Genomic DNA, 57,671 nt, shown 5'->3' on the forward strand with positions numbered 1-57,671 from the left:
AGAACTACCCGAATCCGTTCAATCCGACGACAAAGATAGACTTCGACCTGCCTCTTGACAGCAGGGTAAACATAAAACTGTATGACATATCAGGAAGGGAAGTGAAGACGATTATGAACGAACAAAGAGCAGCGGGATATTACACTGTTCAGTTCAATTCAGCAGAACTTTCAAGCGGTGTTTATTTCTACAGGATTATGGCAAAGTCTTCGGGTGCTGATTTTATTATGACGAAGAAGATGATGCTAATTAAATAAAATTAATAATATTTCTTTACTTTTTACAAAGACTCTCACAAAGGCGAGAGTCTTTGTAATATATAAGAGTATGTATAAACAAAGAAAGAAATTATTTTATTAAAAAGAGCTTAAAGATTATTAACTTCAAAATACGCAGAAAGCAGATTTTCAGCAGAATATTTACTTCAAAGTTGGTAGAGTTCGTAAAGTTCGCAGAGATGCGCTATAATAGAAATTTAAAACGATAACCTTAATCAAGTTAACAAGAAGCCATGATACCAATTCTAAAGCCAGTTGTGAAATAAATGGAAAAATTGGGAAATAAAAGAATTCGATTAGACTTTTAGGCAGATGAGAACCAGTTACATCAATGTTTCTTGTAGGCATTATTCTTATTAGAATTATGGTACTTTCGAAACTGATTTTCGAGCGTCAGTTATGCTGATTTTATACTTTAGATTTGTTATTTTGATTGCAATATTAACTTCAATTTAATCTAATTATTACATGAAAAAATATTCTTTGAAAATTTCCATACTGTTTATGATTTTGACAATCTTAAACGGCAGCGTATATGCATGTACGAATTTTCTTGTTACAAAGGCGGCTTCAACAGATGGCTCGACTTTTATTACTTATACGGCTGATTCACACACTCTTTACGGTGAGCTTTATTTCTGGCCTGCGGCAGACCATCAGCCGGGTGCAATGCTTGATGTTTATGAATGGGACTCACACAGATACCTCGGACAGATTCCGCAGGTTCCGCATACTTACAATGTTGTGGGGAATATGAATGAGCATCAGCTTGCTATCGGGGAGACAACTTTCGGCGGAAGGCTTGAGCTTGCAGATTCAACGGCGAAGATGGATTACGGCTCCTTGATGTATCTTGCTCTTCAGCGCGCAAAAAATTCACGCGAGGCGATTAAGGTGATGACACAACTTGTTGAAGAATACGGGTACCGCAGTGAGGGTGAATCATTATCGATTTCTGACCCGAATGAAGTCTGGATTATGGAAATGATAGGCAAAGGTGTAGGCAATAAGGGGGCTGTTTGGGTTGCTCAGAGGATACCCGATGGTTATGTTTCGGGACACGCAAATCAGTCAAGGATTACGAATTTTCCCCTAAACGACACAATGAATTGCTACTATTCAAAGGATGTGATTTCATTCGCGAGGAGCAAGGGTTATTTTAAAGGAAATGATTCCGAATTTTCATTCTGCGATGCTTATGCACCGATTGATTTTGGTGCTGCGAGGTTTTGCGAGGCGAGGGTTTGGTCTTTGTTTAATAAGGTTTCTTCCGGAATGGGCAAGTATGTAGATTTTGCCAAAGGCGAAGACCTTAAGAATAAGATGCCACTCTGGGTTAAGCCCGATAAGAAGCTATCTGTTTATGATGTGATGAATGCAATGCGTGACCACTATCAGGGAACACCTCTTGATATGACGAAGGATTGGGGTGCAGGACCTTATTCATGTCCCGTACGCTGGAGACCGATGACATTCAAAGTTGAAGGAAAAGATTATTTTAATGAAAGAGCAATATCAACACAGCAAACAGGATTCTCGTTTGTAACACAATCACGTTCGAGCCTTCCGGACGCAATAGGCGGAATAATATGGTTCGGTGTAGATGATAACTATACAACAGTATATTCGCCATTCTACACAAGCATAAAAGAAGTACCGCCAAACTTTGCAGTCGGCAACGGCGATATGATGGTGTTTTCAGATTCATCGGCATTCTGGATTTTCAATCAGGTTTCAAATTTTGCTTACACAAGGTATAAAGATATGATACAGGACATCCAGCCTGTGCAGAGAGAGCTCGAGATGGGCTACATAAACAATACAGAAGCAGTTGACAGAGAAGCACTCGAGCTTTACAATCAGGACCCGCAGAAGGCAATTGACTATCTTACGGAGTATTCGCTTACAGCAGGAAAGACGACATTCAACCGCTGGAAGCAGTTGTATGGTTTTCTTTTCACAAAGTATATGGACGGCAATATTAAGTTTCCTGTTGAAGGGAGCAGAGTGCCGAAGGTTACACAACCCGGGTACAGCGAGGAATGGTATAAGAATCTGGTAAAAGAGACAGGTGAAAGGTACAAGGCAAAGGGCGACAGCGGGCATTAATAAACTGAACGAAAAAATTTTATGTCAAACAAAGAGCCGGTGAAAGCCGGCTTTTTGGTTATTAGAAATAGTTTTCAATTTCAAATTAGGTATTTCTTAACTATATTCACCAAATTATTTTGTATGTATAAATTATTAATATTATTATTCTTTGCTGTAGTTGTCACATCCTGCGGGAGCGAAAATACCGTGGCTCCGCCCGTTGTGACGAGTACGTATTCCAAGGTTCTAACAGTTGATTCAGCTAATACGAGAATCGAACTTTATAATGAAAATTCAAGCATTCTTCTTGTCGGTTATAATGAAATAGGGTTTAAGGTTTTTGTTGATAATATTGAAAAGAAAACAGGTTTCTTTAAGTATATGCCTGTAATGTTTCATACTTCGGGTCCTGGTCATTCAACTCCCGTGCAAAGCGATTTTTACTATGATAATACAAAGGGAATGTTCACGGGTTATGTCTGCTATTCTATGCTTTCAGATTCAACTTCTTTCTGGTTTGCGGATTATAATTACAACAATGAATTTAGTGTAAAGAGAAGGCAGTTTGACGTAGTACTTGGAACGGGAAATCAGATGAGAATCTGGTTTGATGCAGGAGCAAATATGCTTTATTATCTGACACTGATTTCACCTAAAGATCCTGTTGTAGGTCTTAATGATTTTAAAGTTATTCTTCATAAATCAGCAGACCAGGTAAACTATGATGAGGTCAGCAATGCACAAATGTACATAAAACCCTGGATGCCTGCTCATGGTCATGGTTCAAGCAGTAATGTTAACCCAGCTTTTTCATCATACGGCAGGTATGAGGGCAAGGTGAATTTCACTATGCCGGGTCAGTGGTTTGTGTATGATTCAATAGTTGTTAATAATCAGACGATTTCTTCTCCTTCTTTGTATTTAGTTTTTGATGCACGGTGAAAAGACTTTTCTTTATACTAATAATAATTATTTCATCTGAGTATTCTGTCTCTCAGGTCTGCTGCGGAGGGGGAGTGTATGATATTGCAGTTCTTTCATTGAACAAACGTGCGCTTTTTAACTTAGGTTACAAGTTTGATAATTATATGGGAGTTTGGGATGCCAACAACCAATGGAGGAAAGTATCGCAGACATACTATCAAATGACACCATCGCTTTCAGCGGCGTACAGGTTTAACAAGCATCTTCAGGCGGGGGTTCTTGTTCCTTATATTTTTAATGTAAATGAACTACCGGGTCTACCGACTAACGGAAGCGGAATAGGCGATGTAGTGCTTAGCGGCAGGTATGAAATATTTCACGAGTATGCATTGTATAAAGAGAAGGGAAAAATTAAAACGGATAAAATAACTCCATACTTTGCTGTTACATTTGGTATGACGTTTCCTTCGGGAAAATCTGATGAGAATGCAAACAGCGAGGTTGATATTACGGGAAAAGGTTTTTATACTTCTTCGCTCGGACTTTCGTTTATTAAAACAATCATGAAGGATAAGATACAGCTGGGTACGGACTTAAGCTGGCAGCATAGTTTTCCGAAGACTTATACGAAATACTACAATCAGGAAATTCAGCCGTATGAAAGGAGGCAGGGTGACAGGTTTAATTTCGTGCTTTCAGGAAATTACTTTATTAATTTTTACAATTCAATTTCGCTTGCCGTTTCGGGTTTCTTGCAGAATGGATATTCAATAAACGATGTTAAAGTTGAGAATACAAACGAAAGCGTTGTTAATTTTACGGCTTCTTATACTTATTATCCTAAAACTTACTTAAGAATTACACCTCTTTTCAAATGGAATATCCCGTCTAACGGATTTGGCTCTAATACAGCAGGATCGCTGCTTTTCGGTATCAACCTTGTGTATTATATTGAAAACCTTGATGATTTTTAAATTATCATTCGATAATATAAATGCATTTTTATTAATATCCCATCAATTTTTTAACACAAGTACCAGCACTGAACAATTGCTCTATTGCAAATTTGAATGAATCAAATCCTTTCGACAATTCGTACACAGGCATCATACCAACAGCAGAAACATCTGTTTTCTCGTCATAAAACATGAATGATATATATCCATGTGTAGCCCCGGTATGCCCGTAACCAAAATCGGGAAAGAATGTACATCCGAGTCCGTATTTAAAATTAGAGGCAGAAACATTTGTTCTCATAAGGTTTACAGATTCAGGAGTGAGTATATTCTTTCCTTTCATCAATGTACGGATATAAGTGTTCAGCATTCTCAACGTACCACAGCCGTTTCCTTCGGCGACTCCCGCACTCATATTCGCAATAGTTTCCGATATAGTGGTATCTGGATTGTATGTAATACTCGTTGCATAGGGAACAGGAGGGTATTGGTCAGATGCAAGATAGGGAAACTTAAATCCCAATGGAACCGGTGCAGAAGCACCAAACAGGTAATCATACATGTAATCGGAGAAAATTTTTGCAGAACCTGAACGAAAAGAATAAACACGTGCAATAATTTCACTTAGTATTGTATAACCTGTGTTGGAGTAATGATATCCTTCGCCTGGAGCGAAATAGTATAAATTATGAAGGGTTAATTGATTCACAAGTTCTGATGATGTAAACTGGTGGTTTGGGTCGAGAGACAGAATGTAATCAACGTAACCTGTACCATTGCAACTCGGGACGGAGTCATTTAAAATATCATATACTCCTGCGGCGTGCTGAAGCAGTTTTTCAATTGTAATACTATTTTTAAAAGGGATATTCCATGCGGGTATTTCGGGAACGTATGTAATATCACTGTTAGGAATGTATTTCGTAATAGTATCATAAATATTCAGCCATCCGTCTTCGTACATGTTCAATACCGCTGCAGCCACCATATTCTTGGTATTGCTTGCAAAGCGGAAATATGTATCAGGAGTAATTGCGAAACCGCCGGTAGGAACAGAGCTTACGAATATCTCATCTTCCGGAGTTGTAACCATTATGTTAATTGAAGGGATGTATTTCCCGGATATCTCCTGAAGCACATTTCTGACGCTATCCACAAGCCTCAGTGCCTCTTCTTTGTTGGCTTTTTTATCCTGCGCAGAGATATTAGAGAATAAATTAAATATATAGAATAGTAAAAAGAAAAGCGAAATGTTTACTGCATACTTTTTCATGTGATAATATTTAAAATATTATATTATGTTAAATTTATATAGACTTAATTATTATTACAAGTCATACATTTATGAATTGATGATACGCAGCTCTATACTATAGGGTATAATAAAGGAAAGTATTAATAATACTCTGCAAGATATGCTTTCAGTTTTTCGAAAGCTTTTGCCCTGTGAGATATACGGTTCTTTTCTTCTATATCAAGTTCGGCAAATGTCTTATGGTATCCATTAGGCAGGAATACTGCATCGTACCCGAAACCTTTTTCACCCTTTTCCTCAAGGGTTATTTTACCTTCGCATACTCCGTCTAATAACTCGTATTTATCCTTGGCGTAATAGTAGCAAACAACCGTTCGGAAATATGCGTTACGGCTCACCATAGGAACACCTTCAAGTTCTTTTAATAACTTTATTCTATTGTCAGCATAAGTAACATTTTCACCTGCATAACGTGATGAATAAACACCGGGTGCACCGTTCAAAGCATCAACGAATAATCCTGTGTCATCAGCTGAGCAGGGGATATTTACACGATTCCATATTTCTTCGGCTTTCTTGAGAGCATTGCCTTCGAGAGTATCTTCGTCTTCTTCAACATCTATATTAAGATTCAGGTCATTGAGAGTTTTAATCTCAATGTCTAAGTCTTTGAGGAGTTCTCTTATTTCCTTAACTTTATCTTTATTGTTTGTCGCAGCTAAAAGTTGTCTTTTGTTTATGCTCATAAATTCTGAAATTCCTCTTTGTATTGTAACTGATAAAGTTTGTAATAAAGACCTTTTTTGTTGAGAAGTTCCTGATGATTGCCCATTTCCTTTACTTCTCCTTTGTGCATAACGATTATTTTATCGCACGATTGTATGGTTGAAAGCCTGTGGGCTATTATAATCGATGTTCTGCCCTCGATAAGTTTTTTAATTGCATTTTGAATAAGTATTTCCGTTTCCGTATCAACGCTTGATGTCGCTTCATCAAGTACGAGTATCCTCGGATTGTAAGCAAGAGCACGAGCGAAAGATATTAACTGTCTTTGACCGACTGAAAAAGTAGTGCCGCGTTCATTAACTTTGTGGTTAAGCCCGTCGGGTAGTTCGTTAATAAATTTCCTGAGTCCTACGTTATCTATTGCATTGTTAATCTGCTCTTCTGTAATGTCCTTGTTCCCAAGGTCAATATTATACCTGATATCTCCTGAAAATAAGAATACATCCTGAAGGACTACTCCTGTATTCTTTCTTAATTCTTTTTGATTGATATCTTTAATATTAACTCCGTCAATTTTAATTTCACCTTTATTGACGTCATAAAACCTATTGATTAGATTTATTATGGTAGTTTTTCCTGCGCCTGTATGGCCTACAAATGCTACTTTTTCGCCCTCTTTGAAATCAAAGTTTATATTTTTAAGAACATAGTCTTCATCGTTGTAAGCAAACCATACATTCTTAAACTGTATGTTTCCTCTTATTTTATCAAGCGGCTTTGGCTCTACAGGATCAAGAACCGGATTAGATGTATCAAGCAGGTTGAATATTCTCTCGCTTGATGCCATTGCTGTCTGGAGTATATTGTACTTTTCCGCAAGGTCTCTTATAGGTCTAAAGAACATTTCTGTGTATTGAACAAAGGCGATTATTACTCCGACTGATACTGCATTCTGCAAAACCTGACCGCCTCCGTACCAGATTATTAAGCCCACAGCAGCGGCACCGAGAAATTCGACGACAGGAAAGAATAAAGCATAGTACATTATGCTTTTCTTGTTCTCCTCAGTATGTTCTCTGTTAATTTTTTCGAATTCATCCACGGTTCTCTTCTCTTTACCGAAAATCTGGACGACGCTAATGCCCGTGATATGTTCCTGAATGTATGTGTTTATATTCGCGATAAGTACTCTGATTTTCCTGTATGAATTTCTGACAGCCTTTCTAAATATCGACGTGGCGTAAACAAGAAAAGGAAGAACGGCTAATGTATAGAGTGTTAATTCAAAATCCAGTGAAAACATGAAATAAAGTATCCAAACAATTGTGAGTATGTCTCCGAATGCCGTTACAAGTCCCGAAGAAAAAACTTCGTACAATACTTCAACGTCATTCGTTACTCTTGTTACAAGCCGTCCGATAGGATTTTTGTCGTAGAACTTCAGGTTGAGGTTAATCGTGTGTTTGTATATTTTCTTCCTTAGGTCATAAATAATTTTTTGTCCTATCCAGCTTGTCAGATAAGCCATTGCATATTGTATAATTCCCTGCAATACAAGTGTACCGAAAAGAATAATTACTATTAATTGAAGACCGGGAAGATTCTTGTTTACTATCATGTCATCAACCGCTATAGGAGTAAGTCTTGGCCTTACTGCAGCAAGTGCTGAAATGAGTATTGTCAATGATACTGCAAGAACGATATACCATTTATAAGGTTTGAAGTAGGATAACAATCTCTTGAAAATGACAGAGTCAATCGGCTTTCCGAGTGCTTCTTCTTCTTTTTTTGCAGATATTTTCCTTACGCCCATTTCCTTTTACATTTCCTCAATTTCTTCTTCAAGCAGTTGCTTGACATGAATGTTGTAATAAATGCCCTTTTGCTCGAGTAGTTCGTCATGTGTTCCCTGCTCGGCAACTACTGATTTGTCCAGAACTAAAATTTTATCGAGATTTTTCAACGTAGAGATTCTGTGTGAAATAATTATTGTAGTACGGTTTTCCATGACTTCCTTAAGACCGTTAAGTATTTCTTCTTCTGTATGAGTATCAACTGCTGATAGTGAATCGTCGAGTATTAGTATTTTAGGGGTTTTGTAAATAGCCCTTGCTATTGATGTTCTTTGTTTCTGTCCGCCGGAAAGAGTAACTCCTCTCTCACCGACAACAGTTTTGAACTTGTTCGGGAATAAATTAACGTCTTTATACAACCCTGCAAACTGTGATGATTTTATTAAGTTTTCTTCGTCAATAGTATCAGATGAATAACCAATGTTGTTTTCTATAGTATCTGAAAATAAGAATGATTCCTGAGGAACTACGCCAATCGAATTTCTTAATAATTCAAGAGGAATTTCTTTAATGCTAAAACCGTTGATTTTAATCTCTCCTTCCGAGGTATCATAAACTCTCGGTATAAGATTAATAAGCGTAGTTTTTCCGCATCCGGTATGACCTATAATTCCGAGACTGCTGCCGTTCTTTATTTTTAAATTAATATTCTTTAAAATGTAGTTCTCAGTTCCATCATATTTAAAGCTTACATTTTTAAATTCTATATTGCCGTTAATATCTTCTTCTTCAATCTCATCGTTTGTGTTAGAATTATTCTTAATGTCTGGCTCGGTATTTCTAATCTTCATAAGTCTATCCATAGAGGGTGATGCTCGTTGAACAAGGTTAATAACCCACCCGAATGCTATCATTGGCCATGTCAATTGTCCGAGGTAAACCATAAACTCCGTTACATTTCCGAGCGTAAGTTTTCCGTTTATTACATCAATACCTCCGAAGTAAATAACAAGTATTATTGAGAGTCCTGTCAGGAGGAACATCATCGGGAATGAATATGACTGTATTCTTGCAAGAGAAAGACTCTTTGCCTGATAATCGGCGGATACTTTGTTGAAGTGCTCTATTTCCGAGTCCTCTCTTACGTATGACTTCATAACACGAATTCCGGAAAAGTTTTCCTGTACTTTAGTAGTTAAACCCGAAAAAGCTTCCTGTACTCTCTGCGAACGTCCGTAAACGGATTTCATTACTTTATACACTAAAATGGAAATCAGAGGCAGTGGAATTAATGCAATCAAGGACAGCTTTACTGCAATGCTGAACATAATTATTAATGTTACAACTGTACGAAGGAATGTTTGAATAGAATACATTATACCCGGTCCAAGAAAGTTTCTTATGTTGCTTATATCGTTCGTTGCATGCGCCATTAAGTCGCCGGTTGTGTTTTTGTCATAAAACGATTTAGGAAGATTCTGGAGGTGAGAAAAGAAATCCTTCCTTAGGTCATTCTCAATTTCCCTCGATGCTACAATAATTGTTCTTCTTGTAAGGAATAAAAATACACCGCCAAGCAGAATTAAACCAACGCTTAATAAAGCATAATGCAGATATGATACTTCTGTAGTTCCTCTTGAGATCTCATCGATTGCATTCCCTATTACTAACGGGTACATGCTTTGAAGAAATATACTTATCGAAACAAAGATTGTTCCGAGAAATAGTTTTACCTTTTGTGATTTTAAGTATGGTATTAAGGGATAAAGCGATTTCATCAAGGAATAACGTAATTTATCATCAAATATTAATACTTCTCATTAATTAAATTGAAAATTGTGTTAAATGTCGATATATTTAACAAAACTTTCGATTATATAGTTTTGAAAAGGCTCATATCAATATTGCTTGCTTTGACTTTAATATTTAATTCCGCAGGGTATATATTGGTATTCTTTCAATTGAAAAAGTATTTTAAGAAAGAAGCATTTTCTAAACTGGAAAACTATATCGATCCTAACGACCTAACAACCATCGTCATTTCGAAGTATCATTATGAAAATGAAGACGAAAACTTCTTCTTTGTTGAGCCGCGTGAAATAAAATATTACGGTAAGATGTACGATATTGCCCGAACGGAATTCACAGAAGATTCAGTGATTTTCCATGCTTTAAGTGATGAAAATGAAGATAACCTGCATGAACTTTTCGCTTTCTTCTTTACAAGAAATTTAAATGACAAATATTCACATACTGCCTCTGTTATTAATAAAATAATAAAGGATGCCGGATTACCGGCTGTAATAACATTAAATGCATTCTGGAGAGAGAATGTATTTTTCATTTTTGTTTTTTTACTTGATTTATCTGGATTTACAAATTTACCTGATCCCCCTCCAAAGAATCTCTTGTAGTTTTATTTAAATCATTTTTTAAATTAAAATTGAATTATATGAGAAAAATTTTATTGTTTTCTGTTTTTCTCTTTGTATTATGCTTCTTTGGTGATTTGTATTCACAGATTGATACAAGTTTCTACGAAACAGAAGAAGTTGTTATTACAGGGACGAGAACGGAAAAGAAAATTATTGATATTCCGTATTCAGTTAACAGGATTGCTTCGACTGAATGGCAAGTGACCAGAAAACAGGGTGTTAATGAAGTTCTCAACCTTGTGCCTGGTGTTTTCTTTCAGTCAAGGTACGGAAATCATGACGTAAGAATCTCTATCCGTGGTTTCGGCAGCCGCTCAAACTCAGGCATCAGAGGTGTAAGAATCCTGCTTGACGGAATTCCCGAATCTGAACCCGACGGTCAGACAAGAATTGAAGCTATTGATTTTACTTCAATCGGAAATATTGAAGTTGTTAAAGGAAACTCCTCTTCGCTGTACACTAACGCTCCCGGAGGTGTAATAAACTTCCTTTCCGATGTTAATTTCACAAAAAGCTTTGTCGTTATGGATAATGATTTTGGTGATTTCGGTTTAAGAAAGAATGCATTGAAAGTAGGCATAAATACAGGTAATTCAAGGTTCATGCTTACTTCAAGTTACGAAAATTATGACGGTTACAGAGAGCACAGTAATGAATACCAGACTCGCATTAACTCAACTTACATTGCAGAAATTAGTCCTCGTACTACATTAAAAATCTTCGGCTACTATGTAAATGGGTTGATCAAACTACCGGGTTCTTTGACTCTTCAGGATTATAACACAAATCCTTTTCAAGCGGATACTGTTGCTTTAGCTTACAATCTCATGAGATACACAAGAAAAGGTAGACTTGGTGTTACTTTCAATACTAAGTTTGGTAAAAATGAAAGTAATGTCTTAGAATTTACAGGCTATGGTACAATAAAAGAACTTACAAGAACTGACAGACGTTTTAGAATCTTTAACAGGAACGGACTCGGTGCTACTGCAAAGTACATTAATTACTCTAAGATAGGTGACAGAAATAATGAGTTTACAGTTGGTATTGACTTCTTCTGGCAGGGGGGGCCGATGAATTACTTTAATAATGTTAATGGTAACAAAGGTGATATTGTCACGGCTGTCGGAAATGAAAAACTCGGGAATATGGGTATCTACTTCCTCGACCAGTTTTCAATTATACCCTACAGACTTGATTTTATGTTCACTGGGCGGTATGATAGAGTAAGTTATACATCTGAAGACTGGCAGCAGGGAAACACCGATACATCAAGGGTTTTTGCCAGATTTACACCCAAAATCGCTTTGAATTACAAAATTACTTCAAAGATTGCTGCTTATACGTCATTCGGTTTAGGATTTGATACCCCTGCTAACAATGAAATGTCTAACTATCCGACTTCATCCAACCAGGGCTTTACAACTCTAAACCCTGATATTGAACCGCAAAATTCTGTGAACTTTGAAATTGGTATAAAAGGAAGTTCTAAAGGTATTGAAGGGAAGTATTTCACAAATACTTTTGCTGAGGTCACTTTCTTTCATTCATTAATCGAAAAAGAAATTATTCCTTTTGTTATTGATGAAGATTATTTTTACAGAAATGCAGGAAAAACAAGGAGAATAGGCGTGGAGGCTGGTTTTAACACGGAAATCGTTAAAGGTCTTACTCTTAAAGCCGCCTATACTTTTTCAAAATTCGAATACATTGATTACGAAGCTTTGATAATTAAAACGGCCCCTGTTTTTTCGCAATATACTGAAAACTATTCTAACAACGTAGTACCTTCAGTACCGGAACAACTATTCAGTACAGAACTCGGGTATTCACATTCGTTTAATAAATATATCAATGCATTTATAAAAGGTAATTTGAGATATACAGGCTCTATGTTCGTTAATGATAAGAATGTTGACAGCCTCAAGACTACGGATTATCTATTGTTAGGAGGACAGCTTGGTCTGTCCTTTAATTACAATAACTTTAACATTACTGCTTATGCGGGTGTCGATAATATTACTGACAAGAAATATGTTTCCTTTATCAACATAAATGATATGAGCGGTAAATTTTACGAACCGGGTCCTCTAAGGAATTTCTTCGGTGGAGTAAAACTAGGTTACATTTTTAATTAAAATTAAACATACACAAGGGAATCTTAATATGGTTCCCTTGTTTTATATCGTAAAGGATAATCACACATGCTGAACAATAAAAATATTCTGACAGCTTTATCTATCATTTTTATATTTTCCGGTTCTGTTTTTGGACAGTTCAATATTTATAAATTATTTCCTTCTAATTTCAATCAGATAGAGCCCTTAATCGTAAGACATCCTTCTAATCCTCAAATTCTTCTCGCAAGTTCTTTTACTATTAATTCTAATGCTTCTATCAGAAATGAAGGTGTTTACGTTTCAACTAATGCCGGTGTTTCTTGGTTCGGAAGTGATATTGTAAACGATGGCTTTTCTCAATTTCACAACGGCGACCCGGGTCCTGTGATTGATAAAGATGGTGTTTTTATTCTTATGCACTGGCAGACATTTACTGGACAAACAAACAGAATTTATTCCAATTCATCGACAAATTTAGGGGCTAACTGGTCAGCTCCATACGCTTGTTTTTCACCGAACGATAACCAGGATAAAAGTGATATAACAACCGACGACTATCCCTCGAGTCCTTACTATGGAAGAACTTACGTGTCGTCTGCAATTCTTTTATCACCAGTTTATATAGCATCAAATTACACTACAAATAACGGCGCTACTTGGAATAGTCCATTCGTTAGAGTAAATCAATCTTACCCCGGAAGAAATGCTTTTGGACCATCTATTGTTGTTGGACCGCAGGGACAAGTATACATTACATGGGCAGGCAGACAGAATGTTAGCCCATTTAATGAAAAGAATATTGGATTTGCTGTCTCAACAAATGGCGGAGATAGCTGGTCAGTTAATGAGAGTATTTATGAATGTAATGGTATTAATACATCTTCGCTTTCGCCATGGGGAATTAGAGTAAATAGTTATCCGTCACTTGATATTGATAGATCAAGCGGACCTCGTAACGGCTGGCTTTTTAATATTACTTGTGAAAAAAATTTTGCTCCTGCAGGTTCCGATGCAGATGTTGTTATGAGGTGTTCGTCCGATGGAGGGGCTACCTGGTCTGCCGGTATCAGAGTCAATCAGGATCCTATCAACAACGGCAAAGTACAACTGTTTCCGGCTTTAACGATTGATGATGATGGCGGTTTAAACGTTGTGTACTACGATACAAGAAATACTCCTACTGGAGATTCTCTTCAGGTTTATATATCTCGTTCACAGGATGGAGGTAATACATGGAAAGATTATCTTGTGACTGAACAAAAATATTACCCCGGACCTGTCTTCGGCGGGGGAGTGGGTAATCAGGGTGATAACATCGGTATTGTTGCTTCAGCAGGTAAACTTTTTCCCGTCTGGATGGCTAAATATCCGGGTGAAAGTACTTATCAAATCTGGTGTGCTAATATTGACTTATCAACTATTGGAGTAAATCAAATCAGTTCTGAAATTCCAAATGGTTATGATCTTTCTCAGAACTATCCGAATCCTTTTAATCCTCAAACAAAAATTAAATATAGTATTCCAAAAAATTCTAATGTATTAATTAAGCTGTATAATATTCAAGGAAAAGAATTGACAACTCTTGCAGATGGTATGCACATAGCGGGTACCTATGAAATTAATTTTAACATAAACAATTTCGGAACGGTTTTGTCAAGCGGTATATATTTCTATAAACTTATTGCTGATGATGTATTAATCAGCCGTAAAATGCTCATAACAAAATAATTGCTTTCTCATCTCCAGCCGAAGTATCTACTTCGGTTGGAGTCTGAAACCGAATCTATTTTTAGTTTATCATTTAATACTATTTGACTATCAGCATTTTCTTAGTCTGAGATACAAATTCATTGCTCTTTCCTGTCAAATCCCTTATAGTAATTCTGTAGAAATAAACACCGGAAGGAAGATTGCTGCTGTTAAATTTTATGTTATATTTCCCTTGGTTTTGCTGTCCATTCTGCAATGTTCGTATTTCTTTTCCTGAAATATCGAAAACTTTTAATACTACATAACTGCTGTTATTAATTTCATAGGATATCGTAGTATACGGATTAAAAGGATTCGGAAAATTTTGCTTCAATTCAAAACTTTTAGGTTTCAGCTTTGCTTCATTACCAACTCCTACGGTAGTAGCATTAAAACGTAGCATCTTGCCGTATTCTCCAAAAGCGTATCCGTGCTTCGTTCCGGGAAATACAATGTCATTAATAACCGCAGAGTCTGGAGTATTTATCTGAGTAAAAGATCTACCGCCGTCCTGTGTAAATACAAAAGTCTGTGTATATCCAAGCGAACCCCAGCCGTCTGTTAAGGTTCTGAATGACATAACAGTCGGCAGTCCGAATAATTCAAGTGATTCATAAACCCAGTTTTCACCTGCATTAGTAGTTTTAATTACACTAGCACCGTATTCAAAATCACCCCCGAAACCGAGTGCATTTAGTGAATCAAAAAACATCATGTCTATATTCGGTTCGGGCGATACAATATAAGGTGTCCATCGTTGTCCTCGGTTTGATGTCCTCCAGATTACTCCTGCAATATCCATCACCCCTCCAACGGCATATCCATAGTCTTTGGAATAAAATGAAAAATTCAGGACTGGAAAATTCATTACGACGAGAGAATCGATTTCAACATCGAGCCAGGTTTGTCCGCCGTCAGTAGTTCTTAATATGTTCTTGAAATTGCCTCCCAGAAATCCGTATAGTGAATCCTGAAAATAAACCTTCTTTAAAAACACATTTTCTATCGGAAAGAATGATGTGTCCCAGTCAACGCCGCCGTTGGTTGTTTTCAAAATGTATGAGCCGTACGGGGGCTGTGGATTAAATATATTCCATCCAAGTGCCCATCCAAGCCTGCTGTTTAAAAAGAATACATCATGAATAAATGTCTTTGTTCTTGTATTCTGTGTTGTCCAGTTCTGCCCGCCGTTCGATGTCTTCATTATTAAACCCGAATCACCGCAAACCCATCCTGTAACACTGTCAATAAAGGATGCTTTCTTTAAATTGATATTTGTCGGACTGTATGCGCTCAGCCAAAAATCCTGTGCCGTTAACGATACTGTGGTAACCGTGATTATGAATAATATTAGTAATCGTTTTAAATACATTTAATTATTCCTATGCTAAATTATTTCTTTTCCTTATAAACCATTCTATAGATAATAATATTAAAATAAATATTAAATACCAAATCGAATTTCTAAATAGAGATTTGTATGGAAACGTTTCTGTGTTTCCATCCTTTGAAATGAAAAGACTCTCGGTCCCAGCCTCATTCTTTCCCGAAAGATTAACACCTCCGGTCATATTTGCAATTTCCTTCAATATTTTATCCGTTGCTCTTGTCTCCTTGTATTCTTTAAACGGTTCATCTACAGAAAATTTTGTTGTAGTGCTGTATTTTATACCATCATTTTCATACAGGTCTGCTTCAACTGTGTAGTCACCCTTTTCAAAATACTTCATGTCACCTTGAAATATATTCTCTCCGGTTTGAGAAAGTTCAAGCTTAAAATATTTACTCCGATTACTTATATTTAATTTAACATTATATTTATTTGCTGCATCAATTTCTTTAATTACTGACGTGAAGTAAACAGGCTCGCTTATCGCGTAGCAGTCCTTGTTCGTTTTCACCGTAAATTTGTCTTTTGAATTCTCGTCCGTACAAAGAGTTATGAACCCTGAAATCACATTCTGCATATATTCATGGCTTCCTCCCGGTTTTAAATTCCATTCATAAAAACCGTATCCTAAAAATGCAGCAGTCTTTATTTCTGATGAGTTGTCAACTACTATTGCCGGTTCGCTGTTCTGAAGTCCCAAGAGTGTCGAATTGGGTCTTCCAGTAAATACTCCCTGATAGAAAAATGCCGGTGGAAGTGCTTTCAGCCTTCTCAAACTTTCGGTATCATCGTATAGTTTATTCGGCGTGAAAAATACGTTGCTTTTTATTTCCCTTTTTCCTGTTTCATTGATTGCAAAAGGAAGTATGTCCTTTAATTCGCTTATTTTATCAAAAGATAAATCAGATGAATTAAAAAAGAATACAGCGTTTCTTGATTTCATAATTCTGCTAACAACTAAATCTGATGATTCTTTGCTTGTAAAATTATTGGGAAAACCGATCAAAGTGATTATATCATAATCGCTGAACTTTGGTAACACTCCCTCGTAATACTCAGATGCATTCTTTTGTACACGAGTATCATACTTTATGTTTTCTGACCTGTTAAGTGTCTGCTTTAATGAAGATAGATCATAACTCGGTGCTCCTGCTAAAACAAGCATACTTACCTTGTTATCCGAATAATTAATGTAAAAAATTTCACTGTTGTTTATTTCAGTTAATTCTCCGGTTTCAGGTTCAATCTCCATTCTGTATTTCTTTATACCTGCAATCGGCGATATTACATCAAACACAGTCTCATAGTCATACTTTGAACTGCTGACTAAAATTGAATTTGTTCTGATTTTAATATCATTCTCGAAAAGATTAATCTTGACTTCTTTATCAGTGTTGAAAGATTTAATTTCCGCAAATACTTTTGCCGTGCTGATGATAAACTGTCTCTTGTTGTACATTACACGATTAAGCACCAAATCCTTCCTTTGTGAGGTATCTCCTATAAGCTTGTAATGAATAGGTGCTTTTAAATTCCGCGCAGCTATTAACAAATTATTCCCTTCGTTAACTAATCCGTCTGACACAATACTTATCGAGTTTATCTTCTCGAAATTAAGGTCTTTTATATCGTCAAACGAAGAAGCAAGATTTGTTGAATATCTGTTGTAGACATTTGAATCTTTTGTTAATTCCTTTTCTTCCTGTATTATCCTGCTTCCGAAAGTGTAAAGCTTAAAATCCTCGCCTCCTTTGGTAATATCAAGCACAGAATTCAAAATAGCAGTATCATTGCTCACGATTTCGGAACTGAAACTTTTATCAATCAGTATAATATTCTTGGCTTCTTCAGATACATTTTTAAAATGTTCGATGAATGGATTTAGAAGCAATGAGAGTATTAAAAAAAGCGATATTGCTCTTAATGTTATCAGTATCGCTTTTGTAAACTTAGGAAGTTCGTTTTTATTATATAAGAAAAGACTTAAACCAATCGATATCGCCGCAAAAAGTATGAACGATAAATATTCTAATATACTTCCCGAGAAAATATTCATCGTCTAAAACTTTATGTCAACATAAATAGACTTTTTAAGTTCTTCAATCCAGTCTTCATAATGTTTATTATCTTTAAAAACTGTTGCATATTTCTTTATCCTGTCAAAATCAGTTTCAAGCGTTAGCTTATGAGGTTCATTCTTACCTGTTACTTTTAGCAGTTCATACCCGTAATTTATGTCATCTCCTACTTTAAGTGGTTTGCTTATATCATTCGTGTTAAGCAATCTGATTTCTTCTACATAGTTGCTGTCGAGTTTTTCAGCGGGTACAAACCCAATGTATCCGCCGGTTTGACTCGTTTCCTTATCTTCTGAATATCTTTTTGCACCCTCTTCAAACGTAAATCTGCCTGCATTAATGCTGTCCTTTATGTTGTTCAACAGTGCAATAGTTTCAAAATCTGAGGATTCGAGTTTCTTAAATGATACAAGTATATGTTGCGCCCTTAACTGGTCTCCTTTTTTCTCTGTCAGCTTTATTATGTGATATCCAAACTCAGTTTCAACAACATCCGAAACTTCGTTTAAATCAAGACTGTACAGTGCCTCTTCAAATTCTTTTACAAATATACCTTTCTTTGCAAAACCGAGATCGCCGCCGTTTACAGCCGAACCCTTATCATCAGAATTTCTTATTGCAAGTTCTGAAAAGTCAATACCCGCTTTAATGCTGTCAAGTATTTTTAATGCTGTTTCTTTTGAAAATTGTTTTTCTTGCTCGGTAAGCTTTCTGGATTTAAATATATGATACAGCTCAAATTCTTCCGGTGCAGGTGGTAAAGAGTCTTTATAATTGTTGTAGAAGTCTCTCACCTCTTTATCCGTTACCTTTGTCTGGCTCGTGAATTTCTTCCTCTTTAATTTGTCGCTCATCATTTTTTTGATGAGATCTTCTTTGAGCGTAAGTCTTATCTTCACCAGCGGCATTCCGTATATTTCCTGTATCCTCTCTTCTGAGCCAACTTGCTGTATAAGTGATTTCAATCTGTATTCAAGTTCTCTGTTTACTTCTTCATCCTTAACCTCAATGCTATCCTGCTCTGCTTTCGCAAGTATTATCTTGTCGGTTATCATCTGCTGGAATATCTGTTGTGCAATTACCGGACTCATTGAGGTAAGATTGTTCTGTCTTGCATACATTTGCATCTGATACTGAAGGTCGGATTCAAGTATTATATCGTTTCCTACAACAGCTATAATCCTGTCACCTTCTTTCTGTGCATAAATGTTAAATGCTGCCAGAAAGAAAAGTGGCAGTAATATTATTTTAAATATTTTTATTATCAAACTTTTTATTCTTTAAAAGCTTTTTTTAATTCTTCTTCGTAAACCTTAACTGGATATTTCTGTTTAAGTGCATCTACATAAGCCTTCTCGGTCTGTGCAAATTTTTCTTGTCTTAATGTGTTCGTTATTTCAGCTTTAACTTCATCAAGCGTTCTTGTCTTTTCAGTTTCACCGTCTTTTATCGTGTATGCCGCAATATTCGTATTGTAATATGCACTGATGTCTTCATCCGTTATCTTTATCTTGCTCGATATTTCTTCAAGGTCAACCTTTTCTCTTAGAAGTCCAGCCGTATATTCGTTCATCAGTTCGAGATAATCATCGTCTTTTTCAATATTTTCTTTTTGTGCAACTATGAATAATATCGGACTTGCAGAGATTTCATTTATTATCTTCGTTAATGTTGCAATTCCAAGGTTTGATGATGAGTATTCTCTGTTTACCTGTAAATACTGAAGAAAATCCTGAAGTGTTACAGAACCACCGTTGTAATTTGCGAGTTTGGTATTTTTATCAGTTGCTGCGAAAATACTGTCAAGATTCAGCATGGAAATTACTTTACTTGAATCAACCATCCTGTATAACATCGCTATTCCGCCCTTGTCCAATTCAAGATTGTAATCTTTTAGAGCTTTAGAGACGTATTTGTCATATTCCATCTTATACTGCATGCTTCTCTTAAACTCGTTCTTAAGATTTTCCTTTGCTTTATCGAATTCAGGATACTCTTTTATTTCAGTTACTTTGATTATATGCCATCCGTATGGTGTTCTTACAGGTGATGATACCTCTCCCACTTTTAGCAAAAATGCAGCACTGTCAAATGGTTGAACCATTCTCCTTCTGTCAAAAAATCCAAGGTCACCGCCTTTTGCTGCTGAACCGGGATCTTGTGAAACTTCCGACGCCACTTTACCGAAATCTTCACCACCTTTAATTCTTGCATACACCTCGTTTATCTTCTTTAATGATGCAGAAGAATCTAAAATTGCACCGGAACTATCTCTTTCATCCTGTATTAATATATGTGATGCTTTAATTCCGTCATTTCTTTTTTTCTTGTCTGTTACTTGCACTATGTGAAGTCCAAACATCGTTCTGATTGGTTCCTTTGTATATTCACCGGGACTCAGTTTATACACAGCTTCTTCAAATTCTGGTACTGTCATACCGCCCGTGAAATAATATAAATCACCACCGTTGCTTTTCGCTGACGGGTCTTCTGAAAATTCTTTCGCTACTTCTGAAAACGCCGTACCACTCTTTAATTTTTCGATAACCGCTTTTGCTTTCTCAAATGCTTTAACTGAATCCTCTGGAGTCGCCGTCTGAGGTAAATTAATTAGTATATGTGATGCTCTGATTTCAAACTTCTTTCTCTCATAAAGATCTTTTATGTACGGATCTGTTACTTTTTTATCAATTAAAAAAGCTGATAAATAATTCTTCTTGTATGAATCAAGGTCTGCTTTTATTTCTGCGCTGTTTAAATAACCTTTTTCCGTTGCATCAAGTACTTTAAGCTTTAATTTTATCATTAAATCTAAAAACTCTTTTCTTTGTTCCAGAGTTGTCTTTTTTGCAGAATCAAGATTGTTACCTATTGACTTCAGAAATTGGTCCTCAAACTGGTACATTAAAATCTTTTCGCTGCCTATTTCGGCTACTACAGATTTGTTTTTCTTATTATTACATCCTGTCGCTAAGAAAACAGACGAAATAATAGTTACTATGAGCAATAAAAGTAATGGTTTTTGACTTTTCATTTTAGCAATTAAATTTTGAATAAACTTCAATTTTACCTATTTTATGAAAGAATAACAAGTCAATGAATTTATTAAAATCTCCATTTGGGCTTGTTTTACAAGCTGTTTTTAAAAAATTTTCATAGTAAGAAGTGATTTTGACTTTAATCCCCTTAATACTTTTGGTAGTCTTAATTGTTGTTTTTGCTATTGGTTTTATTACTTAAATGTAAATCCTCCTTTCAACTTAATAAAAACAATATCTTAATAACACTATGTAATAACAAACCTTTATTCAATTTTCCGATTCAAAATCCTTTCACATCCAGTTCATTTTCGGTTCAAATTCGATGCTTTATGGGTCAGGAAGGGTGTTCATTAGGTAAAATATGGCGTAATTACAGATTCCGAACTATTATAGCATAAATCATCTGATTGTCATCGATTTAGGCTTATTTACTCGTATTTTAATCTTATTTTCTATTTCTTTTATTGGTTTAACTATATATTTTACTGTTATTCAAAAATTTGACCCATAACTCAGATAGAAATAAGTTATTTTTACTTCTAACAGCATCTTTTCTCGTGAGAAGTATTGTTGCCGCTAATATTGACTTGAGCAATGATGAGGTAAATTACTGGGCTTATGCAATGTATCCCTCACTGAGCCATTTCGACCATCCCCCCATGGTTGGCTACATCATTCAGTTGTTCACCTTAAACCTTACGTTTCAAAGTGAATTTTTTATCCGTTCAGCATCTCTTGTCATTGGTACGGTAAATACTTATATATTTTTTCTCATAGGTAAGCGTTTGTTCGATTTCAACACAGGTCTAACCGCAGCAATCCTTTATACAGGTTCTGTGTATTGTTCTGTCATACTTGGTTTGTTTATTCTGCCCGATACTCCCTTATCTCTTTTTTGGCTTCTGACATTTTATTTTGCATTAGTCGTTGTTCCTCAGAAAAGCCCTGACAATAGAAATCGAAAATTATTTCTTCTGCTCGGTGTTTTAATTGGTCTCGGTATGATTTCTAAATATACCGCTACTATTCTTTGGATAGGAATCATTGCATATATACTCTTCGTAAACCGTTCATGGCTAAAGACAAAAGAATTGTATATCTCTATCCTGTTGTCGGTTTTATTGTTTCTGCCTGTCATTATCTGGAATTTTCAAAATGATTTTATAAGCTTCACTTTTCAGGGAGAAAGAGTAAGCCTTTCAGAATCCAAACTTCGTTTTGATTTTCTTGGAACTGAACTGGCTGGTCAAATATTTTATAATAATCCAATTAACTTTGTTGTTATCATATTGTCTTTGATAGCTCTATTCAAAAAGAAATTTGCAATTCAAAAAGATTACGCCGTTCTTCTTTTACTATGGAGTCTACCTATTATATTTGTATTCCTGCTCTCGTCTTTGACCCGCAGAACCCTTCCTCATTGGTCTGCACCTGGATACTACGGATTAATTATTATTGCAGCAGCTTTTCTTAGCAGTATCTCTAAAAACAAAGTTCATGTCAGCGCTAAATTGTCTGTTTTTCTTATCACCATAGTGATTCTCCTCGGATTTATTCAGATCAAAACAGGTGTTCTCTATAACGACGTTAAAGATAGAACTCCCGTTAACCTCGGGGAAAATGATGCCTCCTTGGATTTGTTCGGATGGCATCAGCTCTCAGAGGAATTCAGTAAAATTTATCAAAGAGACTTAGCTAATAAAAGCATAACTCCTAATCCTTTTATTATAACATGGAGATGGTTCCCTGCAGCTAACTATGACTACTATATTGGTAATTCCACAAAAGTATTTTCATACGCAATAGGTGGACTTGAAAACATAAGAAATTATTTCTGGATTAACAGGAAAAGAATCCCTCCCGTAATTGGCAGTGATGCTTACTATATTTGTTCCAGCAGGGATTATAACCTGCCCTCAAAGTTCTACTCAGAATATTTTACGAAATTTGAAACTGCTGATACAATAAGGATTATGCGAAGTGATTTAAATGTGATGAATTATTTTGTATTCAGAATGAAAGGTTTGTCTAAAAAGCCATAATGTATACTAAATTTATTAAATCACTCCTCCCGATTTTTTATTTGTACATACAAACATACATTGAATGAAGTTATTCTTAAAAATATTCCTTTGGGCGGTCATCATTATAGTATTAATATCATTGATACCTTACATTATTTCTCCCGCTTATGAATTTGATGATCCATCTCCGTTTAAAGGCAGCAGTCTATACAATCCTTACAAAGATATTCAAAACAATAATTGGTATAAAGCAAACCTGCATTCACATTCTGACGTCTGGGGGAACTTGGCTGACGGTAGATCGTCAACTCCTGAAGCGATACATAAAGTATACAGTGATATGGATTACGATATAATAGGAATCTCAAATTACATGAACCTTAACGTAACTGATTCTCACAAAGATAAACTCTTTCCGGTGTATGAACACGGTTTTGGTATTTGGAAAAATCACTATCTCGTTGTAGGCGCCGATGATATAAGTTTAATTGATTTCGTTTATTATCCAACATTGAATAATAAGCAGTTTCTGATTAATCTTCTTAAAACAGAGAATAATCTGATATCTATAGTTCATCCATGGATGCGGAATGCCGTTTCTCTTAATGATGTTGCTTATCTTGATAATTATGATTGTATTGAAATTTGTCGATACAGCAGAACTTCAGTTGAATACGTTGATAAAGCTCTTTCCTCTGGCAAGAGCATCAAACTTATTGCAAATGATGATTCTCATAATATCAACGACCAGGATGAAATAGGTAAAGGTCTAACAATTATCAACTCAAAATCAAAATCTTACGATGATTTGATTTCTGCGGTTCGGCAGGGAAGTGCTGTGTCTGTAAACCTGATTAAATCTGGATTTAATTCTTTTGAATTAAAAAATTATAACATTACCAGATTACCGAATTTAATCAGGTTCGATGTTACAGGAGATTCTATCAGTTTAGCCTTCGATTCTGTTGCTGCAAAAATTAAATTTATTGGCCAGGATGGTGTGATGAAATCGATAGTCCCTAACACTTATGAAGCTGCTTATACGTTTAAGAACGATGACTCTTATATTCGCGTTGAAACAGAATTCAGTAGCAATGCAATTTACTATTTAAATCCTGTTTACAGATATGATTCATTGTACAGTAAAACCTATACAGCAAAAATTAATTATCCGCTGTCTGTTATTTACTATGTATTATGGATTTCCGGAATAATAATAGTAGTATTAATATATAAAAGGAAGATTTACCGTAAAAATAATCTTTAGACAGTTTTTATCATTGGTTTAAGTCTGTAAGTCAGGTTATAAAGCAGCAGTTCAAGATTCACATTCTTGTCAATATCACTGATAAACATTTCTAAAGTGTTTATTATCTCATATTCGTTGCATCTAAGTCTTGTAACAAAATTTGTTACATTTTCTTCTATGTCCCGGTTTATCAGCCTGTTTTCGTTCTGGGATTTCTTTATTATTATGTCTCTGAACCATAACTGCATTAAATAAAGATATTGCTTTACAAGGTTCCTGTCCCTCTCCTTTATTAATGAAGAAATTATATTCGTTATTTCCAGATATTTGTTTCCAACAATATATCTTATATGATTTATCCCTGTATTTCTTAAAGAAAGAAAATTACAGTTTATTATGTTTTTCAAATTTTGCAGACTTCCGTTTGCAAGATTAATAATTAGCCTTATTTCTTCCTCTATTGTTTCTGGATGGTTTTCCTTAATGTATTCCTTTAGGTCGTAATTGCTTATAGGACTAAACTTAAGTTTTTGGCATCTCCCGACAATAGTTGGCAGTAATGAATTCAGCTTCGATGTTGTCAGTATTAAAACCGAATCACCGGGAGGTTCTTCAAGTACTTTCAGGAATGAATTTGCTGATTCACGTCTCATTAGATCTGCATTCGAGATTAAATAAATTTTCTTCTTTCCTCTTTCTCCGGTAAGGTATATCTCCTTCTTAATTTGTCTTATACTTTCAATCTTTATAGTGGTTGCTTTAGGTATGTCTATTCGGTGATAAGGATCTGTTGATTTTAACTTTAACTCTGTATTTAATGTGTCAAGGTCAGAGTCTGTTAAAATACCTTCTCCCTCACTATCCTCTTTCTTAGTCGTGGGAAGTGCCGTAATGAATTTAAACAAAGTGGAGTTTAACCTCATCGTTGTTTTGCAACTGTTGCATTCATCGCATGAACCTAATTCTTCATTTGGATTATCGCAGTTTAACAGTTTTGCAAATTCTATCGCAACGGCATCTTTCCCGGTCCCTTCTATTCCGTAAAATATGAATGAATGCGGTACCCTTCCGCTTTTGTAAACGTTTTTAAGAATATTAATAACATGCTTCTGACCCTTGATGTTCTTCCACATAATCTAAAAAGTGTTTCCTATACCAAATTGAAGTGCAAACTTGTCTTGAAATATCTGTGTGATATTATTCTGCCACAACCAGGTATTCGTACCAGGTGCTGGCTCGTAGTCATAAAACTTAAATCCGAAATCCAGTCTTACCGGTCCCACTATCGTGTAGTATCTTAATCCTACTCCGATTGCCACCGCAAGATCATTAGGCCTAAAGTCATTTATGTTGTACCAAAGGTTTCCTATATCGATGAATGATACAAATCCGAAATCTTTTATTATACCCTTCATATCATAAAACGGTCTTGTCCGGTGCTCTATAGTTCCCTCAACTATAAAATTACCTCCGTTTTCCCTACCGTCAAACGTTCCAAGTTTTCTTGCATTCCATCCCCTTACACTCGTACTTCCTCCTGCAATGAATCTTGAGTCAATCGGAACAACATCAAGCGTATAATCCTCATCACTCGTACTTAATTTTAGCGAATTATCTCCGTACTCAAATATATTTCCGATTAGGAATTTCGTTGCAATTGTCGATTTATCGGGCCTGCTCGTTATCGGAATATAATATTTATTGATGAATGACAGTTTAACGTAATTAACTGTCGAGATGTCAAAAAGTTTACTTATAGCTGTGCCAAGTAATCCGCTTTCTTCTACCAGAAATGATTGATATATCCCACCGGTTGGAAACTGGAAATTGTCAATCCTGGAATGGACAAGTGTAAGTCCTAAAATTGAGCTGAATATGTTTACAAATGCTCCGGTTGGAATTGTTGAAAATGATGAATCATCTTCGTTATATCCTAACAATGGATATTTGAAAGTTACCCTCTGGTTTTTAAGATTCCAGTCTAATGTAAGATTGTTCAGATATGTATGTCTTGGCAGTTCGTAATTAATTGATGCCTTATTCTTTATTTCCTCAATTCTGAAATCGTCAATTGAAAAAATCGCAGTGCTTAGATTGTTGCTGCCTGTAATTTTATTATTGTTAAATATATGCGGCTGAAATAATTCAAGGATTAATTCAAGTCTGTAGTTTTCTAATGAGTTTGCAAGTGCTCTTGCTTTTATCGAAAAAGTTCTCGGATCTTTTAAGAAATACTTATCCGAAAAAGTTAACCCTATCCCACCGAACATCGAATTACTAATATAATATGCTAATATCTCAGGCTGTATTTCATACTTATTTCTTACTGACCCGACGATTTTAAAGTTAATATTATTGTTAACAGTATCAATATCAGACAGGACAATTCTTGCATTCTCAAGTATTGCTATTCTGTTTAATCTGTTTTCACTTTGTACTAGTACCTCTTTGCTATATATATCATTCTCTTTGTATTCAAGCTCATACATAATATCATCCAGATCAATATTGTATTTCTTGTTATCAATATCAATAACGGTTCTTCCAAATCTGTAACTTGATCCCGTCTCATATTTTAAATTTATTGAGAGTTTGTAATCCAGTTCCGGTTTGTTCGATTCATATTTCATAATCTCCGGTGGTTCCATGCTTGCAAATGAATATCCGTTATTCTGAAGGAACCTCAATACTCGTCCCGCTTCTGCCAAAACAGCGGATTTAGTGTACCTGTCTCCTGTATAAATTTCAATATCATCTGATTTAAATAGATTCGCACGCAAATCTTCAGGTAAATTCTCAAACCCGGTGTAGTTTACCTTGTATATAAGATAAGGGGAATTTGCTGTTATTTTAAAACTTACCGAAATCTCGTTCTTCTCGATTTTGATGTTAGTTGAAGTGTCGATGAATGCATCTATGAATCCGTTATCAAAATAAAATTTCTCGATTCTTTGTACATCAAGTGAAAATTCTTCAGCATTGTAATAATCAGAACTGCCTGTTTTTATGATGTTGTATATTTCACTTCTGCTGAAGATGTCAGAATCTTTGAATTCAATATTAACTTCATCGAGTTTTAATTTATTCGATGAGTCATCATCTTCATCTTGAGGATATGAAAATTTAGCAATAAAAAGAAATATTATTAAGTATAGTAAAAATCTGTCCAACAAACATCCTTGTTATTTAATAAATGAGCCTGTGAAGTTTAATTCACAGACTCAAAATCATTAACCTTTAATAATTGTTTCTAAATTGATTAGAAGTCTTTATTTTCTTCGTCATAAAAGAAATCCTCATCAGTAGGATAATCGAGCCAGATTTCCTCTATGCTCTCATACGGTTCTTCAGTATCCTCAAGATCTATTAAATTATCAACAACTTCTTTTGGCGCACCTGTTCTGGTTGCGTAATCTATAAGCTCTGCTTTGTTTGCAGGCCATGGAGCATCGTCGAGATATGATGCTAACTCCAATGTCCAGACCATTAAATAACCTCCAAGTTAATTTAGTATTTTTAAAATTTTCTTATTCAAAATCATGTTCAAAATATTCAGTGCTTCTTCCGTAACGTAAGCTGTCTTTGTTCCTTCCGTTTCTGGAATTGCTCTCTATCTTTTGGGCTAATTGTTTTTCAAATACCTTCGCGGCATCATAGCCGTAATGCTTGCAAAGATAGTTAAGTGCTATAACTTCTGCAATGACAGTAATATTCTTACCCGGAAAAATGGGTAGATTTATTTTCTCAACATCAACTCCCAGTACGTTTATCATCTTGGAATCAAGACCTGTCCTGTCATAAGCCTTTTCGCTGTCCCAGTGCTCAAGCTCAACAATTACCTCAACTCTCTTTTGGTATCTTATTGCTCTTATGCCGAAAATTCTCTTTATATCAATTATCCCCAGTCCCCTTATCTCCATAAAATGTTTTACAAGTGATGTCCCCGAACCCATCAGAACATTTTCGTATTTTTTGGATACTATCGTTATATCGTCTGCTACAAGCCTGTGTCCTCTCTCTACTAAATCTAATGCAATTTCACTCTTTCCGATTCCCGACCATCCGCAAAATAATAATCCAACGCCATACACATCAACAAATGAAGAATGTATAGCTGCCTGAACTGAAAATTGATCATCCAGAAAATCACTTAACAGCGATACCAGCGTTGTCGAATGATGAGAAGTCACAAAAACTGGTACACGATTCTTGTCAGCATATTTAAGTATTTCTGCAGTGGGTTTGTTTCCGTGCGTAAATATAATACATGGAACACTAAACGAAAAATATTTCTTAAATACCTTAATCCTCTCCTGTTTGGTGAGTTTTGAAAGGTACCTGTTTTCGGTGTTGCCGAATATCTGTATTCTTGTAAACGAAAACAATTCTACGTATCCCGCTAAGGCTAATCCCGGCCTGTGTAAATCTTTGTCCGTTATTAGCCTTTTGGTATCAATATCTGATTTAGTTGCTTTCTTAAGTTTAAATCTGTCTTTACATTGATTAAAGAAAAACTCAACAGTGATATTGTCTTTCTTAATATGTTTTATGTTCTTGAGGCTATCTATCAATATTATATTTTTTTAGCTTTTTTGTCTCTTTTCTTTTTATCTTTTACTTTATATAATTGTGCTCCGATTTTCTCAATGGCTGCATCTATTGCTCGATCAAAGTCTCCCGATGATTCTTTCGTTGTTAATGTTTTTTCCTTCAACTTTAAAATGATTTCACAGTATTTTATGTCTGCAGGTGGTTTATCATATGATAAAATCACATCTGCGTAAATAATATTTTCGTTGTATTTGTTTAATTCTTCAACCTTAGTTTTAATGTAATCTTGTGTTGATTCCTTAGCTTTGAAATGTCTGGCTGTGATTTGAATTTTCATATCTGTAAAGTTTAAAGTTTATAAAATGTTAAAGAACGGTTTACTCTGCAATATGCAAAACTATATAAAATTATGCAATAAACAAAATATAAAGTTGCTTTTATCCTATAAAATAGTTAAAATTGTATATTCCTTCTTGATTTTTTTATTATTATACTCGGTTTTCTTGAAATTGTTTTAAAATTATTGAAATTTTCGCTAAAAATATACCTGGTTTTCCTTTCGGTTACTCTTTTATGGACTTGCAGTTTGGTTCTAATTCCTTATTTGGAGTCTTTGGGCGGGAAGTTGGCTGATATTTCTTTGTTTGGTTATTCATTCTTTTCATCAACTTGTCATCAGATTGAAGAAAGATCTTTCTTTCTTTTTGGATATCCTCTCCCGGTGTGCTCAAGATGTTCTTCTGTTTATTTTGCATTTTTGCTTTCTGTTGTATTCTATCCTTTTCTTAAGGGGATTGAAAATAAAAAACTCCCCTCAATCTGGATTTTATTGATTGTTTCTTTGTTTGTATTCCTGGATGCTATTTTAGATATTTCAGAAATAATTAAAAATACTTTTATTTCAAGATCCGTGACTGGTGCTTTAATAGGTTTTTTACTTCCGTTTTATCTGATTCCGGGCACGATAAATTTTGCTAACGAAATATACATAAAATTTTTTGACTCATAATATGAATGAACAAGATGGCTTAAATCGCTTGAAACCTGTGCTGATTAGTTTTTTAGTGATGTCATTGTTATCTATCGCTCCATTATTAAATTTCATTAACCTGCTTTTCTGTGCCGGTATTATGATGGGTGGTGTAGCTGGTGTCTTGTCATTAAAAAAACAATTTCAGCAGCCTGATTCTGCTATCGTTTATAAAGATGCTGTCTTGATTGGTGTCTTCAGTGGTATTATGTCCGCTGTTTTTGTTAGCGGATTCAATATTATAACGATGATGTATTCGGATGTTAATCCTATCTCAGAATCGCTTAAATTTTTTGGTGACTTAGTTAAAGACCTTCCTCCCGAAGCAAACAATCAGATTAGTATTCTTGCTGACGAATTCAATAAATATGGTTATTCTCCAACTCTTGCTGTATTCACGTTTATTTCTAACCTTATTATATACCCTTTGTTCGGTGCTATTGGTGCTTTAATTACTGCAACAATAGTAAATAATAAAAATAAAAATACCGCAAAGTTATAATGGAAATATATTTCAATTATTTTCAAACAATGTTAAATTATTAATAAAACTATTGCATGCAAGAATATTCTGGAGTACTACATATTCATTCAACATATTCGGACGGTACGGGTTCACCCGATCATATTGCTCAGGCTGCTAACGAAACAGGACTGGATTTCCTTATTCTTACCGACCATAATACTATTCAGGCAAAAACCGATGGCTATGAAAAGTTTTACAACAATACTTTGTTTATAGTTGGTTATGAATTAAATGATGTATATAATAAAAATCACTATCTTGTTTTTGGTCTTGATGAACTTGTTGGAACTTATAAAGTGATTGAGAATAATGAACTTGGTTGTAAATTAAGTGCTTCTGAATATGTTAGCGAAATCCGGAATAAAGGTGGAGTGGGTTTTATTGCTCATCCTTTTGAAAAAAGGAGCAGCTTTCCCGAACATCCCCCATATCCATGGACAGAATGGAATACTGAGGATTTTGACGGTATCGAGATTTGGAATCACATGAGTGAGTGGGTTGAAGGTTTGAATGAAGTTAACAGAATTAATCGTTTTATTCATCCTTTAAGGTCTGTTATTGAGCCGTGTAAAATGGCCGTAAAAAAATGGGATGAACTGAATCTTAAAAGGAATACTCCAGCTGTCGGAAGTGTTGATGCTCATGCTCATAAAATGAACCTTATGGGATTTTATAACGTTGAGGTCTTTCCATATAAGGTTTTGTTTAAATCCATTCGTACTCATGTATTGATTGACCAAAAAATTGTTTTTGGAGATAATAACAATTTTAATACATATAAGAACAGCATAATTGGTGCTCTTAAAAAGGGACGCTCATTCATCGCAAATTATTATAACGGCGATGCAAAGGGTTTTAGGTTCTTTGCTGAATTCGATGGCGTTAATTATCAGATGGGAGACGATATTATATTAAATAACGGTAAAAAAAGTGTTGTTCTGAACTTCCTGCTTCCAGGAGAAGCTATTGTTAAAGTTATGCGAAACGGTGAATGTATTCATGAGTCAAAAGGATTTGGAGGTATTTGGGATGTTAATAATGAAGGTTGTTATCGGATTGAATGCTGGAAAGAGGGAAGAGCATGGATATTTTCTAATCATATAAGAATTTTAAAAAACTGATATTTAATTGAAAGAATTCATACTACCCGAAGATATCTATTTATCGGATGATAAATCCGTCAGGGCAAATTGTGGTGTCTTTGGAATCTTTAATCATCCAAAATCTGCAATTATGACTTATTATGGACTCCATGCCTTGCAGCATCGAGGACAAGAATCTGCAGGAATTGTTGCTTCAGAATTTATTTCCGATAAAAATAAATACAGGTTCAATGTTCATAAAGGTCACGGATTGGTTTTATCAATATTTGATGAAGATACACTGGTGAATAATCTTAAAGGGACCTCAGCTATCGGTCATAATAGATATTCTACTACAGGTTCTTCTCATAAACGGAATAACATTCAACCCTTTAAAGTTAATTATAAAGACGGAAATCTTGCACTTGCCCACAATGGTAACCTTACCAATGCAAATTTTCTCAGAAAAATGCTTCAGGATGATGGTACCATTTTTCAGACATCAACTGATACAGAAATTATGCTTCATCTTCTTGCTCGTAGTAAAGAAGATGATTTTATTCATCAATTACTAGATGTTTTTAGGCAGGTTAGAGGTTCTTATTCTGTCGTTATTCTGACTGACGATAAATTAATTGCTGCTCGGGATCCTTATGGGGTTCGTCCCTTTGTAATGGGTAAGCTTGATGATAGTTACATATTTGCATCAGAGACTACCTCACTTGATATACTTAACGCTGAATATATTAGAGATGTCGAACCGGGTGAAATAATTGTCATCGATAATGAAGTCATTAAAACTGGTAATGTAAAATCATTCTATATTGAAAAGGTTTCAAAATATAAGCATTGCATCTTTGAATATATCTATTTCAGCCGTCCCGATAGTCAGATATTCGAGGAGAAAGTAGATAAGGTCAGAAGGAAAATTGGTGCTGCTCTTGCAATAGAAAACCCGCCTCCGGATAAAGACAATCCCGCTGACGATAAAGAAAAAAAGGTTATTATTATTAATGTTCCTGACTCTTCCAATACAGCAACGCTTGGCTACTTCAATGAATGTGTAAAGAAGACTAAAAATATTAAGCACGAAATAGGTCTGATAAGAAGTCACTACGTTGGTAGGACATTCATTGAACCCGGACAGGATCATAGGCAGATGAAAGTTAAAACCAAATTTAATGTTGTTAAAGGTGTTCTCGCTAACAGAAAAGTTGTAATCGTTGATGATTCCATCGTTAGAGGTACTACTCTAAAACTCCTTGTCGATTTAATAAAACAAGCAAAACCAAAAGAAATTCATCTGCGAATAACTTCGCCACCTATTGTTTCTCCATGCTATTATGGTATGGATTTCCCGTCAAAAGAGGAACTGATAGCAAATCAGTTTAATTGCGATATTGAATCAATTCGAAAATCACTTGGTGTTGAATCTCTGAACTACTTATCCGTTGAGAGTTTGCTGGAATCTGTTCCTAAAACGACGGATAAAACAGACTATTGTACTGCATGTTTCACTAAAAATTATCCAATTCCTATTGAAATTGAAACCGAGAAAACAAAATTTGACGAATAAAACAAATAAAATATTATGGAATTAGCACAAAAATTGTTTCACAAATCCCGTAGAGAAAAACTCAATAATATCCTTGATGAAAATTCATTGGTTATCGTTTTGAGTGCAATTAATGTTCAGCGTTCTTTTGACGACAGCTATAAATTTAAGCAGAATAAAAACTTCTATTACCTCACTGGTTTTAATGAACCGAATTCAGCTTTGTTTCTCGCTCCCGGTGGTATGGAGCTGTTCGATGAGAAATCGAGGAAGAAAGTGAAAACTAAAGAAATCTTGTTCGTTCAAAAGAAAGACCCTTTGAAGGAAACGTGGATTGGTAAAAGACTTGGTTTTGAAAACGTTACTAAGGAAATCGGTATTAATACAGGTCTTGTTAATTCAAAACTTGGTGATGTTCTCGCAGATTTAATCTCAAGAGATAAGTACAATAAAATTTATTTAAGTCTCTTTGATATGGGCTTCATACGTGGTGAAATAAAGGAACAGCTTAAAAGTTTTATATCTTCTTTCATTACTCTGTCTTCGAATGTTCAAATATTGGATTATAATTTACTTCTCGGGAAAATGCGTAATATCAAAAATGACTTTGAAATTGAACAGGTTAGATATGCTTCAACAGTTACTGCTGCAGGGTTTTACAACACTATTCAGTCAATCAAACCTGGTATGTATGAGTATCAGGTGCAGACACTGCTTGAGTATAATTATAAGCAGCTCGGTTGTCAGGATGTCGCTTTTGAAACGATAGTTGCAGGTGGTAATAATTCATGTATCCTTCATTATAACACCAACAGAAATAAATTGAAAAGCGGAGAACTTGTATTGATAGACTCTGGTGCAGAGTTTAATTATTACAACGGCGACCTCACAAGAACAGTTCCTGTAAATGGTAAATTCACAAAAGAACAAAGGCAAATTTATCAGATTGTTCTCGATGCTCAGTATGCTGTCATTAAGAAAATAAAACCCGGTGTCAAACTCACTGATTTAAAAAAGTATTCAGTAGAACAGCTTAAGAAAGGAATGCAAAAACTCGGACTACTTAAAAAAGGTTTTGACATTACAAAATATACTCTCCACGGTGTTGGACATCATATAGGGCTCGATACACATGATGCAGTCGCAAACAAAAAGATAGGAAATAACGATTTTGATAAATTGTTTGTCGGAAGTATAATTACCGTTGAACCCGGTATTTACTTCCCTGAAGATGCTAAAGAGATTCCTGCAAAGTACAGAAAAATTGGTGTACGTATTGAAGATGACGTGCTCGTAACAAAAAATGGTTGTGAAGTCCTGTCTGATTCGCTGCCAAAAGAAATTGAGGATATTGAATATTTGATGTGTTAATCAAATTTTAATTTATATCTGATAATCAAAAGCCCGTGAGTACCGCGGGCTTTTGATTTAGCTATGTAAATATTAATCCTCTATTAATAAGTTTTCAGTTCACCAATCTCTGTCTCAACTGCTTTCAATATATCATGACTCTTCACACAAACCATCATATTGTTATGGTCTTTAAAAAGCGGCCTGTCAATATCAAGATGTTCAACTACTTTCCTCACTGCCCTATGCGCTGCCTTCGTTCCTTTTCCTACACTGTAATCTCTGAAATCAATGGCTTGTGCTGCCGCAATATATTCTATCCCGAGTATTCCCCATGCATTTTCAATTATCTGCCTGTTCTTTAAAGCTGTATTCATACCCATACTCACAAAATCTTCTTGATCAGCAGCAGCAGGAATCGATTGTATTGAAGCAGGCATAGATAGTATTCTCTGCTCAACAATTAGCATGTCAGCCGTGTACTGGCTCAGCATATGTCCTGAAAACATTCCGGCACCTTTTGTCAAAAATGCCGGCAGACCAACACTTAATGCCGGATGCAGCAATCTGTTTAATCTTCTCTCTGAAAGTACACATACCATTGTAAGCGATGCACCAAGCATATCAAGTGGTACGCTTATCGGTGAACCTTGAAAATTCGCGCCGGTTAATACCACTTCATCATCCGGTATGAAAATCGGATTGTCGCCTATCCCGTTCAGTTCTATCTCTACCTGCTCGCGAGTCCATCTCAGTTGGTCTCTTGCAGCACCAATCACCTGCGGAGTCGAACGCATCGAATATGCATCCTGTACTTTTACCTTTACCTTGCCAAGTAAATCCGAACCCTCAATCATCTTTTTTATATTTTCAGCTGAAGTTATTGCACCCCTGAATCCTCTTAACTGATGTAATCTTGCATCGTAAGGTTTAAGGTTTGCCATAAGTGCCTCTAACGACATAGTTGCAGCTATCTCAGCTTGCTTTAAAAGTCTTTCAATTTCGTAAACCTGCAGGCACCCCATTGCATTCATAACATTACTGCCGTTTATTGCCGATAGACCGTCACGTGCCTGTAATCCGGGTACGGGTATTCCCGCTTTCTTTAACGCTTTAATCGTTGGCATTCTCTTTCCTTCATAAAAAGATTCGCCCTCTCCCATCAAAGAAAGTGCGATCTGGCTCATCGGGGATAAGTCTCCGCATGCTCCTACGCTGCCTTTCGTGCATACAACCGGTGTTACTCCTTTATTCAGCATTTCAACGTATGTCTGTGTTATCTCCGGTCTACATCCGGAAAGACCGTTTGCATGTACATTAATCCTGGCAAGCATCGCGCCTCTTACAATCTCAATTGGAAATGGTTCTCCTATACCTGCCGCATGATTGTAGATTAAATACTTCTGAAACTCTTTTATTTCATTCTCATTCAGTACAACGTTTACAAGTTCTCCTATTCCTGTATTTACACCGTACATGATTTCTTTGGCTTCTATTCTCTTCTCAAGAAATGCTCTGCACTTTTTAATTCTTTCAATGGCATCAGGATGAAGTTCAACTTTATCGTTCTTTACTGCTACGTTGTAGACGTCTTCTATCTTTAGATTCTTTCCTGTTACTGTTACTGGCATGACATTATTCCTCTTTTGTATTTTGATTTATACAAATATAGTATTATTAAGATACCTTAAAAATTCAATTTCTTAACTCTTGTATTAAAAATGTTCTAATTCTTATTTGTCGTGTATTAAATAATTCTTATTGCCAATAATGAATTATTCCTTTTAGAATAAACATCTCAAGTCTTACATTTAAAGGTTTTTTCTTAACTCATGTATCTGAAAATTTTCTCTTTTATTTTCCTTAAATAAACAATATCTTATCTTAAATTCATACGTAATTGGGTCATGAGGACAGTATTTCTTAATATTTTATTTTGAGATCTGATATTCGGTACGTTTCATCAAACGGTATTTAGCCCATTTATTTTTTAAATGAATTAAAATTATTCAACCTATTAATATGCCGGACACTAAAGATTCTTACAAAGTACTTATTCTTGAAGATAACATAAATGATTCGAACCTCATTAAAATCGAATTATCTCATAATATCGAAGCCAACTTGATTTTTAAAACTGTAAACAGCAAAAACGATTTCATAAATTCATTAAAAGATTTCATTCCCGATATTGTAATAAGCGATTTTAACCTGCCTCAATTCAACGGTTTCGAGGCTCTTGCATTGACCATTGAACATGATAAGAATCTTCCTTTTATAATTTCTACCGGTTCTTTGACTGAGGAACATGCTGCTGATTCAATCAAACTCGGTGCTTGGGATTATGTTGTTAAAGAAAGACTGCACCGCCTTCCGACAGCTTTCGTAAACGCATTGAAAATCAAAAAAGAGAGAATTAATAGACTTCAGATTGAAAAAGATTTACGGGATAGTCAGATGTTTGTTCAAAATCTTGCCCAAGCGTCTCCTGTCGGTATTTTTCGTACTAAAGTTGATGGTTGCGTTACTTATGTTAATCCGAAATGGTCCGAATTAACTGGACTTAAATCTGCTGATTCAATGGATCTAAATTGGACTTCAGTACTTCATCCCGAAGATAAAGAAAAATTATCTGGTTTGTTTGATAATCATGGCTCTTCTGTTGAGTTGAGATTTTTAAAATCGGATGGCGATGTTGGTTGGGTCATTGCTAATACTGTACCTGAAATCACAGACGGGAAAACTATTGGCTACATTGGTACTATTACTGATATTACGGATAGGAAAAATATTGAATCTGAAATTATAAAAGAGAAGGAAAGAGCTGAAGCAAGCGATAAACTTAAAACTGCTTTCATGAACAATATATCCCATGAAATACGAACTCCGTTAAATGGAATTCTTGGTTTTTCTTCTTTGCTTTTTGAACCTGATATCACAGATGATGATCGAAAATCTTACTTTGATATCATCGATAGCAGCAGTAAAAGACTCATTCAGACTATTACTGATTATATGGATATTTCGCTTATCACCTCAGGTAGTGTTAGTGTGGATAATACAATGTTTAAACTGATTGATTTACTCGATGAGATATACAACTTGAATAAGCCGCTTTTTGTGAAAAAGGGAATAAAATTTGAATTTAATATCCCTCCGGATTTAAGGAGTATTAATATTGATGTTGACAGAGAATTGTTGAGTAAGGTCTTTCAGCATCTTATTGATAATGCCCTTAAGTTTACCCAAAAGGGGAAAGTCATTCTTGGCGGTGAAATGAAAAAGGGTTTTGTAGAATTGTATGTTAAGGATACAGGTGTTGGAATAAGTAAAGATGTCCTTGCTATTATTTTTGATGATTTTATGCAGGAAGATTCATCCTCGTCTCGAGGTTATGAAGGCAGCGGTCTTGGACTTGCTATTGTGAAAGGATTTATAAAAATACTCGGAGGCTCAATTAAAGTTGATTCCGAAAAAAGAATCGGCAGTACTTTTACTTTTACTATTCCTTGTAATAATAAAGAACCTATAAATTCAATTGATAATAAGAAATCCGAAATAATTTGTAACTCAATTCCTGTTATTCTTATAGCTGAGGATGATGATTTTAACTTCTTCTACCTACGGACTATCCTGAAGAATTATTTCGAATTAATTCATGCTAAAGACGGTGGAGAGGTTCTTGAATTGTTTAACGCAAATCCTGATATTCAACTTATTTTGATGGATATAAAAATGCCTGTTCTAAATGGAATAGAAGTCACTAAGAAAATCAGGGAAACAAATAAAGATATACCCATTATTGCTGTTACTGCCTATGCTCAAAAAGGAGACTATGAAAGATGTATCCATGCAGGCTGTAATGAATATGTAACTAAACCTATCCAGAGAGAATTGTTATTCGATACTATCAAAAAATTTGGAATTACCGTTAAAAACAGAGCAAAAAGTTGAAATAATGATATTTATAGTCACTTTTTCTTTTGATAATATGAAAAAATGTACCTTCAATGCTTTTGATATTCAATAGTCGTGCCATAATCATTCTAGAAAGAAAATTATTATGTTGTATTAATTATTTCTTCTGCTTATTTTAATAAAAAATTATATTACATTTATTACAAGTTTAACACTAAATAATAGAAAGGACTAAACATGAAAAAGTACACTAATTCAGCAATTGTGCTGCTGATAATCTTATCTCTCAGCATAGTTTATGTATCCTGCAACAAAGATGAAAATCCCCTTGTTCCCCCAAGTGATGTTACATCTATTCAGGCGAACGGTACCATTCAGCAGAATACTCGTACTAATGCAACTGGTACTCTAATTGTTGTTGACCAAAATGGTGCACCGGTTTCGGGTATTTCTGGTTCAAATGTAACAGCATACATGAGATGGCCTGCTAAGGTTGCGGATTCTGTCGCGGGTGCGGTTACTGTTACTTCAAACACTGGTTCAGGAAAAAATGTCTCTGGTGCCGTTACTATGGACTACAGTGGAAGCATGGGTTCTTCTCAGATTCAGTGTATGGAAGATGGTGTAAAAACATACATAAACGCTATGGGCTCAAATGACCAGTCCGAAATTATTAAATTCGACGATGTGGTTATCGTAGCTCAACCTTTTACCAACAATAAAGCTCTGCTTATTAACGCTGTTGACAGTAATTTTAGTCTCGGTGGAAGTACTGCTTTATATCAGTCTATTTACAAAGGAACAACCGACCTGATACCTGTGAGTGGAACGTCGTACACTAAAGCTGTTATTGCTTTTACTGACGGTGGTGAAAATGCTTCATCAGTATCAAGAGCTACTATGATTAGTACAGCTCTGAATAACGCTATTCCTGTTTACTCTATTTTCTTGTATAACGATACTACAAATTCTCTTGCAAGAGATATGAGAAATATTGCTGATACAACTGGCGGATTCTTCTTCTGGGCTAAACCCGATGCAACTTGTTCTTCTTCATTAACGGGTGTGTATAATACTATTAAAGGTCAGATTTCAGGTTCCTATTCTATGGACATAAATTGGCCGGCAAGTACATTACCTCCTACTGGTACATTAGTTAGGGTAACCATAATAATTAGTTTCAACGGAATGAAATCATCATTTACAAAAACTTATAATATCTTGTAATTAAATCTTATCTATAATTTAAAGGCATTCTGTAATATAGAATGCCTTTTTTATTTAACCTCCATTCTTCTTAAGGTATCAAATCCTTATCAGTCATCGTATGTTCCGGTAATTCTGCTTTGCTCGTAAGAATAAATATTTTATTCTCTGAGTTTACTTTATATGTGAAAAGCATAAATTGATATGCTGTTAAACTTTGTTTCATATTTTCATGTCTATTATATAGAGCCAAAACTGTGCTTAATGTTGGTTATTAATAGATGAAGGTTCTTATGCGAATTTCATAATCTTTTGGAACAAAATTTTATTTATTGTGTTTGAAATGTATAAGCATTATTATTACAACTATGAAAATTCTGTCACTTTTATTTTTGATGTTTATTACTTCGGGTCTCTTTGCTCAAAGAAATGATCTGCCGTTCGGAATTTCTATCGGTGCTACTCTCGGCACTTACGCAGGTGCTGACTTTGGGAGTGCTTATTACATGTCATTCTATAACTCTGATTATTACGATGATTACTATCGTAACAATGGTTATTATTATAATAACAACTACAATAATAGTTTCTTAAGCCCCCTTGAATTTGACCTTGGTATGGATTTCAGGATTACTGATAATTTGTCTGTTAACTTTGAATCTTCTTTTATATGGCATATAAACGGTAAACCTCACAGAGACTATATGACCGTTATTACAAGTCAAAGAAGTTATACGGAAAAGTGGGAAAACTCTTACATGTACTCCGTTCCTTTGTTTTTAAACTTGAAAGTGTATCCATTCGGTAGGCAGAATTATTCCATGTATATCTCGGGTGGATATGGTATGCAGTATACTACTGAATCAATGGATAGGGTCAGAGAAGACATTAACTATGGTTATAATTACCACGGATACAGGTCTTATGTATACGGAGTGTCTGACGCTAAATGGCTTCAGGGTATTAAGCTTGCTGTCGGTATGAGCTTTTCGGTCAGTGATTATCTTAGTAACGAAACCGAAATAAAAGTCACTAATTTCTTTCCCCAGAGAAATGCCTTCTCTCCTCTTGCTATGAACACTTCCACAAATATTACATTCATCGGTATTACTTCAAAAATGTACATAAACTTTTAATCAGTTTTAACAAATCTATTGTACATTGAAAACAATCTCAAAATTGCATACTTTGTAATCCTATAGCCCGTGTGGCGGAACTGGTAGACGCGCAGGACTTAAAATCCTGTTCACTGCAAGGTGAGTATCGGTTCGATTCCGATTGCGGGCACAAATGACTCTCAGGTGTAATCCTCAGAGTCATTTTTATTTTCTAATAAGAAGTATCGGTTCGATTCCGATTGCGGGCACAAATGACTCTCAGGTGTAATCCTCAGAGTCATTTTTATTTTTATCCCTTTAAACCATTCCTTCCAAACAGTTCTTAATATTTACAGATTATTTCAAATTAAATAGAATTATATTTATGTAACTAATACCTTATTATGAAAAAAACGATTCTAATTTTTTTACTTGTTTTTTCAGGTTTGTTACAATCACAAACATTAATAAATTCATATCCCTTCCCGTACTATAGTCCTTATAATTATTTCTGGGGTATAACTGTAAAAAACGATACTCTTTGGGCAGGCTCGGATTATACCGGCGGGACTTCTTATCCCTTTTCCAAATTATTTAAAATTACAAAAACGGGAGTTTTAGTTGACAGTCTAACAACTTCTTTAACATTTAATCATGGTTTGGCGTGGGATGGAAGCGGGTTTTGGATTGCAGAATCTTACCGCTCTTCTGGAGCAAGATTATATAAAATAAATCTTGCCGGTGCGAAAATTGACAGTATCTATACTGGTTCCTACGCACAAGGGATTGGCGGTGTTGCTCTTGACGGTAATTATCTCTGGTTCTCAACTTATTATCCTGATTATGCTTCTTATCCTTATTCTTATGCTTATAAAATGAACTTATCTACAAAAACTCTCGTAGATACTATTCCTTTAAGAGGCAGGCAAGTATATGGTATCGCTGTTAAAGGTGATACTATTCTTTATGTAACGAGTAGTTTTCAGGGAGATGCTGAACGTATTTATGGTTTCAGAAAAGCTATTGGTGATACATTGTTCTCTTTCTCTGCACCCGACCCTGATAATGACTGCGACCCAAAAGGTTTACATTGGGACGGACAATATTTGTGGTTAGTCGCATACAGAGTAGGTAATAATGTTTATCCATACAGAAATATTTATAAGTACGGATTGACCGGCGGTGGAACACCTATTATTACTGCCTCATCGGTAAACTTCGATTTCGGAAATACTTTAATAGGTTCAACTACTACACGTAATTTATTAGTGACAAATAACGGTACATCGAATCTAATAATCACCGGAAAAAATTTCAACAACCCAAGATTTGGAATACAGCAGAATTCCGTTCCCGATACCTTAATCCCTCAGCAGTCTAAAAGTTATACCTTATCATTCTCTCCTCTTGTTTTTGGAAATGATTCAGCTGTGTTATCTTTATCAAGCAATGATCCGGCAACTCCAATAAAAAATATTTCATTAAAAGGTAGAGGAATTTATACTGGTTCATTCGCTTATTTTCCAATTACAAGTTACAACTATGGCGAAAGAAGGCAGAATTCTTTGTGCGGTTTTACCCTTCCGATATCAAACAGGGGAAATGCTCCTTTAGTAATTAATTCTATTACCTTGGCTTCAAATCGTTTTAGGTTAGATACTGTTGGTTTGACTTTTCCTGTCGTAATCGATACCCAAAAAACCCAATCGTTTAGAATTTGGTATAATCCGAATCAAGTTGGAAATTATAAAGATTCTGTAAAAATAATTTCAAACTCAATAAATTTACCCACAGCTTATATACCGCTTTCAGGGAGTGTTATCATTTCACAATATCAGTTAGGTACAATTCTGTGGCAGGGAGTAATTCCCGATAACCCGAACTCTGTTTATAACAATTACAAACCCATTAGCATAAAGCAAATTAACGATGTTAACGCGGACGGTTATAATGATATTCTCGTAGCCACTGATAATTATCAAACAATTTGTTTTAACGGAAATTCTTCTGTTACTTCTGATATACTCTGGATTTTCAATACATACTCATCTTCCAGTAATATTGGGTCAGTGACTTATGAGGAGGCAATGCAAATCCGGGATGATATTGACGGCGACGGTATTCAGGATGTTGTAATTGGTTGTGGTGCTGGTAATGAAAATGTTTATACAATTTCCGGCAGAACAGGTAGAATGATTTGGGTATTCGGTGATTCTACATCCTCGAATCAGGGCGCAATTAATGGTATTCGCGTTGACAAGGATTATAATGGTGATGGAATAAAAGATGTTCTTGCATCAGCAAGCGGAACGGGCGAGCCTGCAACACCCGGAAGGCGCTCAGTTTACTGCCTGAACGGCATTAATGGTAATGTGATATTTCAGAATTCACAGACCGATTGGGAATTTCTTATGGACGTAGCAAATAATCAAATCGGAGGTGCCGTTTCGGTTCATAATAATTATGGTCCTTATGCAGTAAGAGGTTTCAATAATACTGGAACTAATCTCTGGACATACTCAAGTGCAGATGTTGTATGGCAATTAAGCGATGTAAATAGTATTAATGCCGATACGATAAGGGATTTTCTTGGATTTGAAGGATTCAACGGAAAAATCCTTTCTTTAAATGGTTCAACAGGACAGGAAATATGGTCAAGGAATCTCGGAAATAGTGTAAACGGAAACATGAAAATTATGCAGGATTATAATTTTGGAAATAACATTTATCGTGTAATGGTTTCGGGAGCTAAAACATTGCACCTGATTGATCCGGTTACATCTACTTCTCAATGGTCAAATCCGCTTGATAATTCTTATGTCTTCGGAGTTTGTCAGTTGAATTATGGTCAATTTTATACACCCAATGTCGTTGCTGCAACTTTTGCTAACCACGTGTACGTCTGCAATTTCCAAACAGGGAGCATTTTATTCGAATATTCATTCGGTTCTGGCGGACCCGCTACAGCTGCAGAAAAAGTCTCATCACTTAAGAGTTTACGCGGTATAAATTCATTCGGATGTTCTGATGAGTTTGTTGCAGGTAGTCGCGACGGTAGAATTATTTGTTTTTCAGGAGGAAGTTTCCTGACTCCGGGTGTTCAGACAATAAGTAATAATGTTCCTGATAAATATAAACTCGAACAGAATTATCCTAATCCTTTTAACCCCTCTACTGCCATACGTTTTCAGCTGCCGGTAGCAGGTAATGTTAAATTAATAATTTATGATTTGCAGGGAAGGGAAATAGAAACCTTGGTTAATGAAAGGCTCGAGGCAGGAGAGTATCAAACCGAATGGAATGTGAAAAATTATTCCAACGGAGTCTATTTCTATATTTTGTCCGCAGGTAATTACAGAGAAACAAAGAAAATGATAGTGCTGAAATAAAAAAGAATAACATGTGTTTATAAAGAGCCGAAGAGGTTATACTTTCCGGCTCTTTTTACTCCATAACTTCATAACTATTTCACTTTAAAAGAATCATCCTCCTCGTCTTTCTAAAGTCTCCAGCCCGCAGTTGATAAAAATACACCCCGCTATTTAACCTCGTACCATCAAAATCAACCTCATACCTTCCCGCTTGCACCCTCTCATTCACCAGCGTCTGCACCTCACGACCCATCACGTCATACACCTTTAACACTACCAAAATATTGTCATCCCCGAATGTTTTTATCGGGGATCTCATCACATCAAATCTTATCCTCGTCACAGGATTAAACGGATTCGGATAATTCTGATAAAGAAAATATTTGTCAGGAATATTTTCATTAATGTTATTTATCCACACTTGACCGCCACCGTCAGTAGTTCTAAATATTGTTCCTAAGTAACCTGCCGCATAACCTGTCAATGTATCCAGAAAATATATATCATTTATTTGACGATTTACACTTAGTGGCTGTGTAATCCAATTTTGACCACTGTTTGTTGTCTTTAGAATTGAACTTCCTAATGATATATACCAGTTATTAAAATTTACTGCGTATGATGATGTTATTCTGCCGCTTAATGGTAAAACTTTAGCAGTCCAGTTAATTCCACCATTTGTTGTTTTAATATTATATCTATCGGTTATTAATATTCCATTAAGAGAATCAAAAAAAGTGATTGATCTAACATCATCATCTAAACCACCGTCATAAATCAAATTCCAGTTTAGACCCCCATTAATAGTTTTAAATAAGTGAGGACCCAAATGTCCAGCAAAACCCGTGTTTTCGTTAAGGAAAAACATTTTATCAAAACCTCCTATTTCTGTAGTTATATGCTGCCAGGTTTCTCCGCCATCTGTTGTTTTTCCGATCACAGTTCCTGCATTATAATATCCCGTATTGTTAATAAAACAAGCAGCATTTAAAGTAGGAGGGATGCCACTCTCTTTTATTACCCAGTTCAAACCACTGTTTGTTGTTTTCTGAACATTGCTCCAAGAAATCGCAATTACAGTAGTTGAATCTAAACAATGCACATATACAAAGTGACCACCACCGTTAAGGTTTGTCCAATAATTTCCGCCGTTAGTTGTTTTTACTATTGCGTTATCGCCCACTGCAAATCCTGTGTTTGCATTAGCAAAATGAACTGAGAATAATTCGTTTCGTGTACCCGAAGAAATCACATTCCAGTTTATACCTGAATTGGTTGTTTTGATAATTCTTCCCTGAGCTGAATTAATGTAACCAGTATTGATATCAGAAAAATCAAACGAAAGATTCCCAGAATATGCTGAACCCATTAATGCTGTCCAGCTATTGCCTTTATCAGTTGTTCTGTAAACTAATCCAATTTCTCTGCTGAAAAGATACCCGTTGAGAGAGTCTAAAAATTTTATATCTTTAATGTTACTAGCTGGAGATACTTGTGTAAGAAAGAACCAATTATCACCGCCGTCAGTTGATTTTAAAACATTGCCGTTAGACCCGGTTACTAACCCTGTGTTCTGATTAAAGAAATATGCACATGATGCAATATATGGATACAAATTTTTTGCAATCCAGTTTATTCCTCCATTTGTTGTCTTTAAAATATTGTCTCCAAGACAACAAATTCCCGTACTTTCATTCTGAAAATACAACACCTGATAAAGAGAAGAAATCATTAAATCTGTATTAATTGTACTCCAGTTATTTCCGGCGTTTGTTGTTTTCATAATTACATTACTGTTATCCTGATAAGCATATCCTGTATTATTATTTATAAAAGATATACAATGAATCCCATAATTTGAATTTGAATTGTAAGAGATACTCCAATTCTCGCCTGCATTAGTAGTCTTAATAATGATAGAAGAATCACCAATTGCAAAACCCGAAGTCGAATTAATAAAAACAAGGTGTCGCAGATATTTTGTAGTATTGGAATTTATATTTTTCCAATTAGCGCCTCCGTTTGTAGTTTTAATTATTGAACCGACCGAGCCAACTGATATGCCGGTATTATTATCAATAAATTTAACAGAAACAAGTGCAGTTATGGTCGGCAAAGGACTTTGCATAATCCAGCCAGATTGAGGGTAAACATCATTAGCGGTTAATATTAGAAAAACAATTATTGCAAATATATTTTTCATATTTTAAAATGTATATAAATTATATAAATATCAAGTCCCGAATTGTTTTCGGGACTTGATCTATATTTCTTATTTGATCAAAACCATCTTACCCGAGAAAACATTGTTGTCTGCTACTAATTTATAAAAATATATACCACTTGAGTATTTACTTGCATTAAATAACAGGGTATGATAGCCGGCATCTAAATACCCATCAACTAAAGTTTCAATTTCTTGTCCGGATATATCATAAATCTTAAGTGTTACAAATGATTTTATCGGTAAACCAAACTTTAAATTTGTTTGTGGATTAAAGGGATTTGGATAATTTCCGAACATTTTAAAATGATCCGGTACATTATTCCCATTATTTATTTTCTTCGAATTCTTTTTATTTAATTCAGATATAGGAAAATTATTATATCTTAACGGATTTGATAATCCATTTAATGTATCTTGCTTTATAGAAATCAAAGATTCCTTATTTATCAGTGCATGAATCCCTTTCGGTGTGTTTTGATTTTGTAAGTAAATTTCGTTGTATTCGGATATCGCTTCGTCGATAAGAGAACGCCTTAATTTTGATTTTATTATGAAATCTTCCGCTAATTCTCTAATCGCTTTTGAATATTTATTGTTATTTTTAATTTGAATAAGATAATTTTGATGGGAAATGTACTGCCCATAGTTTGACTTACTTTTTTCTAAACAATTAAATATATGTGCCAAAGAGTTATATGCGAATATACTGTTTTTAAATTTAATTATTAATTGTTTATATTTTAATATTGCTTGATTGAACTGACCTTCTTTTTCAAGCTTATAAGCTTGTAAAAATAGTAACTCACCCCCTGTTGCATTACTTAAATCTTTAATATACAAGGTATCCATTAATCCAAACCCTACGTCGGATAATTCATAAGAGTCATATCCTGGAACATTTAAACCATCAAAAGTTGGGTCATAAATTATATTACCATTATCAACTAAAAATTTACTTTCTATTGGCTGTTCATCCTGCCAATTATTCAAGGTTCCAGGTAAAAATCTATCTAATGTTGATGGTAAAGTTCCTTTCATGTATAATGCCCCATTAACGACTATAATATTATAGCCGTTATCTAATCCCGGATAGGATTCTTCTGAAAATAAAATACCACAGGATTCAGGGTATCCGTTTAAAATATTATTACCCGATAACCAATTTAAACTATTTCCGGAAATTAGCGGTGCCATAAATGGAAATGAATTTGAATATAATTCAATATTACTTATAGTAGCATTATTAAAGTTGTTTTTTAATAAGTATGGTGACGAATAAAACATGCAAATCGAACTCTTAAAATTATCAACATTATTATTCTTAATTATTCCATTAGAATTATCCAGAAATATTCCATAATCTGAATTATTTGTACCCGTAATTTGGTTACGAGATAAATATGGTGAAGTTTGAATAACATTAATTCCTATCAATGAATTATTAATGTTGTTACCAATGATATTTATATTTTCTGCGGGACAATACTCCAATGAAATACCATTTGAAAATCCATTAGTAATATTTGTTGATTGAATTAAGTTATCTTTAATTAAAATATTTGCAAAGTTAGTGACATTAATAGCATTAGAAAACAACAAAGATGTACTATTTTTTAATGTACAACTTACAATTTCCACACTTTGAGAAATAGTTTCAAGTGAAGTTGTTTGGGTATTTACCCTTATACCATTAGTTGAGTTTTCTACTAAACAATTTTTAAAAGAGCTAATTCCTGCATTTTCAATAAATATTCCATTCCAAGTGGAATTACTATTTAAAGATACAAATTTAGCATAGGATGCACATATTTTTGCTCCATTGCGGATAATTAATTTAGAATTATTTCCTAATTTTATCGTACTATTTGAATCTAATATTAATTCGGTTTCGGGATCTTCAATTATTAATGATTTGTTGTTTGGGATTTCAAAAACACAACTATCGGCTAACTGGATCTTGATACTATCATTAAATATAATATTATCTTGTGACGAAGCACATTGTGGTATTAAATAATTATTAAAACGTATCCATAGTCTTCCTTGAATTATAGCTCCTTGATTGCAAAATTCACCTCCATTGACAAAAATATGTGGTCTGTAAGTATTGTTATTATAAACAACATTTAAATGACTTCCATTTTCAAGTATAAGATGTGTTTTAGAATTTATTATAATTCCAGAATTCAAAAGCATCTCTAAAAATGCTCCATTCTTAACCGTAAAATTAAAATTAGAGTTTTCATAAGGGAAGGGAGTTTCTCCTTCTTCATATCCACGATTGCATGTATAAACAATGCCCTCGTCGAATGATAAAGTTGCAGGAGAATTAATAGTTAAAGGGATCATATGTTTTAATGGATAGTTGTATATCCACGAATTATCTTGATAAGTCGAAATGGGTTTTTTTATCCTTAAATTCAAATTTAAATCCCCCTGTCTATCTTCATAAATATTTGGATCATGAATCCAATTACCATTTTCCTCTTTAATTGGAAATTCATGGTTTTGTCCATAAATATTAGAACAAGGTATTATATGATTTCTATTTGCAAGGAGTCTACAATCAATAGGAAAATTATCATAATTGCAATCTGCAACCGGGAAATCCTCATCTTTCATTTCATAAGGACTATTATTAAGGGCATTTAGTCTTTTAGGTCTTCCATCATCATCATCGGAGTCAGGTCCATTAGGCCTCCAGCATTGAATCTCGCGATATGCGGGTCCATTATTCATATTTACAGTATTATTATAAGGTGGTGTTGCTTTAAGGAATGTATATTCAAAAGTATTATTACCAACAGATATACATAAATCACCAGGTGATTCAGTATTAACATCATAATAATCATATTCAAATGTGCATGTATCTCTGTAGTATTCGTTTCCATATCTGTTTAAATGGATAACTTCTATTTTATATTTTCCCCGACCTATAACGCAACTTGTAGCCCCATCTTTAACAAAATCTAAGGTTGAAATAATCCCGTCGCCAATATTCAAAAGATAATAAAACTTCCTATCTGTTATTGATGGAGTGAATTTGCTTGCTCCAGTTATGTAATCATAATTATTTCGCATAGGCCCAGCACAGATTGTATTCAATGAATAAGAATATAATAAATTATTAGTATTCCTTTTATTGAAAACAATACTTATTGGATATATTTGAACAATTATTTGGTGAGTTGTATTGTTCGTTACCTCCAATTCTCCATTTGTTGCACATGAATGCAGATTATTGTCATAAACAAATGCAAGTAATAATAAAGCTATTATGACAAATTTAATTCTTTTATTAATGTAATCCATAATTATTTTAGTTTTTAAAATTTACAATAAGTTTATAAAGCTATATGAAAATAATGAAACCAAAAATATATTTCAGTTGATATTACTTTTTAACTCACTATATATTACTAATAAAAATTTAAGATCAAGACAATTCAATATTATGGATCCAACAGTAAGTTGGCGGTGTATCCATTTGATACTCCTTTGATTTTAATTAATATGTAAAATAAAAAATGAAAGTTTTAGAAAAACAGAAAAAATAAGTAGTAAGGTTTTTCTTTTCATAATTTTGTAATTTTAGATTTAATTTCCCTTTAAATCCATTTCTCATGTTTTGTAAGTGAAAGTGGTAAGTTCTGTGTTTTTATTTTACCAAAAACATTTTATTTGTTTCTGAAAACCCTTCCGTCATCAGTTGATAAAAATACACCCCGCTTGAATAATTTGAACCATCAAATGTTGTTTCATACGTTCCGGGATTCAGTTTTTCATTCACCAGCGTCTGAACCTCTCTTCCTCTTACATCATATATCTTTATTATCACCTCACTGACCGCTGGCAGATGAAAGCTGATTACTGTTCTCGGATTAAACGGATTCGGATAATTCTGCTCCAGTGAATAACTCTCGGGTATCTCACTGCCTGTCATCCTCACATCACCTAACGGAATTAATTTCCCCGCAGTTTCAAGCATCGAAAATCCCGCAGAATCCTTCGTATAAACCACCCATGACCTTCCAGTCCATGAACCGAGTCTTATCACTCCTGTACTCATCGTCATTACACAATCCGATGTCGAATCACCAACAATAATTGAATCCATCGGAGGCGCTAATACTATTGTCGAATAGATTTTCGTCGAATTTCCCCTTTGACCAATATAAGAAGTAAGCATAGAGTAAAACTGCATCGGCGAGTTTGTTATCATCGGATATATATAATTCTTTAAATTCCTGTAATTCGTTACAGAATTCTGAAGTAATGTAGTATTATTACTATTACTCTCTCGGTATTCATAAACGCCCCACTTCCCGGAATAATTTGTCTCAAATGCTAAAGATATATCATTAAATCCGTTTATAAAATCTGCATTACGGTTATTTCCGAGTGTCGAAATCGTATCTCCCGTAAACACATAATTGCTTTCAGATTTCTTGTAATAAATCGCAAAGTCTCCGTTAGGCTTTTGTCTTTCGTATGCTATAAATAATGGTTGTGTCATGCCTACAGAATTTACTCTCGGATTCCTGCATATTGTTGTGTCGGTTTCAGTGAGATTAGTCGCGTTCAGGACTTGATGAGTCGTGGACTCATAATTCTTAAATATTATATCACCATCTTTTTCATAAACAACACAATAAAAATTCATTGACGATATTTGTGTGTTGTATGAAATGTTTGGCGATCTTTTATTCCCTGCTCCTGTATCAATAGGGTAGGGCATTGACCAGCTTCCGTTCGAATATGTACTCCCGTATATATTGACTCTCGAGTTCTCGACTCTTTCCCAGACAGCCATGGCATTTGTGATTGAATCAGCAACCCAGGATGTTGACTTAAAAGCAAATTTCTGATTCCTGTTTATTACGTTCGAATCACTTGTAATATACCCCACTGTGCTGAATGCGCTGTCATACCCGAATCTCAAATGACAGATATTCGAACCTCCCTGCGGCGTGTGTCTCTCGAATAATAAGAATGACACAAAAAGCAATTCATGATTTATAGTTTTTCTGCTGTCAAACGTCGGATTCTTATCCACATGTCCGCTCGTAACTCTTTGCGTCTTATCCCAGAATGTCGTCTGTCCCTGTGTATCGTTTATTACACAGAAAAACAAAACCACCAAAATTAACCCAATTAATTTTCTCATCCCTAATAATTTAAAATTTTTAAAAGATTGTCATTTCTCTATTTTATCATCCCCGAATGTTCTTATCGGGGATCTCATCACAACAATCCACCTTCCCAACAACTGTCATCCCCGAATGTTTTTATCGGGGATCTAATCACAACAATCCACAACCTCATTCTCCAAAATCTCAATCCGTGTCAATCCGCGTTCTATTGTTCTTTACGTCCTCGTTTCATAATCATTTCAGCAATAACATCCGTTTTGTTTCAGCAAAATTCTTTGTTTGAAGTTTATAAAAATAAACCCCGCTTGAATAATTTGAACCATCAAATGTTGTTTCATACGTTCCGGGCTGAAGTCTTTCGTTTATAAGTGTTTGAACTTCTCTGCCCATCGCATCGTAAATTTTTAGTGTTACTACTGAATTCTGACTTCCGACTTCTGACTTTTGAATATCGAACCTTATCTTCGTCGAAGGATTAAACGGATTCGGATAGTTTTGTGATAATGAATATCCTGAAGGAATATCTGTGGATATGTTATGGATGCTTATGAATTGTGACATTTGTCGACGCCAGGTACCATATCCTCCTGTACCGGCAAAGACGTACCCGTTAGCACTGTATAATATTACAATCAAATGTGTTCCTATCCCCTCATTAATTGATGTCCAGCTTTGCCCTTGATCGTTTGAATAAAATACGTTAGCTGGATTATCTAAAGTTGCTATTACCTGATTCCCGCTTGTAATCACAGAATAAATTGTACTGTTGGTACCGAAGAAAGGGCTTTGAATCCAGGTGGTTCCCGAATTTGTTGAAATCCAGAGTCCATTAAAATTAGTCCCTGCATACATTGTGTTTCCGCTCATAGAGAAACTCTGAATAGATTTTCCGCCTAAACCGAGAAGAGACCAGTTGTATCCCTGATTAGTTGATGTATATAAACCGCCGGAGCCATACTGTCCAAGAAGCGTTTCACCGATTGTTGCAAATAAATGTACTGAACTTTGAAAGGTCTGAGTCCAGCTGATACCGTTATTACTTGAAATATACAGCCCTGAACCCGTACCCGCATAAATATTACTGCCTACAACAAAAAGAGAACTCACATATCCCGTATTCAAAGCAGTTTGAGTCCAGTTAGTACCATTGTTTGAAGAAACCCAAACCCCCTGGTCAGCCCAGGTACCTGCAAAAATATTTGTATTACTGACAGCTAGTGAATGTACTGCTTTATTCAAGGAAGTCTTTGTCCAAAGGTTGCCATTGTTTGAAGTTTTATACAATGTATCACCATCCGCCATATACATTTCTCCACCAAACAGTGCAAAAGCACGTATATATGTAGGGTTAGGGATTCCATTGTTGCATAAAACCCACTGGCTTTGGCAATTCTGAATTAAGAATGTAGTATTCAAAATAATGACAAACCCTAATGTATAAATTATTTTTTTCATTATTCTAAAAATTATTTTGTAAAATTATCCAATTATTTTATTTATCACTCTCATTTCCATTCTTCAAAGCATCCGCTGCCAATCCGCGTTCTATTATTCATCCCTGTTCTATTTCAGCTCTCCGTTGTTACAATTTCTTCCTCTTCACTTACCTTACCACGCTTTTTCTTGTTCTCTCACTTAGATTCTATGCCTATCAACTGACAACTAAAAACTATTTTAGCAATAACATCCGTTTTGTTTCAGTAAAATTCTTTGTTTGTAGTTTATAAAAATAAACCCCGCTTGAATAATTTGAGCCATCAAATGTTGTTTCATACGTCCCGGGATTTATTTTTTCATTCACAAGCGTCTGCAATTCTCTTCCCTGCACATCATAAACCTTTATCATAACATCACTGACCGCTGGCAGCTGAAAGCTGATTACTGTTCTCGGATTAAACGGATTCGGAAAATTCTGCCCCAGCGAATATGAATCAGGCACTTCACTCGATATGCTCTCCGCCCCCGTCAGTAGCGTATCTCCGTACGTAATCCCGTTTAATCTGCAACCTACAAGATTTGTAGTTGAACTCGTAATTTCCCAGGTAGTCACTTGTGTCACCCCGAAATTCTTTGAATATGTTCTGTAAATAATCATTAATCCGTCTTCTTTGAATGTCTTCTGTTTTGTGGGTATGCCGAACACCGAAAAATTTGTCGTGTCGTAACATTGCGATAAATTTTGCCCGCACTTCAAAAGATTATCGCCCTTCTTTGAGCCAAGCGAATCTACATACCTTTCGTTAACTAAATAGTTGTAGGTGTAATTGTTCGCAAGCGCTGTAACCACTCCCGTCGCACTGTTTACCCTGTACCAGTTACCGTATTGATTGAACCCGGGCAGTGACGGAGAAAAATGATAGTATCTCTGTCCGTCAACCATAGAATCTTTTGTAATGCTGACTTTTGACCTTGAGGTAAATGGGGGATATATAGAAGATTCTTCATAAACATAAATATTCCCAACCGCCATCGGAAAATAGTTCGTCACACTCGTATCAGCAACCGACTTCCCGAATACTTTATAAACCGCCTTATTGGTCGAAACATAAAGCGTATCGCCCGTATTCGGATTCTTCACTATTCCCCTAACGTTTAAATCAGGACTGAATGTATTGTTGTATATCGACCACGTGTTTCCCTTGTTGCTCGATTTATAAAGCCCATCATCGCATCCCGCGTAAATCACATTGTTGTTCAAAGGATCAAACTCAATATCATTAACCGCTTTGTTCATCAGCACCGTCCAGTTCGTTCCGTTGTTTGTTGATTTCAGCAATCCCTCCGCCGATGTGTTGCACATATAAATCGCATTCTCGCTGTCATCAAAATATATCTGTACATTGGGAATCCCCGTTCTTATTAACTGAAAATCTGTTCCTCCCGTCGTGCTCCTGTAAAGAGTTGAATATAATCTTGCAAATATTGTATTGCGGTTAAATGTATTAATAAAAAATCTTGAATAGTAAATGCCCTCTGGGATAGTATCCGTACAAAACCAGTTAGCTCCGCGGTTAGTTGTCTTGTGTACATTTCCGACCATAAATTGTGCGCTGTAACCAACATACATTATTGAATCATTAACGGGGTCAATTGCCATACCTCCGCACCAGTTCAATAAAGACCCGGGTATGAATTCATTAGTGGTCAGTCCGTTATTAAAGCTGATAGCCGTGAAATCTGCAGGCTCCCAGTTTGCACCTCTGTATGCATATATGAACAGATTTGTATCCTGTCTCGAAAAAGCAACGTCAAGCAAATAACCAATATAATATCCATATTGAAACGACCAGCTGTTATGAAATCTCCAGTAATGCGCTGTGTCTGAAAAACCATTAAGAGAATAAATATATTTGTAAACATTCCCAAGTCTCATATCATATACATATGGTGGGCTGGCATAACCGCTCCTCTGTACATAAAAATTCTTGTACCCCTCTTGCGGCAGCGGTATCTTGTAAAACCTCATAACTCCCCCCGTATCAAGGTCATATATTCGGATTGTATTCGTGAAAGGAATATTTTGTGCGGTACTTGCTGAAAAAATCAGCAACGTCAAAGTTAAGAGGAAAATTAACTTTTTCATAAAAGTATATTTTAATTTCTCAGAAGCTAAAAATCATCGTTTTTTGAATAAAATATTGCTTCCAATCATATTTACCTATCCTTATCTGGAATTTATAGATTCATAATTTAAATATCAACGGTAAATTATCACATTGTATTGGAAAAGTATCCAAACCTTTCTATGATTCTTATCAAAAGTGCGCACAAAGTGCGCTCAAAGTGCGCATAAAGTGCGCATAATGTTGTCAAAAGTATGTTCCTAATCCCTCATAAAATTAATGTTTTGAGTTATTAGTCCTGTAATCTCAAAAACACGTTATGACTAATTTATGAATTTATATTAATCATTTTTTTGAATAAATTACACTATCACAAATTTTAATTAACATAATAACTATTCGATATGAAAATCTTCATTGATACAGCTAATCTTAATGAGATTAAAGAAGCGGCTGATATGGGTCTGCTTGATGGTGTTACCACTAATCCTTCTCTCGTTGCTAAGGAGGGTCATAAGGATTTTAAATCAATGCTCGAAAAAATCTGTTCAATCGTCGACGGAGATATTAGTGCCGAGGTGGTTTCCACCGATTACGACGGTATTGTCAAAGAGGGTAGGGAACTCGCCAAAATTCATAAAAATATTGTTATTAAGGTCCCGCTTATTAAAGAGGGGCTCAAAGCTGTTAAAACTTTATCGGGTGAAGGTATTAAAACAAACGTTACTCTTTGCTTCTCGCCTTCTCAGGCTTTCCTTGCCGCAAAAGCAGGTGCGTATCTCGTAAGTCCGTTTGTTGGCAGACTCGATGATATTTCCTTCAATGGTATGGAACTTATTTCTCAGATTAGACAGATTTATGATAACTATGACTATCAGACTCAGATTCTAGTTGCCTCTGTTAGGCATCCAATTCATTTCGTCGAATCTTGTATGATCGGAGCTGATGTCTGCACTATGCCGTTCAAAGTTATTGAGCAGCTTGCAAAACATCCTCTGACTGATATCGGTCTCGAGAAGTTTCTCGCTGACTGGAAAAAACTTAATAAATAATTATTATCATGAAAAAGACAGCATTTAATGAGTTACACAAAAAGTACGGAGCTAAGCTAGTTGAATTCGCAGGTTATGAAATGCCTATTCAGTATGAGGGAATTATCGCTGAACATAAAGCTGTTAGAAATTCTGTCGGCGTCTTCGACGTTTCTCATATGGGCGAAGTAGAGATTCACGGTAAAGATGCTTTTGCGTTCGTCCAGAAACTTACTACCAACGATGTCTCTCAACTTTTCAAAGGTAGAATTCAGTATTCATCTATGTGCCTTCCAAATGGTGGTATAGTTGACGATTTGCTCGTTTATCACTGCGGAGAATATTTTATGCTCGTTATAAATGCATCCAATATTGAAAAAGATATTAAATGGATGAAAGAAAATGTCTTCGGTGATGTCGTTATTAAAGATATTTCTGATGATACTTCTTTGCTTGCAGTCCAGGGGCAAAATTCTCTGAAAACTCTGCAAAAACTTACTGATACTGACCTTTCAAAGATTGAATACTATCATTTTGAACCCGGCAAAGTAGCGGGGCAGGATGTTATCATTTCTCGCACTGGTTATACAGGCGAAAAGATTTGCTTTGAAATCTATTCCTCTTCCGATGTTAAGAAATCTGAAGAACTCTGGAATGCAATCTTCGAAGCAGGAAAGGAATTCGATATTAAACCAATTGGACTTGGTGCTCGTGATACTTTAAGGTTGGAATATGCTTTCAGACTCTATGGTAACGATATGGACGAAACTACTAATCCCCTCGAAGCTGGTCTCGGTTGGATAACCAAACTCGATGTAGCTGATTTCAACGGTAAGGACGCTATGCTGAAATCAAAACAGGAAGGTCTTAAAAGAAAACTCGTCGGCTTTATTGTAGACGGCAAAATGGTCGCAAGACACGGACAGGACGTCTATAAAGATGGTGTTAAAATTGGTCACGTTGCAAGCGGTGCTCCTTCTCCGATGTTAGGAAAGAATATCGGCATGGCTTATGTCACTTCTGATTTCTCTAAGAATGGTACCGAAATTGAAATAGATGTTCGCGGCAATAAAATAAAAGCTGTCGTAACTAAGACACCTTTTATTAGTTAATTTATTTGTTTAATTTATTATGAAAAGAGGGGATTCATGAATCCCCTCGTTTATAAAACTTAATTTCGTATTTTGATTAATATTAATGTTTCTCTTTCACAGTTTTTAATTACTGATGACCTTGCTCTAAAGGATAAAAATGTGGTAATCATCGATATACTTCGTGCTTCCTCTACTATCTTAACGGCACTCACTAACGGTGCTAAAGAAATTATCCCTGCTGAGAATGCTTCCGTTGCAGCAAGAATTTCCAAAGGGCTTGGTAATTCTATTTTGTGCGGTGAGCGTAACGGCAAGGTAATAGAGGGCTTTAAATACGGTAACTCACCCTTTGAATACACACCTGAAAATGTAAAAGGAAAATCATTAATATTTTCAACTACTAACGGCACGGTTTCTATAGCTAAAGCTAAGTTCGCTAAGTCTGCTGTTCTCGCTTGCTATCTGAATCTTAATGCTGTAATTAAATACCTTAGCGAACTTAACGAGGATTTTGTAATTGTTTGCTCAGGCAAACTTAACGATTTTTGTATCGAGGACTCAGTTTTTGCCGGTCTGATTATCTCAAGATTGTTTGATTTGAACGGAAAAGAAAAGTATAATATCTTCGATACCGGTTATGCTTGTTATAAACTTGCTAAACTCCTTCTCTATAAAACGGCTAATCCCGAACCAAATAGAATTTATAATATTTTCAAAAAGAGTGAACACGGAAAATATCTTTGTTCACTCGGTTTTGAAGAGGATTTAAAATATTGTTCCATTATCGATATGTTCTCTGGTTTGC

The 57,671-nt window shown here is 35.2% G+C and carries 41 protein-coding genes and 1 tRNA gene (1 of these 42 running past the window's edge); 22 read left to right on the forward strand and 20 right to left on the reverse strand.

Annotated elements, in window-relative coordinates:
- From WC644_12555 to WC644_12570, 4 genes are all read left to right on the forward strand, one after another.
- A partial coding sequence (locus tag WC644_12555; GenBank protein MFA5012766.1) for a T9SS type A sorting domain-containing protein occupies nucleotides 1-257 on the forward strand: 257 nt, incomplete at its 5' end.
- A gap of 525 nt (nucleotides 258-782) precedes the next feature.
- Nucleotides 783-2,387 carry a C69 family dipeptidase gene (locus tag WC644_12560; GenBank protein MFA5012767.1) on the forward strand — a complete coding sequence of 535 codons (1,605 nt, stop codon included), beginning with the start codon at nucleotides 783-785 and terminating at the stop codon, nucleotides 2,385-2,387.
- A 123-nt stretch (nucleotides 2,388-2,510) separates the two neighbouring features.
- The gene (locus tag WC644_12565; protein MFA5012768.1) at nucleotides 2,511-3,311 is read left to right on the forward strand and encodes a FixH family protein; all 801 of its coding nucleotides are present in this window, start codon (nucleotides 2,511-2,513) and stop codon (nucleotides 3,309-3,311) included.
- Nucleotides 3,308-4,267: a hypothetical protein gene (locus WC644_12570; protein MFA5012769.1), complete on the forward strand. Its 960-nt coding sequence runs from the start codon at nucleotides 3,308-3,310 to the stop codon at nucleotides 4,265-4,267. The genes WC644_12565 and WC644_12570 overlap by 4 nt, the downstream gene beginning before the upstream one ends.
- A gap of 31 nt (nucleotides 4,268-4,298) precedes the next feature.
- Here the strand turns inward: WC644_12570 and WC644_12575 are convergent, their stop codons facing one another.
- The 4 genes from WC644_12575 to WC644_12590 all read right to left on the reverse strand — a co-directional run bounded on the left by WC644_12575 (nucleotide 4,299) and on the right by WC644_12590 (nucleotide 9,801).
- Nucleotides 4,299-5,522, reverse strand: coding sequence for a serine hydrolase domain-containing protein (locus tag WC644_12575; GenBank protein ID MFA5012770.1), 1,224 nt, complete (start codon nucleotides 5,520-5,522; stop codon nucleotides 4,299-4,301).
- 122 nt (nucleotides 5,523-5,644) lie between these two features.
- Nucleotides 5,645-6,250 (reverse strand): RdgB/HAM1 family non-canonical purine NTP pyrophosphatase, encoded by a 606-nt coding sequence (gene rdgB / locus WC644_12580; GenBank protein MFA5012771.1) that lies wholly within the window; start codon nucleotides 6,248-6,250, stop codon nucleotides 5,645-5,647.
- Nucleotides 6,247-8,043, reverse strand: a complete 1,797-nt coding sequence (locus WC644_12585) for an ABC transporter ATP-binding protein (GenBank protein MFA5012772.1) — start codon at nucleotides 8,041-8,043, stop codon at nucleotides 6,247-6,249. The genes rdgB and WC644_12585 overlap by 4 nt, the downstream gene beginning before the upstream one ends.
- A gap of 6 nt (nucleotides 8,044-8,049) precedes the next feature.
- Entirely contained in the window at nucleotides 8,050-9,801 is a 1,752-nt protein-coding gene (locus WC644_12590; protein MFA5012773.1) for an ABC transporter ATP-binding protein, read from the reverse strand.
- Nucleotides 9,802-9,984: 183 nt separating this feature from the next.
- Between WC644_12590 and WC644_12595 the strand changes: the two genes are divergently transcribed.
- The 3 genes from WC644_12595 to WC644_12605 all read left to right on the forward strand — a co-directional run bounded on the left by WC644_12595 (nucleotide 9,985) and on the right by WC644_12605 (nucleotide 14,306).
- Complete coding sequence (locus tag WC644_12595) at nucleotides 9,985-10,437, forward strand: hypothetical protein (protein MFA5012774.1); 453 nt, start codon at nucleotides 9,985-9,987, stop codon at nucleotides 10,435-10,437.
- A gap of 38 nt (nucleotides 10,438-10,475) precedes the next feature.
- A complete protein-coding gene (locus WC644_12600) occupies nucleotides 10,476-12,596 on the forward strand; it encodes a TonB-dependent receptor (GenBank protein ID MFA5012775.1) in 2,121 nt (706 codons plus the stop codon).
- A gap of 66 nt (nucleotides 12,597-12,662) precedes the next feature.
- Complete coding sequence (locus WC644_12605; protein ID MFA5012776.1) at nucleotides 12,663-14,306, forward strand: exo-alpha-sialidase; 1,644 nt, start codon at nucleotides 12,663-12,665, stop codon at nucleotides 14,304-14,306.
- 79 nt (nucleotides 14,307-14,385) lie between these two features.
- Here the strand turns inward: WC644_12605 and WC644_12610 are convergent, their stop codons facing one another.
- The 4 genes from WC644_12610 to WC644_12625 are packed head-to-tail and all read right to left on the reverse strand — an operon-like array spanning nucleotide 14,386 to nucleotide 20,829.
- Complete coding sequence (locus WC644_12610; GenBank protein MFA5012777.1) at nucleotides 14,386-15,699, reverse strand: YCF48-related protein; 1,314 nt, start codon at nucleotides 15,697-15,699, stop codon at nucleotides 14,386-14,388.
- Between the two features lie 10 nt (nucleotides 15,700-15,709).
- Nucleotides 15,710-17,773, reverse strand: coding sequence for a hypothetical protein (locus WC644_12615; protein MFA5012778.1), 2,064 nt, complete (start codon nucleotides 17,771-17,773; stop codon nucleotides 15,710-15,712).
- A gap of 3 nt (nucleotides 17,774-17,776) precedes the next feature.
- The gene (locus WC644_12620) at nucleotides 17,777-19,063 is read right to left on the reverse strand and encodes a peptidylprolyl isomerase (protein ID MFA5012779.1); all 1,287 of its coding nucleotides are present in this window, start codon (nucleotides 19,061-19,063) and stop codon (nucleotides 17,777-17,779) included.
- A 5-nt stretch (nucleotides 19,064-19,068) separates the two neighbouring features.
- Nucleotides 19,069-20,829, reverse strand: a complete 1,761-nt coding sequence (locus tag WC644_12625; protein ID MFA5012780.1) for a peptidylprolyl isomerase — start codon at nucleotides 20,827-20,829, stop codon at nucleotides 19,069-19,071.
- A gap of 507 nt (nucleotides 20,830-21,336) precedes the next feature.
- Here WC644_12625 and WC644_12630 point away from each other — a divergent pair.
- On the forward strand, nucleotides 21,337-22,878 hold the full coding sequence (locus WC644_12630) for a glycosyltransferase family 39 protein (GenBank protein MFA5012781.1): 1,542 nt from the start codon (nucleotides 21,337-21,339) through the stop codon (nucleotides 22,876-22,878).
- Nucleotides 22,879-22,942: 64 nt separating this feature from the next.
- Nucleotides 22,943-24,127 (forward strand): hypothetical protein, encoded by a 1,185-nt coding sequence (locus WC644_12635; GenBank protein ID MFA5012782.1) that lies wholly within the window; start codon nucleotides 22,943-22,945, stop codon nucleotides 24,125-24,127.
- Here the strand turns inward: WC644_12635 and WC644_12640 are convergent.
- From WC644_12640 to raiA, 5 genes are all read right to left on the reverse strand, one after another.
- Nucleotides 24,124-25,242 (reverse strand): hypothetical protein, encoded by a 1,119-nt coding sequence (locus WC644_12640; GenBank protein MFA5012783.1) that lies wholly within the window; start codon nucleotides 25,240-25,242, stop codon nucleotides 24,124-24,126. The genes WC644_12635 and WC644_12640 overlap by 4 nt on opposite strands.
- A 3-nt stretch (nucleotides 25,243-25,245) precedes the next feature.
- Nucleotides 25,246-27,279, reverse strand: a complete 2,034-nt coding sequence (locus WC644_12645) for a BamA/TamA family outer membrane protein (GenBank protein MFA5012784.1) — start codon at nucleotides 27,277-27,279, stop codon at nucleotides 25,246-25,248.
- 89 nt (nucleotides 27,280-27,368) lie between these two features.
- The gene (locus WC644_12650; protein MFA5012785.1) at nucleotides 27,369-27,596 is read right to left on the reverse strand and encodes a DUF2795 domain-containing protein; all 228 of its coding nucleotides are present in this window, start codon (nucleotides 27,594-27,596) and stop codon (nucleotides 27,369-27,371) included.
- 40 nt (nucleotides 27,597-27,636) lie between these two features.
- Nucleotides 27,637-28,680, reverse strand: a complete 1,044-nt coding sequence (gene hprK, locus WC644_12655) for an HPr(Ser) kinase/phosphatase (GenBank protein ID MFA5012786.1) — start codon at nucleotides 28,678-28,680, stop codon at nucleotides 27,637-27,639.
- A gap of 2 nt (nucleotides 28,681-28,682) precedes the next feature.
- Nucleotides 28,683-28,997 (reverse strand): ribosome-associated translation inhibitor RaiA, encoded by a 315-nt coding sequence (raiA, locus tag WC644_12660; protein MFA5012787.1) that lies wholly within the window; start codon nucleotides 28,995-28,997, stop codon nucleotides 28,683-28,685.
- A 288-nt stretch (nucleotides 28,998-29,285) separates the two neighbouring features.
- Here raiA and WC644_12665 point away from each other — a divergent pair, with 288 nt between their 5' ends.
- Genes WC644_12665 through WC644_12685 form a run of 5 tightly spaced genes read left to right on the forward strand, consistent with a single transcriptional unit; the run spans nucleotide 29,286 to nucleotide 34,224 of the window.
- Complete coding sequence (locus WC644_12665; protein ID MFA5012788.1) at nucleotides 29,286-29,669, forward strand: DUF2085 domain-containing protein; 384 nt, start codon at nucleotides 29,286-29,288, stop codon at nucleotides 29,667-29,669.
- Between the two features lies 1 nt (nucleotide 29,670).
- Nucleotides 29,671-30,192, forward strand: coding sequence for a hypothetical protein (locus WC644_12670; protein MFA5012789.1), 522 nt, complete (start codon nucleotides 29,671-29,673; stop codon nucleotides 30,190-30,192).
- Between the two features lie 56 nt (nucleotides 30,193-30,248).
- Nucleotides 30,249-31,337 carry a CehA/McbA family metallohydrolase gene (locus WC644_12675; GenBank protein MFA5012790.1) on the forward strand — a complete coding sequence of 363 codons (1,089 nt, stop codon included), beginning with the start codon at nucleotides 30,249-30,251 and terminating at the stop codon, nucleotides 31,335-31,337.
- 7 nt (nucleotides 31,338-31,344) lie between these two features.
- Entirely contained in the window at nucleotides 31,345-32,874 is a 1,530-nt protein-coding gene (gene purF, locus WC644_12680) for an amidophosphoribosyltransferase (protein ID MFA5012791.1), read from the forward strand.
- 15 nt (nucleotides 32,875-32,889) lie between these two features.
- On the forward strand, nucleotides 32,890-34,224 hold the full coding sequence (locus WC644_12685) for an aminopeptidase P family protein (protein MFA5012792.1): 1,335 nt from the start codon (nucleotides 32,890-32,892) through the stop codon (nucleotides 34,222-34,224).
- A gap of 83 nt (nucleotides 34,225-34,307) precedes the next feature.
- On the opposite strand, the gene WC644_12690 is transcribed toward WC644_12685, so the two are convergent.
- Nucleotides 34,308-35,834, reverse strand: a complete 1,527-nt coding sequence (locus WC644_12690; protein ID MFA5012793.1) for an aromatic amino acid ammonia-lyase — start codon at nucleotides 35,832-35,834, stop codon at nucleotides 34,308-34,310.
- Nucleotides 35,835-36,225: 391 nt separating this feature from the next.
- On the opposite strand from WC644_12690, the gene WC644_12695 reads away from it, so the two are divergent.
- Together WC644_12695 and WC644_12700 are read left to right on the forward strand one after the other, a co-directional pair.
- Complete coding sequence (locus WC644_12695) at nucleotides 36,226-38,157, forward strand: response regulator (protein MFA5012794.1); 1,932 nt, start codon at nucleotides 36,226-36,228, stop codon at nucleotides 38,155-38,157.
- A 201-nt stretch (nucleotides 38,158-38,358) separates the two neighbouring features.
- Nucleotides 38,359-39,348, forward strand: coding sequence for a VWA domain-containing protein (locus WC644_12700; protein ID MFA5012795.1), 990 nt, complete (start codon nucleotides 38,359-38,361; stop codon nucleotides 39,346-39,348).
- A 70-nt stretch (nucleotides 39,349-39,418) separates the two neighbouring features.
- On the opposite strand, the gene WC644_12705 is transcribed toward WC644_12700, so the two are convergent.
- Nucleotides 39,419-39,553 carry a hypothetical protein gene (locus WC644_12705; protein MFA5012796.1) on the reverse strand — a complete coding sequence of 45 codons (135 nt, stop codon included), beginning with the start codon at nucleotides 39,551-39,553 and terminating at the stop codon, nucleotides 39,419-39,421.
- Between the two features lie 142 nt (nucleotides 39,554-39,695).
- On the opposite strand from WC644_12705, the gene WC644_12710 reads away from it, so the two are divergent.
- The 3 genes from WC644_12710 (at nucleotide 39,696) to WC644_12720 (ending at nucleotide 43,813) form a co-directional block, all read left to right on the forward strand.
- Complete coding sequence (locus WC644_12710) at nucleotides 39,696-40,463, forward strand: hypothetical protein (protein MFA5012797.1); 768 nt, start codon at nucleotides 39,696-39,698, stop codon at nucleotides 40,461-40,463.
- Nucleotides 40,464-40,528: 65 nt separating this feature from the next.
- Nucleotides 40,529-40,614: transfer RNA gene (locus WC644_12715), tRNA-Leu, on the forward strand.
- Between the two features lie 214 nt (nucleotides 40,615-40,828).
- Entirely contained in the window at nucleotides 40,829-43,813 is a 2,985-nt protein-coding gene (locus tag WC644_12720) for a choice-of-anchor D domain-containing protein (GenBank protein MFA5012798.1), read from the forward strand.
- A 79-nt stretch (nucleotides 43,814-43,892) separates the two neighbouring features.
- Here WC644_12720 and WC644_12725 read toward each other — a convergent pair whose 3' ends face one another.
- The 5 genes from WC644_12725 to WC644_12745 form a co-directional block, all read right to left on the reverse strand.
- Complete coding sequence (locus tag WC644_12725) at nucleotides 43,893-45,998, reverse strand: YCF48-related protein (GenBank protein MFA5012799.1); 2,106 nt, start codon at nucleotides 45,996-45,998, stop codon at nucleotides 43,893-43,895.
- 69 nt (nucleotides 45,999-46,067) lie between these two features.
- Nucleotides 46,068-49,337: a T9SS type A sorting domain-containing protein gene (locus WC644_12730; GenBank protein MFA5012800.1), complete on the reverse strand. Its 3,270-nt coding sequence runs from the start codon at nucleotides 49,335-49,337 to the stop codon at nucleotides 46,068-46,070.
- A 346-nt stretch (nucleotides 49,338-49,683) separates the two neighbouring features.
- Nucleotides 49,684-51,192 (reverse strand): T9SS type A sorting domain-containing protein, encoded by a 1,509-nt coding sequence (locus WC644_12735; protein MFA5012801.1) that lies wholly within the window; start codon nucleotides 51,190-51,192, stop codon nucleotides 49,684-49,686.
- A gap of 220 nt (nucleotides 51,193-51,412) precedes the next feature.
- Nucleotides 51,413-52,633 (reverse strand): T9SS type A sorting domain-containing protein, encoded by a 1,221-nt coding sequence (locus WC644_12740; GenBank protein ID MFA5012802.1) that lies wholly within the window; start codon nucleotides 52,631-52,633, stop codon nucleotides 51,413-51,415.
- A gap of 214 nt (nucleotides 52,634-52,847) precedes the next feature.
- Nucleotides 52,848-54,761 carry a T9SS type A sorting domain-containing protein gene (locus tag WC644_12745; protein ID MFA5012803.1) on the reverse strand — a complete coding sequence of 638 codons (1,914 nt, stop codon included), beginning with the start codon at nucleotides 54,759-54,761 and terminating at the stop codon, nucleotides 52,848-52,850.
- Between the two features lie 384 nt (nucleotides 54,762-55,145).
- Here WC644_12745 and fsa point away from each other — a divergent pair, with 384 nt between their 5' ends.
- The 3 genes from fsa to WC644_12760 all read left to right on the forward strand — a co-directional run.
- Nucleotides 55,146-55,793, forward strand: a complete 648-nt coding sequence (gene fsa, locus WC644_12750) for a fructose-6-phosphate aldolase (GenBank protein ID MFA5012804.1) — start codon at nucleotides 55,146-55,148, stop codon at nucleotides 55,791-55,793.
- Nucleotides 55,794-55,801: 8 nt separating this feature from the next.
- On the forward strand, nucleotides 55,802-56,884 hold the full coding sequence (gene gcvT, locus WC644_12755; GenBank protein MFA5012805.1) for a glycine cleavage system aminomethyltransferase GcvT: 1,083 nt from the start codon (nucleotides 55,802-55,804) through the stop codon (nucleotides 56,882-56,884).
- A 72-nt stretch (nucleotides 56,885-56,956) separates the two neighbouring features.
- Nucleotides 56,957-57,671, forward strand: partial view of a 2-phosphosulfolactate phosphatase gene (locus tag WC644_12760; GenBank protein ID MFA5012806.1) — the 5' portion only. 116 nt of this gene lie beyond the right edge of the window; the window shows 715 of its 831 coding nt (coding positions 1-715); it begins with the start codon at nucleotides 56,957-56,959; the stop codon falls past the right edge of the window.

This window comes from Ignavibacteria bacterium (genome assembly GCA_041649015.1).
Taxonomy (GTDB): domain Bacteria; phylum Bacteroidota; class Ignavibacteria; order Tepidaquicellales; family Tepidaquicellaceae; genus CAIKZJ01.

Coding starts and splice junctions, on each gene's coding strand:
- WC644_12560 (MFA5012767.1), top strand. CDS start 783: ATGATTTTGACAATCTTAAACGGCAGCGTATATGCATGTACGAATTTT.
- WC644_12565 (MFA5012768.1), top strand. CDS start 2,511: ATGTATAAATTATTAATATTATTATTCTTTGCTGTAGTTGTCACATCC.
- WC644_12575 (MFA5012770.1), bottom strand. CDS start 5,522: ATGAAAAAGTATGCAGTAAACATTTCGCTTTTCTTTTTACTATTCTAT.
- rdgB (MFA5012771.1), bottom strand. CDS start 6,250: ATGAGCATAAACAAAAGACAACTTTTAGCTGCGACAAACAATAAAGAT.
- WC644_12585 (MFA5012772.1), bottom strand. CDS start 8,043: ATGGGCGTAAGGAAAATATCTGCAAAAAAAGAAGAAGAAGCACTCGGA.
- WC644_12590 (MFA5012773.1), bottom strand. CDS start 9,801: ATGAAATCGCTTTATCCCTTAATACCATACTTAAAATCACAAAAGGTA.
- WC644_12600 (MFA5012775.1), top strand. CDS start 10,476: ATGAGAAAAATTTTATTGTTTTCTGTTTTTCTCTTTGTATTATGCTTC.
- WC644_12605 (MFA5012776.1), top strand. CDS start 12,663: ATGCTGAACAATAAAAATATTCTGACAGCTTTATCTATCATTTTTATA.
- WC644_12610 (MFA5012777.1), bottom strand. CDS start 15,699: ATGTATTTAAAACGATTACTAATATTATTCATAATCACGGTTACCACA.
- WC644_12615 (MFA5012778.1), bottom strand. CDS start 17,773: ATGAATATTTTCTCGGGAAGTATATTAGAATATTTATCGTTCATACTT.
- WC644_12625 (MFA5012780.1), bottom strand. CDS start 20,829: ATGAAAAGTCAAAAACCATTACTTTTATTGCTCATAGTAACTATTATT.
- WC644_12635 (MFA5012782.1), top strand. CDS start 22,943: ATGAAGTTATTCTTAAAAATATTCCTTTGGGCGGTCATCATTATAGTA.
- WC644_12640 (MFA5012783.1), bottom strand. CDS start 25,242: ATGTGGAAGAACATCAAGGGTCAGAAGCATGTTATTAATATTCTTAAA.
- WC644_12650 (MFA5012785.1), bottom strand. CDS start 27,596: ATGGTCTGGACATTGGAGTTAGCATCATATCTCGACGATGCTCCATGG.
- raiA (MFA5012787.1), bottom strand. CDS start 28,997: ATGAAAATTCAAATCACAGCCAGACATTTCAAAGCTAAGGAATCAACA.
- WC644_12670 (MFA5012789.1), top strand. CDS start 29,671: ATGAATGAACAAGATGGCTTAAATCGCTTGAAACCTGTGCTGATTAGT.
- WC644_12675 (MFA5012790.1), top strand. CDS start 30,249: ATGCAAGAATATTCTGGAGTACTACATATTCATTCAACATATTCGGAC.
- WC644_12685 (MFA5012792.1), top strand. CDS start 32,890: ATGGAATTAGCACAAAAATTGTTTCACAAATCCCGTAGAGAAAAACTC.
- WC644_12690 (MFA5012793.1), bottom strand. CDS start 35,834: ATGCCAGTAACAGTAACAGGAAAGAATCTAAAGATAGAAGACGTCTAC.
- WC644_12695 (MFA5012794.1), top strand. CDS start 36,226: ATGCCGGACACTAAAGATTCTTACAAAGTACTTATTCTTGAAGATAAC.
- WC644_12700 (MFA5012795.1), top strand. CDS start 38,359: ATGAAAAAGTACACTAATTCAGCAATTGTGCTGCTGATAATCTTATCT.
- WC644_12705 (MFA5012796.1), bottom strand. CDS start 39,553: ATGAAACAAAGTTTAACAGCATATCAATTTATGCTTTTCACATATAAA.
- WC644_12710 (MFA5012797.1), top strand. CDS start 39,696: ATGAAAATTCTGTCACTTTTATTTTTGATGTTTATTACTTCGGGTCTC.
- WC644_12720 (MFA5012798.1), top strand. CDS start 40,829: ATGAAAAAAACGATTCTAATTTTTTTACTTGTTTTTTCAGGTTTGTTA.
- WC644_12725 (MFA5012799.1), bottom strand. CDS start 45,998: ATGAAAAATATATTTGCAATAATTGTTTTTCTAATATTAACCGCTAAT.
- WC644_12730 (MFA5012800.1), bottom strand. CDS start 49,337: ATGGATTACATTAATAAAAGAATTAAATTTGTCATAATAGCTTTATTA.
- WC644_12735 (MFA5012801.1), bottom strand. CDS start 51,192: ATGAGAAAATTAATTGGGTTAATTTTGGTGGTTTTGTTTTTCTGTGTA.
- WC644_12740 (MFA5012802.1), bottom strand. CDS start 52,633: ATGAAAAAAATAATTTATACATTAGGGTTTGTCATTATTTTGAATACT.
- WC644_12745 (MFA5012803.1), bottom strand. CDS start 54,761: ATGAAAAAGTTAATTTTCCTCTTAACTTTGACGTTGCTGATTTTTTCA.
- fsa (MFA5012804.1), top strand. CDS start 55,146: ATGAAAATCTTCATTGATACAGCTAATCTTAATGAGATTAAAGAAGCG.
- gcvT (MFA5012805.1), top strand. CDS start 55,802: ATGAAAAAGACAGCATTTAATGAGTTACACAAAAAGTACGGAGCTAAG.